Here is a 55,852-nt window from a genome sequence, read left to right as displayed (position 1 = left end):
CCTCAGTGCGCACGGATGCGCCGATGGCGGCCTTGAGCCGTCCTTGGACGGGCGCCAGACGGCCGTCGGCCCGCTCGATTTCACGCGACAGCCCCCGGGCGGCCACCACCACGCGCGCCGAGAGCACGGCCAGCGGGACCAGGCCGGCGACGGCGAGGCCCACCGCGACGAAGATCCAGGTCATGACCGGGCACTCTACCCAAGCCCGCCGTGACGCGCGCGGCGTCCCCGCGAACCGGACGGGCGCGGACTCAGGCGCAGGACTCGTAGCGGGCCAGCGCGGCCGAGGCCGCCTCGCGCACCCGGTCGGCCAGCGACACCGGGGAGACGACCCGCCCGCTGTCGCCCAGCCGCAGCGCCAGCCGTACGAGCCAGCCCTGGTCGCGGGCGCGCAGGGTGACCCGCAGGCGGCCCTCCCCCAGCTCGGTGACCTCCTCGCACGGGTAGTACTCGGCGACCCAGCGGCCCACGGGGGTCAGCTCCAGCTCCACCAGCTCGTCGGAGGGCGAGGGCCGGAACACCCCGTCGGTGACGTCGATCGGCTCGGCCTCGGCGGGCGGGGAGGCGGTGACCTCCAGCATCTCGACCCCGATGATGCGGTCGAGCCGGAACAGCCGCATGCCGTCCGCGCGGTAGCACCAGCCCTCCAGATAGGAGCGGCCGTCCACCATGACCAGGCGCGTGGGGTCGACCTCGCGCGGGGTGATCTCGTCACGGCCGGGCACGTAGTAGCGCAGGGACAGGCGCCGGCCCTCCCGCAGGGCCTGCCGGACCGTCGTCGTGGCGTCTGGGGCGGCGTCCAGCTCGAAGGCCACCTGGGTGCTGACGGCGGCGGCGCCCTCGCCGGCCGCCCGCTCGAGCTTGGCGATCACCCGGGCCAGGGCGTCGCCCTCGGCGAACTCGGGCAGCTCGGCCAGCATGCGCAGCGCGACGAGCAGCGCGCTGGCCTCGTCGATGCCGAGCCGCAGGGGCCGTGCGATGGTCTCGGCGTTGTCGATGAGGATCTCGCCGCCGTCCCAGGAGACGTCGATGAGGTCGCCGGGGGTGTGCCCGGGCAGGCCGCACATCCACACGAGCTGCAGGTCGTCGACGAGCTGCTTCTCGGTCAGCCCGAACAGCCGGGCGACCTCGGGCACCTGGGCGCCGGGGTGGGACATGAGGTAGGGCACCAGGGCGAGCAGCCTGGGCAGCCGGTCGGCCGTGCTCACGCGAGCGTTCCCTTCAGGCGGGGCGCGACGGCCGCGCGGGCGTCCTTGGCACCGGGGTGGACCGTTCGTCCGGCCGCGTTCACGCGATGGCTCCCTTCAGGCGGCGGATCACCGCGTCGCGGACGTCCGGCGGGTCGATCACCTCGGCGTCGGCCCCGAACGCCACGACCGAGCCGGCCACCCACTCCGGATCGGCGAACTCCACGGTGACCTCGTCCCAGCCGTCCTCGCCCGGCCGCACGGCGCCGACCTGCCGCAGCCACTGGCAGGTGTCGCGGCGGACGCGGACGGTGGCGGTGCGCTCGGGCAGCAGGCTGTCGCGGTGGCCCACCATCGAGCGGATGTCGACCCCCTCGGGCACGACCACCGCGCCGGAGCGGCCGACCGGCGCGACCGGGCCGCTGATGCGGCTGAGACGGAACACGCGGGGGGCGCCGCGCTCGCGGTCGTGGCCGACGACGTACCAGCGGCCGCGCCGGCTCACCACGCCCCACGGCTCCACCGTGCGGGTGAGCATGACCTCGCTGCCGGCGGCGCGGTAGTCGAAGCGGACGACCCTGCGGTCGCGGACGGCCTCCCACAGGGCGGGGAAGGCGGGGTCGCGGGTGTCGACCCGCAGCTCCAGCGGCCCGGCGGCGGACTCGTCGGTCTGGACGCCGGCGGCGCGCAGCTTGAGCAGGGCGCCGCCGGCCGCCTCGGCCAGGTTGGCCCGCTGCCACACCTGGGCGGCCAGGCCGAGCACGGCGGCCTCGTCGGCCTCCAGCGTGATCTCGGGCAGCTCGTAGGCCTGGCGCATGATGCGGTAGCCGGGCTCGTCCTCCCAGGGGTCGCGGTGGACCTCCACCGGGATGCCGATCTCGCGCAGCTCGTTCTTGTCGCGCTCGAACATGCGCTGGAAGGCCTCGTCGTTGCCGGCGTCGTAGCCGGGCACGGCGTGACGGATCTGCTCCGCACTGAGCGGGCGGCGCGTGGCCAGCAGGCAGATGACCAGGTTCAGCAGCCGCTCGGTCTTCCGCCGAGACATCGGGCCTCCCTTCTCAGGTGACGCTACCCTTGCCCCGTGATCAGATGGCGCAAGGGCGAGGTGGTCGCGGTCCGGCGCGAGTGGCCGGGCGCGATGGAGCTGGACGTGACCCTCCCCGAGGGGAGCTGCCGGGCCCTGGCCTACCCCCCGCTGGTGGGCCGCCCCGAACCGGGTGACACGGTGCTGCTGAACACCACAGCGCTCGCCATGGGCCTCGGTACGGGAGGTTACGCCATGGTAGTGGCCGTGCCGGACCGATTGCCGGAAGATCCGCAAGGTCCCGGCCACCTGGTCAAGGCACGATACACGCCCTTGCAGGCCACGGTGCTCGGCGCCGACGAGCAGGACTCCCCCCACCACGAGACGCTGCGCGAGGCCGACTCCGTGGACGGCATGCCCGTGGTGGTCGCCGACCTGCACTCCGCCCTCCCCGCCATCCTCTGCGGCCTGTACGGCTCCCGCGATGGCGCCTTGAGCGGCGGGCGCCCGCTCCGGGTCGCCTATGTGATGTTGGACGGCGGCGCGCTGCCTGCGTGGTTCTCCATGTCGGCCGCGCGGCTGCGCGAGCTCGGCTGGCTGTGCGGGGTGGTCACCACCGGCCAGGCCTTCGGCGGCGACGTGGAGGCGGTCACCGTCCACACCGGGCTGCTCGCCGCCAGGCACGTGCTGTCGGCCGACGTCGCGATCGTCACCCAGGGCCCCGGCAACCTGGGCACCGGCACCCGGTGGGGGTTCTCCGGAGTGTCGGCGGGCGAGGCGGTCAACGCGGCGGCCGTGCTGGGCGGGCGTCCCGTGGGGGCGCTGCGCGTGAGCGAAGGCGACCTGCGCGAGCGCCACATCGGGGTCTCCCACCACTCGCTCACCGCCTACGGCCGGGTGGCGCTGGCACCCGCCCAGGTGGTGGTGCCCGAACTGCCCGGCGCGTTCGGCGAGCGGGTGCGTGAGCAGGCCGCCGCGCTGGGCGCCCGGCACGAGCTGGTGAATGTACCGGTGGACGGCCTGGCGAAGCTGCTCGAGGACAGCCCGGTCAAGCTGTCCACGATGGGCCGCGGCCTGGACCGCGACCTGGCCGGCTTCCTCGCCTCCGCCGCCGCCGGCCGCCACGCCGCGTCCCTGCTCGCCTGACGGGAACTGCCGGGTCGCCTGGTCGGGCGCGCACTCGGCGCCCGACACCATCCTGTCCGCCCCGGCGCCCGGGTGATCGCCATCCGGCCCGGCGGCAGGTCACCCTTTCCATGGCGCCCACCTCTACGGCAGGGGCGAGAGCCTCAGTCCGCGAAGAAATCGAACTCGCCGGCTTTGACCCCGGCGAGGAAGGCTTCCCATTCGCCGCGGGTGTAGACGATCACCTCACGGTCCGGGTGATGACTGTGACGCACGGCGACACGCCCACTCCCATCCCCCAGCGGCCCCGCCTCGACGCACTCCCCGCCACCATTGGCGCTTCTTGTACTGATATGCCAGGCGACGTCGGCCAACTCCTCGGGGGTGGCCATGCTTGATGCCTCCGTTCGCTCAGGCTGCGCGTTCTGCCGCGGCCATGATCAGCGCCAGGGTCTCGTTGGGTGCGAGTGTGGCTTCGTGCTGGGTCCTCCGTCCGGGGCGCGGCGGAGGTCGTGACGGATCCGTGGGTCAGCTGGCGAAGAAGTCGAACTCGCCGGCTTTGACGCCGGCGAGGAAGGCTTCCCATTCGCCGCGGGTGTAGACGATCACCTCACGGTCCGGGCGACGGCTGTGCCGCACCGCGACCCGCCCACTCCCATCCCCCAACGGCCCCGCCTCGACGCACTGGGCGTCGCCATTCGGACTGTAAGTGCTGATGTGCCAGGCGACACTGGCCAGTTCCTCAGGTGTGGCCATGGAGGGCGTCTCCGTTCATTCAAGCCATGCGGTCCGCCGCAGCGGCGATGAGCTCCGCCGACTCTTCTCGAGTTAGTGCGGCTTGATCCAGATAATCGTATGTCGTAGTGAAATTTCCTACTCCATCCGATTCGACGTACATGCATCCCGCGCCGGTCTCGGTGAAGGCTATGTCGGGATATGGAGCTGGCATGTTGAAGATCATGAAGGGCCCGCGCGGGCTGGCATGAGCGCCGGCACTGAAGGGCAAGACCCGAATCGAGATATGCGGGCGCGTCCCAAGCTTCGTGAGGTGCTCAAATTGGGCACGCATCACCGGCGCGCCACCGACGACACGACACAGCAGTGCCTCGTCCAGAATCGCCGCCAGTTGGATGGGCCGCTCTCCAGCGAGCACCCGCTGACGGATCATGCGAAACTGCACCCAACGAGAGATGTAGGCATGGCCGGCCTCCGGATCGGCCGCCCTGATCACCGCTTCAGCGTACTCGGGCGTCTGAAGGAGGCCCGGGATCACCAACATGTCGAACGAGCGGAGGACCTCCGCCCGGGACTCCAGCCACGCATGGTCGATCACTCTTCCAGAGGCCTCACCCGCATAGTCGTCCCACCACCCCTTCTGCCAGATGTCACGGCTGAGCCGTTCAAGACCGTCACGGACATCTGGGTCATCGACCCCGTAGAGGTTGAGCAACGCGAGCACATCCGGCGCCCGGGCAGGGGTGAGGCCCTGTTCCCACCTGCTGATGGCGGCCTGGTCGCGTTGGACGTAGTCCCCGGCCTCCCGGAGAGTCAACTTGGCCGCTTCACGTAGCTCGCGAAGTTGCTTACCGAGCCACTGAGCACGAAGTGTCGGGCCTTTCCGTGGTGCCACATCGCCTCCTTAGCCGTCCGAATCGGACAACCTAGCTCATTAGCCTGTTTCTCAATTAAGTTTTCGCTCAATATTGCGCTGAACTCGCTCAGCTGTCACTCTACTGCCGAGAGTTCAACTACGCACTGCGATAGCGCGAACTCATACAGATACATGGAAGCCGGGACGGGGCATGCGTGCGATGGCTGTGCCCGTCCCGGCCGGGGTGGAGAAAGGGGTGATCCGATGGATCAGCGGCCCGATTCCAGCGTGCGCACTGTCTATCACGACGGGGATGCAGAAGGGGCGGCCGTACCTCGGTTGAGGAGAGAGGAGCGGGCGCGGCTGTTCGCGCTGCTGCGTGACGCGGACGAGGAGTGCGGGGACCACGGCGGGGTGGAGCTGTACGGGGTGGAGTTGCCCGGCGGTTCCGCGGCGACGATCACCGTGAACGGGCGGCCTCACGGAAGCTGGACGAGCTGCGAGCGGGTGGCCGACCGGCTCGGCCTGCACCTGGTCTGGCTCGACCCCGAGCCGGGCTTCTGAGGCCGGCGGCCGGGCCCGCGCCCCGGCCGCGGTTCACTCCACTTGCATCTGCTCGTAGGTGACGACGAGCTTCTCGGTGAGGACGGTCGTGTCACCGGACTTCGTGGAGGTGATCTCCAGGCTCTTCGGCCGGACGTCGGCCAGGTTGTACCGCTTGATCGGGGCGCCCTCGGCGTCGAAGACGATGATCGCCCCGTTCTTCCGGGCGTCGCCCGCACGGCCGGAGCCGGACTCCTTCATCCAGGTGTCGAAGCCGTCGTCCGAGGTGAGGGCTCGGGTGAGCGTCACCTCACCGGGCTTCGGGCGTCCGGGGAGCTTCCTGACGACCACCTTGCCGTCGGGGGTGTTCTCCTTCATCTCGACGACGTCCTGCTCCATCTTGAGCCCGGAGACCTCGTCGATTCGCCTGATGACGATCCCGTCCACCTCCAGACCGAAGGAGTGGCCGGTCGAACCGTCCGACCGCGGAAGTGCCACGTTCGCTCCCCTCTGCTCATCACCGACAAGGCGCCGGCCTCGCGGGTCGCCCGTCGGGCGCCGTTCGGGTAGGTGGCTTCCTCACTTAGTTGACCAGTGGCGAGGCGTGCCGGCAATGCGGGTGCCGGGCGGACCGCCCGGCGCGTTCGGGCAGTGTCGCGGCTGCCGTCGCGCCGTGGGCATGCGGACGCCGTGTCATCGTTCGCGGGCCGTGGTTCCGTGGGGGGTGCGGCGGAGGGCTTTGCCGGGGAGGGCGCCGGTGGGGTGGCCGTGCTCGATGACGGGGACGCCGGAGACCAGTACGTGGGAGATGCCTTCCGCCGGGCGGCGGGGGTCGTCGAAGGTCGCGGTGTCGCGGACGGCCTCGGGGTCGAACAGCACCAGGTCGGCGTGGTAGCCGGGGCGGACCAGTCCGCGGCGGTCCAGCTTGAGCCGCCGGGCCGGGCGGCCGGTGAGGTGGGCGACGCACTCCTGCAGCGACAGCACGCCCAGTTCGCGGACGTAGCGGGCGAGGTAACGGGGGAAGGTGCCCCACGCGCGGGGGTGCGGGCGGGCGCCGGCGAGCAGGCCGTCGCTGCCCCCGGTGTGCGCCGGGTGCCGCATGATCGCCTGGACGTTGGCCTCATCGCCCGCGTGGAGCAGGATCGTGGTGGCGAGGTCGTCGTCGATGAGCAGCCGGCGGAAGTCCTCGAAGTCGCGTACCCGGGTGCCGGCCCGGCCGGCGAGCGCGGCCGTCCCGGTGCCGGAGATCTGGACGACGTCCCAGTCGATCGGCACCCCGTGGCAGCCGTCGCAGCCCTCGACCTCCATGGCGTGCCTGATCCGCGCGGCGGTCGCGGAGTCGCGCAGGCGGGCGAGCGCCCGGGCCGGTCCGCCCTCGGAGGCCCAGCCCGGCAGCAGGGAGACCAGCGTGGTGGAGCCCGGCAGGTAGGGGTAGGTGTCCAAGGTGAGGTCGCAGCCGCCGGCGATCGCCTCGTCCAGCAGGGCGAGCAGCTCCCCTGCCCGGCCCTTGTTGACCGCGAAGTTCATGGTCGCGTGCGCCAGGTGCAGCGGACAGCCCGAACGGCGGGAGACCTCGACCATCTCGGCGTAGGCGGCCAGGGCGCCCGCGCCGTAGGAGCGGTGGTGCGGGGCGTAGAACCCGCCGAGCACGGCGACGACCTCGCACAGCGCGACCAGTTCGCCGGTGCCCGCGTACATGCCGGGGGCGTAGGTGAGTCCGGAGGACATGCCGACCGCGCCCTGGTCCATGGCCTCGGCGACCAGGCGCCGCTGCTCGGCGGTCTCGGCCTCGGTGGCGGGGCGGTCCTCCCAGCCGGTGACGAGCATCCGCACCGACCCCTGCGGGACCAGGTAGCAGGCGTTGACCGCGATGCCCTGGTCGAGCCGGTCGAGGTACTCCCCCACCGTCCGCCAGTTCCAGTCGAAGCCCTCGGGGTCGCCGTTCCATCCGGCGATCTGCCGCCGCACCTGCTCCAGCGTGGTGTCGTCGACCGGGGCGTAGGACAGGCCGTCCTGGCCGAGCACCTCGCAGGTCACACCTTGGCTCACCTTGGCCAGGTGGCCGGGCTCGGCCGGCAGCCGCAGGTCGGAGTGGGCGTGCATGTCGATGAAGCCGGGAGCGAGCACCAGCCCGGCGCCGTCGATCGCCGGCCCGCCGGAGGCGTCGGGGCCGATGGCGGCGATGATGCCGTCGCGGACGGCCACGTGGGCGACGTAGGGGTCGGCGCCGGTGCCGTCGACGACGGTGACGTTCTTGAAGAGCATCAGAAGAAGGTCCTCAGCAGGCCGACGACGGCCTCGCCGTCGATGACGGGGATGAGCGTCCACTTGTCCATCGCCGTGCAGGGATGGGACAGGCCGAACCGGACGACGTCGCCGCAGGCCAGGTCGCAGGCGGGGTCGACGGCGAGATGGGTGTGCTGGTCGTTGAGCGCGGTGACACGGGCCCCGTGGAGCGGGCCCTTGCCGCGCACGTGCTGCGGCTCGGGCAGTCCTTCGTCGAAGGGCAGGTCGCGCTTGCCGGCGTCGAGCAGGGCCAGGCCGGGCTCGGGCCGGGAGATGACCCGCGCCCACCCGTGCATGGCGGCGCGGAACGGCTCGCCGGCCGAGGCCCGCTTCCCCGTTCCGGGAGGATCCGCCCCACAGGCACGTCCCGGCCCTGCTTCGGAAGGTTCTGCCGCGCAGGTACGTCCCGGTCCTGATCCGGGGGGTTCCGCCGCGCAGGCACGTCCCCGCCCCGCGCCGGGATGATCGCCGTTCCCGGCGGGACCACTCGTCGTGGAGGCGTCACGGGGCCGGAAGGGGGAGATCGCGCGGTAGAAGCCGTCGTCGTGGATCACGTAGGCGCCCGAGCGCAGCACCAGGCGCGCCTCCAGCCCGCCGAGCACGTCGGCCACCTGGTCGAAGTACGCGCTGCCGCCCGCGGTGACGATGGGCTCGCCGGTCTCGAAGGCCAGGCCGCCGAACAGCTCGGCCAGGCCCCGCAGGTAGCCCCGCACGGCCGCGAGGCCCTCGGGGGAGGCGTCGTGGGCGAAGGAGCCCTCGTAGCCGGCGACGCCGGCCAGGCGCAGCGCCGGGGCGGCGCGCACGGCCTCGGCGACCCGCCGGGCGGCGCCGAGGCGGCGGGCGCCGGCGCGCCCGCCCGGGCCGCCCAGCTCCACGCACACCTCCACCGGCCGCCTCGTCGCCTGCAGGGCTGCGTCCATGATCTGGACCGCCTCGACGGAGTCGGCCCAGCAGATGAAGCGGAAGGCCGGGTCGCGGTCGAGTTCGCGCCCGATCCAGGCGAGCCCGGCCGGGTCCACCGGGGCGGCGGCGAGCATGAGCCGTGCCACCCCGAAGGCGCGGGCGACGCGCAGTTGCGGGAAGTTGGCCAGGGTGAGGCCCCAGGCGCCCGCCGCGAGCTGCCGCCGCCACAGCTCGGGAGCCATCGTGCTCTTGCCGTGCGGCATCAGGGTGACCCCCGCCCCGGCCGCCCAGCGGGCCATGACCGCGATGTTGTGCTCCAGCGCGGGGGCGTCGAGCGTCAGCAGCGGCGTGCCGAAGTCCTGGAGGGACGGCCCACCGGCCAGGAACTGTGCCACCGTGCCGCAGGCGCCGGCGGGCAGCGCCTTGTACCGCCAGTCGAGGGGCTCGTCGCGCAGCGCGCGGACCTTCTCCTCGTCGATGCCCATCGCACCCCCCGCGCATTGCGCAGCCGAACCCGTCGTTGGGGCTATGAGACATCGCGTTCCAGCACCGACGCAACGTGCCGGCCAACGACGCGGACTACCGGGCGGCGAAGACGGTGGGAAGACCACCGGGGAAGATCCACGGCCCCAGGTCAGGACGGCTGGCTCCAGCCGAGACCGCTGGTGGTCTTGAGCCCGAGCTTCTGCGAGCCCTCTTGCCGGCCGGCGGGAAGGATCTCCAGTTCGCCGATGCCATAGACACCGGGCAAGCCCACGATGATGTCGGCGCGGGAGTCGCCGCGGACGTTCGCCAGCCGTAAGGTCGTGCCATATCTGGTCTCGTAGGTGTTGTACCCGTACGTCCGGATCGGCTGTGCGGTCGCGCCGGTGGCGGTTCCGCCGTAGAGCACGGCCCAGTCGTGGTCGCCTTCGGCGGCGATGTGGACGGCCACCTCGGCGCGGCCATCCCCGGTGACATCGCCGAGGCCGACGTTGGCGGGGTAGCCGTCCGCTTGCCGCAATGCCTGTGCCGGGCCGAAGCCGTTGCCCTGGCTGAGCTGGACGAGTACCTGGAACGTCGGGGTCTCACCGTCGGTCGACGTGATACGCACAAGGTCGGCCTTGCCGTCGCCGTTGACGTCGCCGACCGCGAGGTCGCGGGCGGCCCGCTCGGTCGGAGTGATCGACCAGGCACGCTCCAGCGAGAGCCCCGAACGGGAGCCGGGCACGACGGTGATCCGCTGCGGCCCGGCGGCGTCGGGCGCGACCGCGCGGTGTTCGGTGGCCACGAGGTCGGCGAGCCGATCGCCGTTCACGTCTCCGACGGCGAGTTCCGCGCCGAACTGCGGGGCGCCGTCGGTGAGGCGTCCGGCCACCCGCAGGCCGTACTTGCCTCCGCGCAGCACGACGATCTGCTTGCTCCCGGTGACGGCCACGTCCCCGTAGCCGTCACCGTCGAAGTCCGCGGCCGCCATGGCGGGTGCGGTGACGGGCCAGGGGATCACCCTGGCCCCCTGGCCACGCAGCCCGGACCGTGAGCCGGAGAAGACCACGAGCTTCTTGCGGGCCGACGTCAGGACGTCGGCGTAGCCGTCCTTGTCGAAGTCACCCGAGGCGAGCACCTGCCCGAGGTTCTCCCTCGCGACGGGACCGGCGAGGGTGACGATGCGCGCCCGGCCGGAGACCTCGGCCGGGCCGCCGGAGTAGACGACCACCCCTCCGGCACCGCTCTTCCCCTTCACTTTCATGAGGGGGAGCCCGGCGATGACGTCGACGCGCCCGTCCCCGTTGACGTCGCCGGCCACAGCCGGTCTGGCAGCCGTGGCCTCGGCGGGGGCGGCCATCCCCGCCACACCGGCCAGCCCGACCGCGACGGCCACAACGAGGCCGTTCTTCGCTGTGCCCTTGGCAGTCGCGCTCATGACCATCCCCCTGGACGTCGCTCATGATTCAGACGCTCATCCCGGTCGGGATGTTCACGACATCCGGCAGGATTCATCTCGCGACACATCGTCAGCCGGGTCAGGGGTGATCTGGCGCCGCTCGTTCCACCCGGCATCCTCAGAACATGTCACGGTCATCCTGTCGGCGGGCGGGGCCGGGGTGGGCTACCGAACGAGACCATGCTCGTCGAGATCGACGCTCTCACCGCCGCCGGGCGGCGTCGCGGGCGCTTCGTGGAAGTCGGTGAAGGTGAACGCCTCGGGGCCGGGGCCTTGGGCGCGCAGCAGGTGCAGCTTCGTCATGCCCTCCTCCAAGGTCGGGGTGTACCCCTCGGGGATCCACCACATCACGCTGTACGGCTCGGCCAGGCGGGCGAACCATTCCCGGCGGCGGCGCAGGTACTCAAGGTGGGCGGTGCGGTAGACGAAGTTCCACAGCGTCTCGCGCGACTCCCAGACCGAGAAGTTCACCAGCAGCATGTCACCGAAGTCGTGCTGCACGGTGTCGGTGGGGTCCTCGCCGCCCTTGAGCCGCCAGACGAAGCCGGGCGCGGTGTCGGAGATGGCGTTGATGGGTTCCAGGGCGGCGATGAAGTCGGCGAGCTCGGGGGAGTCCTTGGGAGCGAGCATGTGGGCGACGTTCAGCTGGGCCAGATGCATGCGCCTAGGACACCACGCCGGACACTTCTAAGTCAATCTCCATTGTTTTTAGAGAACGCGACGCAGCACTCCCCCTCCCGGGGGTCCAGCCGCGCCGTCACGTGGTCGTCGCCCAGAGCCGACAGCAGGCCCTCGCACAGGGCCAGGTTGAGCGAGCAGACCAGGACCGGACGCTCCTCCGCGATCACGTGGAAGGGGCAGTTGCGCAGGCGGATGACCTCGCCGTCGTGGTAGGGCTCGTAGCCGCGCTCGGTGAGGGCCGCGCGCAGCCCGGACGCCTTGGCCCGCTCCCCCACCCGGCGGGCGGCGACCTCGGCGGCCTCCTCCCCGCCGAGCCCGTCCACGGCCTCGGCGAGCACGAGCGCCAGCGTCCGGTAGTCACGCGGGGGCAGGCTGACCTGGTGCTCCACCAGAGAACGGCGGTAGACCTTGGCGGGACGCCCTGCGCCGGGGCCGGCGCGTCCGCTCAGCCGGCGGAAACCCGACTCCAGCAGGCCGGCCTCAACGAGCTTGTCCAGGTGGAAGGCGGCCAGGGTGCGGCCCACTTCCGCCGCCCGCGCGGCCTCGTCCCTGCCCACCTCGTGCCCCTGCGCGGACACGTAGTCGTACAGCGCCCGCCGCACGGGGTCACGAAGCGCGCCGAGCACGCCGAGGGCATCGGGAAGACCTGGATCGTCACCGCTCACAGGCCGAGTTTAGGACGGCACGGCCGGGCACCCGGACCGGCGGCCGACGCACTCCGCTCCCGGCGAGACAGGGCCCGAACCGGCGGGTCCACCGGATCGCGGTCGGGCACACCGTGAGCGAGCGCTGGTCCGGGCTGGACCACGCCCGTGCCTTTACTATGTAGATTCGCTGCAGGTGCGCCGTATCCCCCGGCGCCGGAAACGCCGCACAGCCCGGCGTCGGAAACACTGCACGGCCCGGCTCCGGAAACACCGTACGGCCGCACCGTCGCGCCCGAGAGGGCACAGGTGCGGCCGTGGCGGCGATGCGGCGATGCGGCAGCCGATACGAAGCGGGCGCGCCCAGGTGAGGCGGCGCGTGGCCCGGCTCGGCCGGTGAGGCGGCCTGGGTCAGTAGGCGCCGAGGACGTCGACGACGAAGACCAGGGTGTCGGTGCCCTTGATCTTGTCGCCGGAGCCGGCCTTGCCGTAGCCCAGGGCCGGCGGGATGGAGACCAGCACCCGGCTGCCCACCGGGACGCCCACCAGGCTCTGGTCCCAGCCCTTGATGACCTTGCCGACGCCGATCGGGAACATCACCGGCTCGCCGCGGCCCCAGCTGCTGTCGAACTCGGTGTCGCTGCCCCAGATCTTGCCGGTGTAGTGGACCAGGATCGTCTGACCGGACTTGACCACCGGGCCGGCACCCTTGATGACGGTCTTGGCGACCAGGCCCTTCGGCGCGGTGGCGTCGGTCTTGGTGGTCAGCTTGGGCGCCTGGTCGCCGCCCGGGTTCTCCAGCTTGACGCCCGACATCCCCGGGTCCGTGGCGGTGCCGTGGGCGGCCTTGACGGTGGGCACGCCCATCACGTCCACGACGTAGACGCTGGCGATGGAGGTGTCGGCACCCTGCGACTTGGCCTGCTCGACCTGGTCGGGGGTCAGGCTGTCCTTGGCGACGACGGCGAGGAACCGCCCGCCGGGCTTGCTGTCCTGGAACGCCTTGTAGACCACCGAGGGGAGCTTGGGATCGACCTTGATGAGCTGGGGCGCGCCGTCGTCGTAGGTGGAGCCCGACGCGGCGTTGGCCTTGCCGTCCCAGCTGTAGGCGGTGAGGTTGGCGACCACCGAGTCGCCGTCCTTGACCTGCGTGCCCTGGCCTGGCTTGATCGTCTGGGAGGACGACGTCGTGGGCGGCTTACCCTTGGGGAAGGTGACCTGCGGCTTCTTGCCGAAGTCACCCGCCACCTGTACGCCGCCGGTGGAGGTGCCGGTCTTGGCGGTGACCTCGCCGCCACCACCACCGCAGGCGGCGGCGAACAGCAACGGCACGGCGGCGAGAAGGGCCAGTCGGCGCATGGGTATCCCTCGGAGAGACGTCACGTTCGCGTAACACTACCCGACCCCCATGACCGCCCGAGTCGGCGCCGCTCGATCTTGCCGAAGCATGACCGCGCGTTCGGATTCGCCATTCCGTCGGTGCGCCGCTCACCTGGCACGACGCTCGCCCGGCGCCGGTCTCCGCCCCCCGCGCGAACCTCGCGCGGGCCGCGTGCGGACGACGCCGGAGCCGTGCCCGGCGCACGGGCCCGAAACTTTCACCGGCCGCGCCGTCGCGGCGCGGCCGACGCGTCCGGCCGGCGGCGCGGGCCGGTCAGAACCGCCCACCGACCGGACCGCCGGCCGAGAGGGCCGCCGGCCGTCCAGGACCGCCGGACGGAGGGGACCGCCGGCCGTCCAGGACCGCCGGACGGAGGGGACCGCCGGCGGAAACCGGACCGCCGGAGCCCGCCGGGTCACATGCCCGCGATCAGCTTGTCCACCCGCTCGTCCACGCTGCGGAACGGGTCCTTGCACAGGACCGTGCGCTGGGCCTGGTCGTTGAGCTTCAGGTGCACCCAGTCGACGGTGAAGTCGCGGCGCTTCTCCTGCGCCTTGCGGATGAACTCGCCGCGCAGCCGGGCGCGCGTCGTCTGCGGCGGCACCGACTTGGCCTCGAAGATCTTCAGGTCGGACGCCACGCGTTCGACGGCGCCGCGCCGCTGCAGCAGGTAGAACAGCCCCCGCTTGCGGTGGACGTCGTGGTAGGCCAGGTCGAGCTGGGCCACCCTCGGCGAGGACAGCGGCAGGTCGTACTTGGTGCGGTAGCGCTCGATGAGCTGGTACTTGGTCACCCAGTCGATCTCGCGCGACACCAGGTCCAGGTCGCCGGTCTCCACGGCCCTCAGCGTGCGCTCCCACAGCTCCAGCACCCTGCGGGTGATCGCGTCGCCGCCGCGGCGCTCGACGAAGTCGCGGGCCTTTCCGAGGTACTCCTGCTGGATCTCCAGCGAGGACGCCTCGCGGCCGTTGGCCAGCCGCACGCGGCGGCGTCCGGTCATGTCATGCGACACCTCGCGGATCGCCCTTATCGGGTTCTCCAGGCTGAGGTCGCGCATGACCGTGCCGGCCTCCACCATGCGCAGCACCAGGTCGGTGGCCCCGACCTTGAGCAGCATCGTCGCCTCGCTCATGTTGGAGTCGCCGACGATGACGTGCAGGCGGCGGAACCGCTCGGCGTCGGCGTGCGGTTCGTCGCGGGTGTTGATGATCGGGCGCGACCGGGTGGTGGCGCTCGACACCCCCTCCCAGATGTGCTCGGCGCGCTGGGAGACGCAGTAGACCGCGCCGCGGGGCGTCTGCAGGACCTTGCCCGCCCCGCAGATGATCTGCCGGGTGACCAGGAACGGGATCAGGACGTCGGCGAGCCGGCCGAACTCGCCGTGCCTGCCGACGAGGTAGTTCTCGTGGCAGCCGTAGGAGTTGCCCGCCGAGTCGGTGTTGTTCTTGAACAGGTAGATGTCACCGGCGATGCCCTCCTCGCGCAGCCGCTTCTCGGCGTCGACGAGCAGTCCTTCGAGGATGCGCTCGCCCGCCTTGTCGTGGGTGACCAGCTCCACGACGTTGTCACACTCAGGGGTTGCGTACTCGGGGTGGCTGCCCACGTCGAGGTAGAGGCGGGCGCCGTTGCGGAGGAAGACATTGCTCGATCGGCCCCAGGACACGACTCTGCGGAAGAGGTAGCGCGCCACCTCGTCCGGGGACAGCCTGCGCTGGCCCCTGAACGTGCAGGTGACGCCGTACTCGTTCTCCAAGCCGAAGATGCGACGATCCATCACATCACACTATGTCCCCGAGCCGCCGGAGGGGAGAGATCTTCTCCCCTGTTTCCGGTCGTGGTGTGGCGGATGGCCCCGTTCGGCCGTCCCGGCCGGATCAGCGGCGCGGCGATCTCCGCAAGCTTGACGATCTCGCGGCCCCGCGAGCACGACGTCCCGGCCCCCCGCGTTCGGGGACCGGGACGTGAAGCCGCAGGCAGGGCGGGGTCAGTCGCCGGAGCCGGTGTCGATCTCGCCCTCGGGGGCGGTGGCCGGGGAGTCGCCCTCGGGCTTGGCGGCCTCGCCGGCTCCCGCCTTGGGCTCGGTGGAGGGCGCCGCGGAGGGCGCCGCGGGCGCGGTGGCCGCGAGGAGACGTTCGAGGCGGCCGCCGGTCAGGCGCTGGAACTTGCGGTGCTCGCGGGTGCGGTCGAGGACCGCCACCTCGAGCTGGGACACCGGCGGGCGCTCGCCGCCGGGCTCGGTCAGGGCGGCCAGACCGGCGTCCAGGGCCTCCGTCAGCGGCATGCCCTGACGGAAGCGCTCCTTCAGGCGGCCGGCCACGGTGTCGGCCACGCCGCCCATCACCACGAACCCGTGCTCGTCGGTGACCGAGCCGTCGAAGGTGAGGCGGTAGATCTGGTCGTCCTCGGGGGCGTCGCCGATCTCGGCGACGACCAGTTCGACCTCGTACGGCTTGCGCGACTCGGTGAACACCATGCCGAGCGACTGGGCGTAGAGGTTGGCCAGGCCGCGGGCGGTGACGTCGCTGCGGTCGTAGGTGTAGCCGTTGATGTCGGCGTAGCGGATGCCGCCCAGGCGCAGGGCCTCGAACTCGTTGTACTTGCCGACCGCGGCGAAGCCGATGCGGTCGTAGATCTCACTGATCTTGTGCAGTGCCCGGGAGGCGTTAGGGGCGACGAACAGAATGCCGTTCTCGTACTGCAGCACCACGACGCTGCGGCCGCGCGCGATGCCCTTCCGCGCGAAATCGGCCTTGTCCCGCATCTCCTGTTCGGGGGACACATATCCAAAGGGCATGGACACCGGTGGTGATCCTCTCGTGGCCGTGGGTGGTGACTAGCGCAGCGGGGCCGTGGGGCCGTCGGGGTCGGTCATGCGGCGGTCCAGCACCTGCCGGACGTACCCCTCGACCTCCTCGTCGGACAGACGGCGGTAGCCGTCCTCGGTGATCACCGCGACCAGCGGCCAGATCCTGCGGGTGACGTCGGGACCACCGGTCGCCGAGTCGTCGTCCGCGGCGTCGTAGAGCGACTCGACGCAGGCCAGGACGGTGTCCTCGACCGCGGCGTTCTCGCGGTAGAGCTTCTTCAGCGCGCCGCGCGCGAACAGCGAGCCCGAGCCGATGGAGGCGTAGTTCGTCTGCTCGTACGGGCCGCCGCCCACGTCGTAGGAGAAGATGCGGCCGGTGTCGGAATCCTCGTCGTAGGCCGCGAACAGCGGCACCACGACCATGCCCTGCATGGCCATCGGCAGGTTGGCGCGGATCATCGCGCCGAGCCGGTTGGCCTTGCCGTCGACCGACAGCATGCGGCCTTCGCGCTTCTCGTAGTGCTCCAGCTCCACCAGGTAGAGCCGGGCGAGCTCGATGCCCGTGCTGGCGGTGCCGGCGATGCCCACGCACGAGTAGTCATCGGTGCGGAAGACCTTCTGCATGTCCTTCTGGGAGATGTAGTTGCCGGAGGTGGCCCGGCGGTCGCCCGCCATGACGACTCCCCCCGCGAAGGTCGCCGCGACGATGGTCGTGGCGTGCGGGATCTGGTCGCCGACGGAGGCCGCCAGGGACTCGAATCTCCCCGGGAGGAGCCCCGGAGCGTAGGACCCGACGAACTCGGTGAACGACGTCGACCCCGTGTCCAGGAACAGAGGATTGTTCATCCAGCCCCGCTGTGCTGCCACGCGACTCCCTCCAGAGCGCCTTACAACTCCTACGCCGACCCTACTCGTGGTGCTGTGGTGGTTGCACTTCCCACGATCAGCTCACGGCGAACCGCTTCCGCCCATCCAGCCTCATCTTCCACGAAAATAATCTTTACGGACGAGACCGGGCATGAAATTGTCGAGTTGTCGTGACATGAAAACAGGCAGCCCCCCACTCGCCCCCCGTCCCCAAGGGGAGGTCCCTCCGTTGAGACTCGCACGACCCCTCGTTCTCGTGGCCGCCACCGCGCTCTCCCTCACCGCCTGCGCCTCCGGAGGATCCTCCGGAGGCGGCGGCGCCACCGTGACGATCACGGCCAACGCCATCTCCGGCGGCAAGAACGCCGCCACCGCCGACTGGACCAAGAACTGGCTGATCCCCAAGTTCGAGGAGGCCCAGAAGGCCAGGGGCAAGACCGTCCACGTGCTGTTCCAGCCGAACGGCGTGGACGACGAGCAGTACAAGACGAAGATCGCCCTGGATCTGAAGTCCGGGGCAGGGGCCGACGTGATCGACCTCGACGGCATCTGGGTGGGCGAGTTCGCGCAGGCCGGGTACATCAAGCCGCTGGCCGACACCGCCGGGCCCGAGGTGGAGCAGTGGGAGGGGTGGAGCCAGATCCCGAAGGCCGTCCAGGACCTCGGCATCTTCGACGGCAAGAAGTACGGTCTGCCGCAGGGCACCGACGGGCGCGTCCTGTTCTACAACAAGACCCTGTTCGCCAAGGCGGGGCTTGCAGCCGACTGGCAGCCCAAGAGCTGGCAGGAGATCATCGACGCCGGCACGGCGCTGAAGAGGGCCGGCGTCCCGGTGCCCCTGCAGATCAACGCGGGCACCGCGATGGGCGAGGCCACCAGCATGCAGGGCGCGCTGCCACTGCTGGCGGGCACCGGCACCGAGATCTTCTCCGGCGGCAAGTGGGCGGGCGCCTCGCAGGGCCTCAAGGACGTCCTGGGCTTCTACCGGCAGGTCTACACCACCGGTCTCGGCGACCCCCGCCTGCAGCAGGAGGCCAAGGGCCGCGACAAGTCCTTCCAGATGTTCGCCGAGGGCAAGATCGGCGTCCTGGCGGAGGGCGACTACTTCTGGCGCTCGGTCGTCGAGCCCAAGGCCGGCGTCGCTCCCATGCAGGACCGCGACAAGGTCGTCGGGTACGCGCTGATCCCCGCCGAGCGGCCCGGCGCCGGGGTGCGCGGCCAGGACTTCGTCAGCATGTCCGGCGGCGCGGTGCGGGCGCTCAACCCCAGGTCCAAGAACATCAAGCTCGCCTGGGAGCTGCTGTCGTTCATGCACTCGGCCGAGGCCACCAAGGCCGGCCTGGCCGGGGAGGCGCGCATCACCTCGCGCACCGACGTCAACGACGAGGTGCTGACCCCTGACCCGATGCTCGGCTTCGTCGCCCAGAAGGTCCTGCCGATCACGAGCTACCGTCCGGGCCTCGCCGTCTACCCGGAGGTCTCGGTCGCCCTCCAGGAGGCCACCGCCGCCATCGTCTCCGGCAAGACCGTCGACGAGGCCGCCACCGCCTACCAGCGAAAAGTCGAATCCCTCGTCGGCGGCCCCGCCAACGTGACCCAGTGAGCACAGATGCGGCGGGGTTGGGGAGGGGGAGGGCGGTCGGGTTCGTGTTGCCGGCCGTGGTGCTCATCGGGGTGTTCCTGATCTTCCCGGCACTCTGGACCATCTATCTCGGGCTCACCGACTTCCGGCTGACCGGGCTCGCGGCCGCCGACCCCCGGCTGGTGGGCGTGGACAACTACGCCGAGGCGCTCGGGGACGAGCGGTTCGGCACCTCGCTGTGGCTGACGGTGCAGTTCGTTACCGGCTCGGCGATCATCGGCCAGGCGGGCCTGGGGTTCTCGATCGCCTGGGCGCTGCGCAACCGCACCGGCCCGGTCAAGCGGGTGGTCGAGGGGCTGGTGCTGCTGGCGTGGATCCTGCCCTCCTCGGTGGTGGCGTTCCTGTGGATCGCCCTGCTCGACCGGGACCAGGGCACGCTGAACGCGGTGCTGCACACGCCCGGGTTCGCCTGGCTGCTGGACCACCCGATGCCGTCGATCATCGTGTTCAACGTCTGGCGGGGCACGGCGTTCTCGATGATGCTGTACGGGGCGGCGCTGGAGAACGTGCCGCCCTCGCACCTGGAGACGGCCCGGCTGGCCGGGGCCTCGACGGCGCAGCAGTTGCGCGACGTGGTGTTCCCCCGCATCAGGGGCCACATGCTGACCAACCTGCTGCTGATCAGCCTGTGGACGTTCAACGACTTCACGAGCTTCCAGATCACGGCGGGCGGCCCCGAGGGCCGGTCGGAGATCCTGCCGGTCTACATCTACAACGTGGCCATCAGCGGCGGGCGGCTCGGGTTCGGCGCGGCGGTGTCGTTCCTGGTGCTGATCATCAACCTGGTGCTGGCGCTGGTGTACCTGCGGCTGCTGCGCGGCCGGAGGGGGGTGGCGGCGTGACCGTGCGAGAGGGCCCCGAGAACGCGGTCGCCGCCCGCCCGGCGGGGGCGGGCGGCGCCCGGGCGCGCCACGCGGTGGCGTCGATCGGGCGGGCGACGTTCCTGGCGGCCGTCGCCGGGTTCTTCGCGCTGCCGCTGCTGTGGCTGGCCACCGCCCCGTTCGACGCCCATCCGACGATCACCGCCTCGGTGCCGGAGTTCACGCTCGGCAACTTCCGGGCGCTGCTCGACAACCCGTACGTGCTGTCCTCGCTCGGCAACTCGGTGCTCCAGGCGGCGGGCAGCGCGGTGCTGGTGGTGGTGCTGGCGGCGCTCGCGGCGTACGCGCTGTCGCGGGTGCGCATCCCCGGCAGGGACGCCTTGCTCTACGTGCTGCTCCTGCTGTCGTCGGTGGTCACCGGCACCGCGGCCATGGTGCCGATCTTCGAGCTGGCCACCCGGCTCAACCTGGTCGACACCCACCTCGGCGTCGTGCTGACGCTGTCGGGCGGCCTGCTCCCGGCCGCGATCTTCATCCTGAAGGACTTCATGGACGCCACGCCGACCTCCTACGAGGAGTCGGCCCGGGTGTTCGGGGCGAGCCCGCTGCAGATCCTGTGGCACATCGTGGTGCCGGTCGTCAGGCCGGGGCTGGCGACGATCGCGGTGTGGGCGGTGGCCTCGGTGTGGGGCAGTTTCCTGACGCCGTTCATCCTGTTGCGCGACCCGGAGAAGTCCCCGGGCGCGGTGATCCTCTACACCCTGTACACCGAGGGCGGCTCGCCCCGCCTCGACCTCATCTCGACGTTCTCGCTGCTCTACTCCCTCCCTGTCGTCCTCATGTACGTGTTCGTCAGCCGCAAGTACGGCTTCCGCTTCCACGGAGGGATCAAACGGTGATCTCGCTGCACGGCCTGACCAAGGAGTTCCCCGGCGGGGTCCGGGCGGTCGACGCCCTGGACCTGGAGATCGCCGACGGGGAGTTCTTCGCGCTGCTCGGCCCCTCCGGGTGCGGCAAGACGACGCTGCTGCGCACGATCGCCGGCCTGGAGACCCCCACCTCGGGCAGCGTCACGATCGGCTCGGCGGACGTGACGGCCCTGCCGCCCGGCCGGCGGGACGTGGCCATGGTGTTCCAGGACTACGCCCTGTTCCCGCACATGGACGTCACCGCCAACATCGCCTACCCGCTGCGGATCAAGAAGGTTCCCCGCGCCGAGCGGGAGGACAAGGCGGCGGCGACGGCGGCGCGGCTGAGCCTGTCGGAGCTGCTCGCCCGCCGGCCGGGCCAGCTGTCGGGCGGCCAGCAGCAGCGGGTGGCGCTGGCCCGCGCCATCGCCTGCCATCCCACGGTGTTCCTGTTCGACGAGCCGCTGTCCAACCTGGACGCACGCATGCGCCTGGAGGCCCGGACGTTCCTCAAACGCCTCCAGCGCGAGCTGGCGGTCACCACGGTGTTCGTCACCCACGACCAGAGTGAGGCGCTGGCCATGGCCGACCGCATCGCCGTCATGTCCGCCGGGCGCATCATGCAGGTCGGCACACCATCGGAGGTGTTCCAGCGGCCCTCCAGCACGTTCGTGGCCTCCTTCATCGGCTCCACGCCGATGAACCTGCTGCCGGGCGTGGTCGAGGACGGCGCGCTGCGGGTGGCCGGGGCCGTCCTGCCCCTGCCTGAAGGGCTCGCCGAAGGCGAGGAGATCGTCTACGGGCTGCGGCCGGAGTACATGGACCTGTCCCGCTCGGCCCGCGAGGACGCCTTCGCCGGCCGGGTCTCGGTCGTGGAGAATCTGGGCACGTCCTTCCTCGTGACGCTCGAGGTGGGCACCCGCACCCGCACCCGCACCGGCACCGGCGAGCACCTGGTGCAGGCGGTGGTCCCCGAGGACGCCGAACCCGCCCCGGGCGCCGCCGCGTGGGCGGTCCCGCGCCATCCGCGCGCCCTGGTGTACCGCGACGGCGGGCTGGTGGCCGCGTGACCGGGCTCGCGCCGATCCGGCTGGACGGCCGCTGGACGCTGGAGGACCGCCTGGTCAAGCAGGTGTGGGGGGTGCCGTTCGAGCTGCCCGCGGCGGCCCGCGCGTTCACCGTGGAACTGTCCTACGACCGCTCGGCCGGCGTCCTGGACCTCGGCTGCGAGGGGCCCGCGCGCTTCCGCGGCTGGTCGGGCGGCGCCCGCTCCCGGTACACGATCGCCCCCTCGTGGGCCACGCCCGGCTACCTGCCCGGCGAGCCGGAGCCGGGCGCCTGGCAGGTGCTGATCGGGCTGTACCGCGTCCCGCTGGACGGCGTGGCCTACCAGGTCACCGTGACCCCGCACGCCGTCCCGCCCGCGCCGCCCGGCCCGCCGGCCGCTCCCCCTCCGGCCCTGGTGGCGCCCGCCTCGGCGCGCCGGGGACTGCCCGTGCTGGACGGGCTGCGCTGGCACGCCGGCGAGCTGCACGCCCACACCGTGCACTCCGACGGCGTCCTCACCATCGACGAGCTGGCCGCGCTCGCCCGGTCACAGGGGCTGGACTTCCTGGCGGTCACCGACCACAACACCGTCAGCCACCACGCCGAGCTGCCCGCCGCGGCGGCGCGCGCGGGGATCACGCTGGTACCCGGCCAGGAGGTCACCACCGACCTCGGTCACGCCAACGCCTTCGGCGACATCGGGTGGATCGACTTCCGGCGTCCCGCCGACGCCTGGGCGCGGGACGTGCACGACCGGGGCGGGCTGCTGTCGGTCAACCACCCGCTGGGCGCCGACTGCGCGTGGCGCCACCCGTTCACCGAGCGGCCCCGCACGGCCGAGGTCTGGCACTCGGGGTGGTGGGACCGCACGTGGGGCGCTCCGCTGTCCTGGGCGCAGGCGTGGCACGACGACCTGGTCTACGTCGGGGGCGGCGACTTCCACCGTCCGGAGGAGAACCACCCGCCCGGCGCGCCGGCCACCTGGGTGCTGGCCGAGCCGGTCGGCGACGGCGCGGGAGGCGCGGCCATCGTGGAGGGCGTCCGCGCCGGCCGAACGGCCGTCTCGGCCGGGCCCGAGGGGCCGCTGCTGCTGCGGCACGGCGGGGAGTTTCTGGTCCTGGACGCCGACGGGCTGGTCCTGTGGGGTCCCGACCACCGCTCGGTCGTCCGCGGCGACCGGGTCACGCTGCCCGCCCGTCCCGGGCCGCACCGCCTGGAGACCACGCGCAACGAGGTCATGGCCCTGTGCACCTGACCGCCCGCCCGCCTGTGAGAGCCCGACGTCCCCCGGCCGGAGGCACCTGGTGAACGAGATCGTCGTCGTCCCGCACACCCACTGGGACCGGGAGTGGTACCTGCCGTTCCAGCGCTTCCGCATGGGCCTGGTGCGGATGCTGGACGAGGTGCTCGACACCATGGCCGCCGACCCGGCCTACCGGTTCACCATGGACGGGCAGCTCGCCGCGGTCGAGGACTACCTGGAGATCCGCCCCGAGCGCAGGGACGAGCTCGCCGGGTTCGTCCGGGAGGGCCGCTTCGCCGCCGGGCCGTGGACGATCCTGGCCGACGAGTTCCTGTGCTCGGGAGAGACCCTGATCCGCAACCTGGAGTACGGGCTGCGCGGCGCCGGGGAACTCGGCGGGGCCATGGAGGTCGGGTACCTGCCCGACCAGTTCGGGCACTGCGCGCAGATGCCGCAGATCCTCGCCCTGGCCGGACTGCCGGTCGCCTGCCTGTGGCGCGGGGTGCCCGCCTCGGTCGAGCGCGACGTGTTCGCCTGGGAGGGCATCGACGGCACGGTGATCCCCACCCAGTACATGCCGGGCGGTTACGGCAACGCGGTGGCGCTGTTCACCGGCCCGGAGGAAGGGATGGGCGACCGGCTGGCGGCCTTCGCCGGCGTCATGCGCCCCTGGCGCGCCGAGGGGCCGCTGCTGGCCATGTACGGAGCCGACCACTCGGCGCCCGCCGCCGGGATCACCGCGGCCGGGCTGCGCCTGGCCACCCTCGGCGAGTACCTGTCCTCACCTGGCGCCCTGGACGGTGCCGGCGGGCCGGCGCCGGTCGTCCGCGGCGAGCTGCGCTCCCACGCCCGGGCCAACATCCTGCCCGGCGTGATCTCCGCCCGCGTCCACCTCAAGCAGGCCATGGGCCGCGCCGAACGCGTCGTCACCCGCTACGCCGAACCCCTGTCCGCCCTGTGGCTCGGCCACCGCCCCGGCGAGAGCGAACCGCGGGACGAAGGGCACGGCGAAGACGAACAGCGGAGCGAGAGCGGACGGCACGGCCACGGCGGACGGCGGAGCGAGATCGGACGGGACGGCCACGGCGGACGGCGCGGCGAGGGCGAGCGGACGGCGGCGCGGCGGCTGATCGAGCTGGCCTGGCGCGGGCTGGTCGCCTGCAGCGGCCACGACTCCATCACCGGGTGCGGCGCGGACGAGACCGCCCAGCAGGTCGGCGCGCGCGTCGCCGAGGCCGAGCAGATCGGGCAGGCCGTGGTCGACCTGGTCTCCGCCTCGCTCGCCGCGGGCGCCCGGCGCGACCAGGTCGTGGTCGTCAACCCCTCCCCCTTCGCCCGCACCGCCCTGGTGACGGCGGACCTGCCGGCGGAGCGCTCCGGGCTGGCCGCCGAGGACGGCTCGGCGGTGCCGGTGCAGCGGCTGGCGCAGTCCCCGACGCTGCTCGACGAGTCGGCCATGGACGACCTGGGCGCGCTCCTCGGCCGGATCCACGAGCGGGAGCTGTTCGGCCACGAGATCGTCTCCTGGGCCGCGGGCGACGGGGTGTTCACGGTCGTCGTCGGCCGCCACGCCTCCACCGCCTACCGCCACGCCGACCTCAGGGCCGACATCGAGGCGGCGGTCGCCGCCCGCCCGGGCCCGTGGCTGGTCCGCACGGTCGCCGAGCCCGTGGTGACCGTCGCCGCCCAGGTCCGGGTCCCCGCCCTGGGACGCACCGTGCTGACCTCCGCGCCCGCCTCCGCCCCCGTCCCTTCCTCCCCCGGGGCGCCGGGCGGGCACGGGGTGCTGGACAACGGTCTGCTGCGGGTGGCCACGCAGGACGACGGCACGCTCGCCCTCACCACGCCGTCCGGCCTGACCGTGCGGGGCGTCGGCCGCGTCGTCGACGGCGGGGACGCCGGCGACACCTACAACTACGCCCCGCCCGCGGGCGACCGCCTGGCCGGCACGCCCGCGTGGGTCACGGTCACGCCGGTGTGCTCGGGCCCGCTGGTGTCGGTGATGGAGGTGGCGCGCGGCTACCGCTGGCCCGTTCGGCTCACCGGCGGCGCCCGCTCGCCGGAGGAGACCGAGGTCACCGTGACCACCCGGGTCGAGTTGCGCGCGGGCGAGCCGTACGCCCGGCTGGCCGTCACCTTCGACAACGCCTGCCGCGACCACCGCGTCCGCTGGCACGCTCCCCTGCCCCGTCCGGCCGCCGAGTCGTTCGCCGGCGGCCAATACGCGGTCGTCCGGCGCGGGCTGAGCGCCGAGGGCGGCTGCGGGGAGGAGCCGCTGCCCACCTTCCCCGCCTCGGGCTTCGTCGCCGCCGGCGGCCTGGCCGTGTTCCCCGGCCACGTCACCGAGTACGAGCTGCTGCCCCCGGAGGCCGGACAGGCTCCGGACGCCCCCGGCGCCACCGCGTCCGGCGACTCCCCCGCCCCGGACGTCCCCGGCGACCCCAGGATCCCGGACGGACCTCGTGCCGCCGCGTCCAGTGCGCACGGCAGCCCGGCCGACGTGGCCGGTGAGGCGGCCGGTGAGCTGGCGGTGACGTTGCTGCGGGCGGTCGGGTACCTCTCGCGCAACCACAACGCCTACCGGGACGAGCCCGCCGGGCCGCAGATCGCGACGCCCGGCGCCCAGTGCCCCGGGCCGATCACGACCCGGTTCGCAGTGCACCTGTACGAGGGCGGCTGGGACCGGGCCGCCCTGCCCCACCTCGCCGAGGAGTACCACCTGGACCTGCTGGCGGTCCCGGGCTCCGCCCAGACCGCGCCGGCGGCGCGGACGCCCAGGCCGGAGGTGAGCGGCCCGGCACCGCGCCCCCGGCCCGAGGCGAGCGGCGACGCGCCGGAGCCGTGGGAGGAGGCGCGCGGTTCCCGGACGGAGCCCTGGGCGGACACGAGCGGTGCGGGGGCGGAGTCGCGGCTGGAGGTGGGCGGCGATGGCGTGATGATGGGCGCGCTGCGCGAGCGGGACGGCGCACTGGAGGTACGCCTGGTCGCCGAGCATCCCGCGCCCACCGAGGCGGTGATCAGAGGCGCGTTCACCGCCGCGTGCCTGGTGGACACCCTCGGCCGCCCGATCGGCCCCCAGCGGCCCGTTCAGGGCCTCCTGCGGCTCCCGCTGCGCCCCTTCGAGATCGCGACGGTCCACCTGACCTGAGGGACACCCAGGGGCGGCCGTCGCCCGCGATCCACGACCGCCGCGGTCCACCTGGCCTGAGAGGCGCCGGGCTCAGTCGTCGCTCGCGACCCGCTGGATGGCACTGGCGAGCAGGGCGAGGTCGATGCCTTCGAGGTGGTCGAAGAAGTGCCGGCGCACGCTGGCCAGGTTGGCCGGCCACGCCTGCTCCAGGCGGGTGAGGCCGGCGTCGGTGAGGACGGCGTTCCACCCGCGGGCGTCGTCGTCGCACCTGACCCGTTCCACCAGGCCCTGGTCCGCGAGGCGGGCGACGATGCGCGTCATCCCGCTCAGCGAGAGCTCGCAGGCGGCCGCGAGGTCCCCCATCCGCATCCGCCGCCGCGGCGCCTCCGACAGCCGCATCAGGGTGACGAACTCGACGAGCGGCATCCGTTGCTCGCGCATCATGTCGGCGTCGATCGCGCGCGGCAGCGCGTACATCACGCGGGTCAGCGCCCGGAGCAGCGTCTCCTCGTCGGGAGTGAGCGGCCGCGGCGGCTGGGCTGTGGTCATGCATCGGACTTTACTTGCTTCGCGAAGGAACTACCTGCTATTACTTGCTTGACGAAGCAAGTAAAGTCATGAACCACCCGGCGGGAGGAGCGCTCCATGGGAACGCTTGACGAGAAGACAGTGCTCATCACCGGCACCGCGGGAGGCATGGGCCGCGTCGCGGCGCTCATCTTCGCGCGAGAGGGCGCCAAGGTCGTCGGCTGCGACATCCAGGCCGAGCCGAACGAGGAGACGGTGGAACTGGTGCGCGGCGCCGGCGGCGAGATGACGGGCATCGCGCCGAGCGATCTCAGCGATCCGCGGCAGGCACGGCAGGTCGTCGAGGAAGCCGCGGCCGCGTACGGCGGGCTCGACGTGGTCTACAACAACGCCGCCTATTTGCGCTTCGGTCCGATGCCCGATTTCTCGGTCGATGACTGGAAGGTGACGATGGCCGGCGAACTGGACATGCCCTTCCTGGTGTCGAAGTTCGCATGGCCCCATCTGGTCCGGCGCGGCGGCGGCGTCATCATCAACGTCGCGTCCATGGCCGGCATGATCGCCGGCCGGGTCCCCCCGATGGTCGCGCACGGTGCGGCGAACGCCGGTGTCATCGGCATGACGCGGCAGTTCGCGCTCGAAGGCGCGCCCCATGGGATCCGTGCGGTGGCGATCAGCCCCGGGCCCGTCCTGAGCCCGGCCAGCGAGCGCGACCTCGGCGACGACCAGGCCGCGAGGGACGCGATAACCGGCAAGACGCTTCTGAGGCGCTTCGCCCGCCCCGAGGAGGTCGTCGAGGTGGCGGCCTTCCTCGCCTCCGACCGGGCGTCGTACATCACGGGCGCCAACATCCCCGTCGACGGCGGTGCGACCGCCTGGTAGCGGGGCGGGCCGTCCTGCGGTCGGGGCGGTGGAGAGAAGGCCGTTCGACAGTGGTGCGGGCACCTCCGGTGCGCGACGTACGGCCGGGCTGGGCCGTGCCTCGCCGCGGGCGGGAGGGCGGTGGAGTCAAGGGCGTTCGACCGAGGGCGGCCTGGGCGGGAGGTACGGCGCCGCGGCGGCCCCCCGTGATCGGCCGAGGCGCCCCCCGGGGGGCGCTGCGGGGCTCATGATGCCTGAGCGCCCTCCGGGGGCTGCGTACACCTGTCTGGGTGGCGCGGAGTCGACCGCCTCGCCTCTGGGTGAGGCGGGGTCGTCCTTCCGCCGGCGGTGACGTGCTCGACGTGCCTCGGCCCGAGGGCGGGGGTCGTTTTCACGACCCAGGGTGGGCGAGGTCGCCGCGCTCGTCGCCGGGCGGGTGGGGCCGGATCAGATCAGATCGGCCGGTCCTACTGGCCGCCCTTCTGCACGTAGCTGCGGACGAACTCCTCGGCGTTCTCCTCGAGGACCTCGTCGATCTCGTCGAGGATCGCGTCGACGTCGTCAGTGAGCTTTTCCTGACGCTCCTGGACGTCCGGAGCCGCCTGTGCCTCGGTCTCCTCGACCTCGGTCTCCTGCCGGCCGGTCTGCTTCTGGCCGCCGGTGTCCTTCGTCGCCATGTGGTACCTCCGCTTGGGGGACGCATCTGATTCATATCTTCCCCGAACCAGACGACATTTCGCGCGGATCGTCCTGTGATCTACGCCAGACGCCTGGAAGAGGACCGTCCCGTCAGACAACCTCCCCGGAACAGGCCGCCGCAAATCTGGTGACTTGCCACCATTTATCCGCCCGATAGCGCCCGCATCGGAGCTTCGAGGGGCCCGTTGCCGGGTTCGCACCGCGGTGGGCGAACGACCGCCACACCCATGCCGGACTGGTGCAAATCTGATCGCCACCCCTTCTCATATGGCATTCTGTGAAGATCCGCCCATAGGCATCCCGCTCCCGAGGAGCGGCCGTGGGGGCTGGGTCACGATGCCGGATATGAACGGGTGAAATGAAAGCGGACCACGCACAGCTGCTCGGAGATCGCTACCGGCTGATCTCGCCGCTGGGCCAAGGTGGCATGGGCATCGTCTGGCGCGCGCACGACAGACGGCTCGCCCGCGACGTGGCGATCAAGGAACTGCGCCCGTCGCAGCACGGGGACCGGTTCGACGTGCACACGGCCAGGCGCCACGCGCTGCGCGAGGCGCGATCGGCGGCGCGGCTCAGCCATCCGGCCATCGTCACCGTCCACGACCTGCTGGAGGAGGACGGCCGGCTCTGGATCGTCATGGAACTGGTGGAGGCGCTGACCCTGCAGGCCACCGCCTGGCACCTTGGCCGCCTGCCGGTGCACTGGACGGCCTGGATCGGCTTCCACCTGCTCAGCGGCCTGCGGCACGCCCACGCGGCCGGCGTCCTGCACCGCGACATCAAGCCCGGGAACGTGCTGCTCACCGGCGAGCGGGTCGTGCTCAGCGACTTCGGCATCGCGGTGCTCCAGGACGAGACCTCCCACACCAACACCATGCCGATCGTCGGCTCCCCTGGGTACATCGCCCCGGAGCGGCTGCACGGCCACCCGGCGACGCAGGCGGCCGACCTGTGGTCCTTCGGGGCCACCCTGTACTTCTCGGTCGAGGGCAGGCCGCCGGCGACCGGCGGCGGGGACGTCCTTTCGACCACGCCGCCCGAGCAGGCGCGGATGCCCCGGCGGGCCGGCGCGCTCCGGACGCTGCTGGAGGGGCTGCTGCGGCCCGACCCGGCGGAGCGGCTCACCAGCGACCAGGCCGCCCTGTTGCTGTCGGAGATCCTGCGCAAGGAGGGCATCGCGGTGCCGCCCATGCGGCTGACCGGCAGCGGCATCTTCCCGCCCGGCGCCTTTACAATGTAGATCGGGTCTGGCCCGCCCGGCGCGGGCAGGGCTGGCGCGGGCCGGGCTGGGTGGACGGGTCGCGGGCCCGCGGCCGGCGTGGTGGCCGGCCGGCGGCCCGGGCGGGGTCAGCGTTCGCCGGTGAGGGCGCTGACCAGGTCGGCGGCGGTGCGGCAGCGGTCGAGCAGCTCGCCTACGTGGGCCTTGGTGCCACGCAGGGGCTCCAAGGTGGGCACGCGCTGGAGCGACTCGCGGCCCGGGATGTCGAAGATCACCGAATCCCACGAGGCCGCCGCCACCGACTCGCTGTACTGGCGCAGGCACCGGCCGCGGAAGTAGGCGCGGGTGTCGTTGGGCGGCAGCTCGATGGCCCGCTGGACGTCGTCCTCGGTGACCAGCCGCTGCATGCGGTCGCGGGCCACCAGGCGGTTGTACAGGCCCCGCTCGGGGCGGATGTCGGTGTACTGCAGGTCGACCAGCTGCAGGCGAGGGTGCGACCAGGGCAGACCGTCGCGCGAGCGGTAGCCCTCGAGAATCTCGAGCTTGGCCACCCAGTCGAGCTCCCTGGACAGCTGCATCGGGTCCTCGGCCAGGCGGGTGAGCACCGACTCCCAGCGGTTGAGCACGTCCTTGGTCATGTCGTCGACGGCCGCGCCGAAGCGGTCCTCGACGTACTTGCGCGCCTGCTCCAGGTACTCCATCTGGAGCTGGACGGCGGTCATCTTGCGCCCGTCGCGCAGGGTGATCTCGTACTTGCAGGTCGGGTCGTGCGAGACGGCCCGCAGCGCCGCCACGGGGCTCTCGACCGACAGGTCGCCGGTGAGGAACCCGTCCTCGATCATCGCCAGCACCAGGGCCGTGGACCCCAGCTTGAGGTAGGTCGAGATCTCGGACATGTTGGCGTCGCCGATGATCACGTGCAGGCGGCGGTACTTCTCGGGGTCGGCGTGCGGCTCGTCGCGGGTGTTGATGATGGGCCGCTTGAGCGTGGTCTCCAGGCCCACCTCGACCTCGAAGAAGTCGGCCCGCTGGCTGATCTGGAAGCCCTCGCCGCGCGAGTCCTGCCCGATGCCGACGCGGCCGGCGCCGCAGACGACCTGGCGGGAGACGAAGAACGGCGTGAGGTGGCGCACGATGTCGGCGAAGGGCGTGGCGCGCCGCATGAGGTAGTTCTCATGGCAGCCGTAGGAGGCGCCCTTGTTGTCGGTGTTGTTCTTGTACAGCTGGATAGGAGCGTTCCCCGGCATGGCCGAGGCGCGGACGGCGGCGTCGTGCATGACCCGCTCGCCGGCCTTGTCCCAGATCACCGCCGCACGGGGGTTGGTGCACTCGGGAGTGGAGTACTCGGGGTGGGCGTGGTCGACGTAGAGCCTGGCCCCGTTGGTCAGGATGACGTTGGCCAGCCCGAGATCCTCGTCGGTGAGCTGGGTGGGGTCGGCGATCTCGCGGGCCAGGTCGAAGCCGCGGGCGTCGCGAAGTGGATTCTCCTCCTCGAAGTCCCATCGGGCCCTGCGCGCCCGGGCGGCCGAGGCCGCCAGGTAGGCGTTGACCACCTGTGAGGAGGTCACCATCGCGTTCGCGCCCGGCTGCCCGGGTACGGAAATGCCGTACTCGGTCTCGATGCCCATCACCCGCCGTACCGTCACGCTCTCAGCCCTTCATCTGTGCTCTGTCGCACCCGGACCATCACCGTCACGCCGCCTGTAACCACGAGCCTAGACCGTCGCCCGCGCATCCAGACCCTCTGGTGGCTGCCCGCTCCGCCGGGGCGGAAACAGCGACGGCGCGGCTCCGGAGGAACCACGCCGTCGCATGCCGGTGTCAATCAGAGGTACTGGCCGGTGTTGGCGACCGTGTCGATGGACCGCCCGGCTTCCGTGCCCTGCTTCCCGGAGACCAGGGTGCGGATGTAGACGATCCGCTCGCCCTTCTTGCCGGAGATGCGGGCCCAGTCGTCGGGGTTCGTGGTGTTGGGCAGGTCTTCGTTCTCGCTGAACTCGTCGACGCAGGCCGCGAGCAGGTGCGCGATGCGAAGGCCCTTCTGCCCGGTCTCCAGGAACGCCTTGATGGCCATCTTCTTGCCGCGGTCCACGATGTTCTGGATCATGGCCCCGGAGTTGAAGTCCTTGAAGTACAGGACCTCCTTGTCGCCGTTGGCGTAGGTCACCTCGAGGAAGCGGTTCTCCTCGGACTCGGTGTACATCCGCTCGACGACCCGCTGGATCATCCCGCCGACGGTCGCCTCACGGGAGCCGGTGTGCTCGCCGAGATCCTCCTCGTGGAGCGGCAGCTCGGTGGTGATGTACTTCGAGAAGATGTCCTTGGCCGCCTCGGCGTCCGGCCGCTCGATCTTGATCTTGACGTCCAGGCGGCCGGGCCGCAGGATCGCCGGGTCGATCATGTCCTCGCGGTTGGAGGCGCCGATGACGATGACGTTCTCCAGGCCCTCGACGCCGTCGATCTCCGACAGCAGCTGGGGGACGATGGTGTTCTCGACGTCGGAGGAGACGCCCGAGCCGCGGGTGCGGAAGATCGAGTCCATCTCGTCGAAGAACACGATCACCGGGGTGCCCTCGGAGGCCTTCTCACGGGCCCGCTGGAAGACCAGGCGGATGTGCCGCTCGGTCTCGCCGACGTACTTGTTCAGCAGCTCGGGGCCCTTGATGTTGAGGAAGAAGCTCTTGCCGGACTGGCCGGTCTTCTCCGCGACCTGCTTGGCCAGGGAGTTGGCCACGGCCTTGGCGATGAGCGTCTTGCCGCACCCGGGGGGACCGTAGAGCAGCACGCCCTTGGGGGGACGCAGCTTGTGCTCGCGGAACAGGTCGGCGTGCAGGTAGGGCAGTTCGATGGCGTCCCTGATCTGCTCGATCTGCCGGGACAGGCCGCCGATCTCCTCGTAGGAGATGTCGGGGACCTCTTCGAGCACGAGCTCCTCGACCTCGGACTTGGGGATGCGCTCGTAGACGTAGCCGGACCGGGGTTCCAGCAGCAGCGAGTCGCCGGCCCGGATGGGCTGGTCGAACAGCGACTCGGCGAGGCGGACCACGCGCTCCTCGTCGGCGTGGGAGATGACCAGCGCGCGCTGGCCGTCCTCGAGGAGCTCCTTGAGCATCACGATCTCGCCGACGCTCTCGTAGCCGAGCGCCTCGACCACGTTGAGCGCCTCGTTGAGCATGACCTCCTGGCCGCGCTTGAGCGTGTCGACGTCGACCGCGGGGCTGACGTTCACCCGGAGCTTGCGCCCCCCGGTGAAGACCTCGACGGTGCCGTCGTCACGTGCCTCCAGGAAGACGCCGAAGCCGGACGGCGGCTGAGCCAGCCGGTCGACCTCCTCCTTGAGGGCCACGATCTGGTCCCGGGCCTCCTTGAGCGTGGCCACCAGCCGTTCGTTCTGCCCGGTGACCGCGGCCAGATTGGCCTGCAACTCATGGAGACGTTCCTCGAGGACCCTGGCTTGCCGTGGAGACTCGGCGAGCTTCCGGCGCAACGCGGTGATCTCCTCCTGGAGGAAGGAGACCTGAGTTGTGAGGTCAGCGACCTCCCGTTCGCGCTGGGCGGCTCGAGCCTCAGCGTCATCGCGAGCTGCCACAGTCACCTCCTTCCCAGTCGAGGGCGACTACTCAAGACCCTACCTATCTCGGGGGCATCCGTAACCTGGCCAGGGAGTGTTCGTGTCATTACATCCAGTGTTCAGTGTTAAATGCCTTATAGGCGGCTATTGCTAGTAAGCAGCGTCACACGGGTTTCTGTTCCCATGGTTGGCGAGCCGGCATGATTGCCCGCCGAACCTCATGGTCGGCTTCGGGAGCTCATGTGCCCGACTCCTCCCCGTACGCGCCCTTGGCGGGGCGCCGGCGCCTGGGCGGGGGCGTGACGCCGTCCGCCATGCGACGGGCCATGACGAGGAAGCCCGTGTGCCCGACCATCCGGTGACCCGGGCGGACGGCGAGACCTTCCACATGCCAGTCGCGGACCAAGGTTTCCCACGAATGCGGCTCAGTGAAACTTCCGTGATCGCGGAGGCTTTCCACCGTACGCGACAACTGTGTTGTTGTCGCTACATAACAGCAGATAACACCGCCAGGCGTCAGGGCTTTGGCCGCCGCGTCCACGCACTCCCACGGCGCCAGCATGTCGAGGATCACCCGGTCGACGTCGCTCTCGTCGAGGGAGGCGACCAGATCGCCCACGACCAGCCGCCACTGCTGCATGGGGCCGCCGTAGAACTTCTCGACGTTCTTGCGCGCCACCTCCGCGAAGTCCTCGCGCCGCTCGTAGGAGGTGACCGTGCCGCTCTCGCCCACCGCGCGCAGCAGGAAGCACGTGAGCGCCCCGGAGCCGACGCCGGCCTCCACGACCCGCGCGCCGGGGAAGACGTCGGCCATGGCGACGATCTGCGCGGCGTCCTTGGGATAGACGACGGCCGCGCCGCGCGGCATGGAGACCGCGTAGTCCTGCAGCAGGTGGCGGAAGGCCAGATACGGCGTCCCGCCGGAGGAGCGCACGACCGAGCCCTCGGGAGACCCGATCAGGTCGTCGTGCGGGATGGAGCCTTTGTGCGTGTGGAAGACACCGCCCTCTTTGAGCGTCACGGTGTGGCGCTTGTCCTTGGGGTCGGTTAGTTGTACCTGATCACCGGGCCGGAACGGCCCGTGCCTGCGGAAACCCATGCGCGCAAGGCTATATCCGCCCGCCGCCCGCTCGCGCGGGCGCGCGATGCCACTGGGGTGACCGGTATCAGGTGGAACGCGACCTCTGGGGTGGCGCATCCCCCTCAGAAATGGATTGGCCCTCCGCGCCCGATCCTGGTAGCTCTTTGCCATGCTTCCCCCGCTTCCCCGGCTTCCCGGGCTTCCCCGGTACCCCCGCGAGACGGTCCAGGCGGGCCCGTACCTGCTGCGCCCGCCCGCCAAGGACGACATCGACGCGATCACGCGGGCCTGCGCGGATCCCGAGATCGCCGCCTACGTCCCGAGCGTCCCGGTCCCCTACACCGCCGACGACGCGCGCGTCTTCGTCACCGAGACCGCCCCCGGGACGTGGGAGGCGGGCGGGGCGTACTTCGCCATCGCCGACCCGGCCACCGGCGACTGGCTCGGCAACGCGCTGCTCAAGCCGCCGTCCGCGGCGGGCAACGCCGAGATCGGCTATATGGTCGCGCCCTGGGCCCGCCGGCGTGGAGTGGCCACCATCGTGACCCGGGCCCTCAGCGAATGGGCCTACCAGCACGGGACGCACCGGGTCGAACTGCTCACCGATCTGGAGAACACCGCGAGCCAGCGCGTCGCGATGGCCGCCGGCTACCGCCGCGAAGGCGTCCTGCGGGAGGCCGCCTCCCGCAAGGACGGAGGCGGCCGCACCGACCTGGTGCTGTACGGGCGCCTGGCCACCGACCCCGGCACCCCCCAGCGGTCCTACCTGCCCGACCTGCCCGGGGGGTCGCTCTCGGACGGCGTGGTGCGGCTCGCGCCGCTCACCCTGGCCGACGTCGACGCCTACCAGGCCATGATGAGCGAGCCGGACGTGCTGGTGCGCAGCGTCCCGCCGCTCGCCCCGCTACGCGAGGAGAGCGTGTACCGCGCCCGGTGCACCGGCATGTGGTGGCTGGCGGGCGAGCGGGCCGAGCTCGGCGTCCACGACGCCGCCACCGGGGAGTTCGCCGGCCACATCCAGCTCATGAACGTCAACCAGGCGCTCGGCCAGGCGATGATCGGCTACAGCCTGGCCGGGCGCTTCCGCGGCCGCGGGTTCATGACCAGGGCCGTGGACCTGCTGTGCGAGTGGGCCTTCACGAACACCCCCCTGCACCGCATCGTGGCGGGCACCGCGACCGACAACACCCCCTCCCACCGCGTGCTGGAGCGCGCGGGCTTCGAGCGGGAGGCCCTGGTAAAAGCGCTGTTGCCGGGCGCGGACGGCACCCGGCACGACGACCTGCAGTGGGTGCGACTGCGCGGCTGAGCCGCCCCTCCCCCGGCCGCACCGCCCTCCCGCCGTGAGGCGCGGCTCCCCCCGGGAAGAGCGAGGCGCGGTCGGAGCGCGCCTCGCGGCAGGAGGCGCGCTCCGGAGCGGAGGCCTCGGCTCAGTCGGCGCCGAACTTGGCGCGCAGCGCGGCGAAGGCGGCGTCGGTGCCGGCCAGCGCCCGGTCGATGTCGGCGTCGGTGTGCGCCGCCGACAGGAACCAGTTGTGCCACGGGTGGAGGTACACCCCCTCCTTCAGGCACGCGCCGGACCAGTACATGCCCTTCTCCAGGGTCGTGTCTCCCTCGAAGGAGAGCCACGGGATCTGCACCGGGCCGGTCTGCCTGACCACGAACCCGTGGGAGGCCGCCTGCGCCGCCAGCCCCTCACGCAGCCGCGTCCCGGCCCGCTCCATCAGCGCCGGGCCGTCGATGTCGCGCAGCGTCTCGATGGTGGCCTTGGCCGCGGCCATGGCGACGGCGGAGAACCAGAACGACCCGGTGGAGTACAACGTCTGCGCCGGGCCGCGCAGCGCGTGGGTGCCGGTGACCGCCGCGATGGCGTAGCCGTTGGCCATCGCCTTGCTCCAAGCGGTCAGGTCGGGGCGCACGCCGAGCGGCTCCCACGAGCCGCGCAGGTCGAGCCGGAAGCCGGCGCGCACGTCGTCGATCACCAGGGCGGCGCCGATGCGGTCGGCCAGGGCGCGCACCCCCCGCGCGAAGGCGGGGTCGACCGGCTCCTGGTCCTCGAAGGAGTCGTGCTTGAACGGCGTGACGATGATCGCGGCCACGTCCCCCTCAGCCTGGGCGGCGGCGGCCTCGGCGCCGGCCAGGTCGTTGTAGGGGTACTCGATCAGGTCGGCGCGCTCGCTCGGGGTCGTGCCGGCCAGGCTGGGGGTGCACCACGGGTCGGCCCCGTGGTAAGCGCCGTGGGCCACCAGCACCTTGGAGCGCCCGGTGGCGGCGCGGGCCACCATGAGCGCCTGGGTGGTGGCGTCGGTGCCGTTCTTGGAGAACATCACCCAGTCGGCCGAGGGGATCAGGTCGACCATCAGTTCGGCGAGCTCCACCATGACCGGGCCCGGCCCGTTCAGGCAGTCCCCCGCGGCCTGCTGGGCCGCCGCCGCCTGCTCGACGCGCGGGTGCCGGTGGCCGAGGATGACCGGCCCCCAGCTGCACATCAGATCGAGGTACTCGCGCCCGTCGGCGTCCCACTGGCGGCAGCCCTCGCCCCGGACGAAGAACTGGGGGTAGCCGGGGGCGAAGATCGCGGCGTTGAGGTGGCCGTACATGCCGCCGGGGACGACCTTGGCGGCCCGGTCGCGCAGTTCGGCGTCGGACACTCTGTCGGACATGTGCTCAGATCCCTTCGGTGGCGGGCAGCGCGCCCGCGCCCTCGTCGGCGAGGCGCTGGAGGTGGTCGAGGGTCAGGCCGCCGAGGCCGGCGTCGGAGCCGAGGCCCCCGGCGACCCGGGCGGCCAGGGCGGTGCCCAGGCGGGCGGCGCCGGTGACCTCGTGCCCGGCGAGCAGGCTGGCGATGAACCCGGCGCAGTAGGCGTCGCCGCATCCGGTGGTGTCCACGACGGGCGTGCGCAGGGCGGGCACGCGGACCGTCCCGCCGGCCGTGGCGACCAGGCTGCCCTCGGCGCCGAGGGTGATCAGCACGCCCGCGGGGCCCTCGGCGAGCAGCATGGCCGCCGCCTCCTCCACCGACGACGCGCCGGTGATCATGAGTGCCTGCTCCTCGTTGGGCAGGAAGTGGTCGACGTGCGGCAGGAAGGCGCGGGCGCCCTGCATCAGGTCGGGCATGTTGGACAGCAGGTCCATCGTGACCAGCGTCCCGCCCCGCCTGGCGGCGGTGAGCAGTTCGAAGAAGGCCGGGTCGTGCAGGCCCCAGGTGACGTCCATGCCGCCGAGGTGGACCACACGCGCCCCGGTCACCTGGGCGGGGTCGAGGTCGGCGGTGGACAGGGTCAGGTTGGCGCCGGGGACGTGGAAGGAGGGCCGCCCGCCGTCGGGGCGGATGGGCAGGATGGAGGCGGCGGTCTGCTCGCCGGTCTTGCGCACGATGCCCCGCACGTCCACGCCGTGCCGTTCCATGAGCATCAGCAGCAGGTCGCCCAGCTCGTCGTGGCCGACCGCGCCGGCCGAGGCGACCGGCACCCCGAGCTTGGCCAGGTCGACGGCGGTGCCGGCGGCGGCGCCCGCGGCCGTCACCCTGATCTGCTCCAGCAGGTGGGTGTCCTGGCCCTCTGGGATGGACTCCACGGGCCGGGCCAGCACATCGACGATGTGCACCCCCAGCGTGAGGACGGTCATGGCGGTTCCTTCGTCCGATACGGGGATTACGCGGATTGCCGGATAATAGACGGGCGCCCGACTAAAATGTCAAGGCGTGGTCGGGTCACATCGGGACCCGCCGTGAAGGGACGGGCATGCCGAAGATCGTCAATCACCGGGAACGCCGCGAGGAGGTCGTGGACGCCGCCCGCAGGGTCATCCTGCGCGAGGGCATCGACGCGGCGACCACCCGGGCCATCGCCAAGGAGGCCGGCTACTCCAACGGCGTGCTCACCCACTACTTCGCCGACAAGGACGACATCCTGCTGTCGGCGCTCAGGGCCTCCCATCGGCGCATCGTGAGCCGCCTGAAGGACAAGCTCACCGGGCGCTCGGGCCTCGCGGCGCTGCGCGAGGTGCTCCTGGACAACCTGCCCCTCGACGAGGAGCGCGCGCAGGAGACCGCCCTGGAGGTCGGTTTCTGGGGCCGCAGCCTGGCCGGCGGCCGGCTGCTGGAGGTGCAGCGCGAGGAGGCCGGCGAGCTGCGCTATCTGGTGCGCACCCTGCTCGACGCGGCCGCGGCGGCCGGCGAGATCGCCACCGGCGAGGACCTCGACGACGTCGCCGCGCGGCTGCTCGCCCTGGTGGACGGGCTGAGCCTGCACCGGCTGCTCTACCCCGACCGCCTGCCGCCCGGCTCCCTCACCCGGCTCATGGGCGCCGAGCTGGACCGCCTGACCCCGTGAGCGCGGGCGGGACCGCGCCACGGCATCTTGACCGCACGCCGGCACGCGGCGGAGACCACGAGGAGAACGGAGCGAGATGAGGCTTGCGCGCGAGCGGGAACGGCTGTGCGACATCGGCCGCCGCATGGTGGAGACCGGGCTCGTGCTCGGCACCTCGGGCAACATCAGCGTCCGCGACGGCGACCTGGTGGCGGTCTCGCCCGGCGGGGTCGCCCTGGACCGGCTCACCCCCGAAAGCTGCCCCGTCCTGGACATGTCGGGCCAGGTGCTGGAGGGCGGCAGCAAACCCTCCTCCGAGGTGCCGATGCACCTGGCGCTCTACGAGAGCACCGGCGCCGCGGCGATCGTGCACACCCACTCACAGAACGCCGTCGTGGTGTCGGCCACGATGAGCGAGCTGCCGGCGATCCACTACAACGTGATGCTGCTCGGCGGCCCGGTCCGCGTGGCGCCGTACGCGACCTACGGCACCCCCGAGCTCGCCGGCAACGTCCGCGCGGCCCTGGAGGGCCGCCTGGCGGCCCTGATGGCCAACCACGGGGCCGTCGCCGTCGGCGCCGACCTGGAGCAGGCCCTCGAGGCCGCGCGCCTTCTGGAGTGGCTGTGCGCCGTCTACATCCAGGCCCGGACGATCGGCGAGCCGCGCATCCTGTCCGAGGCCGAACTGGCCGCCGTCGTCGAGCGCGCCGTCCGCGGCTGACCACCACGCCCCCGCGACGACTCCGGGCGGCCGCCCCGGTGGGGCGGCCGCCCGGAGTCGTCGTGGGGCGGAGGTCAGGCCGTGCGGTGGGACTCGTAGCGCATGGTGCGCGACACGCCGACGCGGACGGTGGTGCCCGGCAGGATGGGCACCGGCTCGTTCGGCGGGATGTCGTAGAAGTTCGGGTCGCCGGGCGGCTGCACCTGGGTGCCGTTGACCGAGCCGAGGTCGATCAGGTTGACGTCCCAGCCGTCCAGCCGCACCCGCAGGTGGCGGCGGGAGACCGAGCCGTCGGGGCTGGTGACCCTGGCCGGGCGCGCCTCGCCCGAGGTGACCTCCGGCGCCCGCTCGGGGTCGCGTCCGAGCAGGTAGTCGCCGTCCAAGGTCAGCGTCAGGCCGTCGTCCAGCAGCAGCACCCCGAGGGGCGGGCGCTCCCCCTTGTAGGGCACCAGCGTGCGCTGCACCAGGGCGATGCCGCAGACCGCGCAGTAGGGCACGCGCGGGTCGTTGAAGTGGTCGTTCTTGCAGTCGACCCCGTAGACCATGGGCCGGCTGAGCGGCTCGGGCGCCGGGCCGGCCTCGGTGGGCTCCAGGAGGGCGCCGGGCGTGTCAGGCCGGTCCTCGCCGCCCTCCAGCAGGTAGGACTCGAAGCCGGGCGCCTCGCCCTCGCCGGGGCCGCCGGGCGCCGCGCCGGGGTCCACGGCGGCCATCTCGGGGTCGGTCAGCAGGGACGGCGACGCCTCGTGCTCGGGGGGCGGCGTGGAGGCGAGGGGGGCCGGCTCGGGCAGGGAGGGCACGGAGGGCACGGAGGGCACGGACATCGGCGCCGCGCCCATGCCGTACGGCGCGCCCGCGCCGGGCTCGGGACGGGACGGCTCGGGCTCCGCCAGGCTCGCCCTGGACGGCTCTGACCGGCCGGGCGACGCGGACGCCCCGGAGGGACCGGACAGCCCGGAGGGGCCGGACGCCGTCACCGGGTCGGGACCGGGGAAGGGATCGGCGGCCATCGCCTGGCGCACGTTCCCGGACCCCTCGGCGGCCGGGCCGCCGGCGTCCTGCCCCTCGGTGAAGGAGCAGATGACGCCGCCACCGGGGATCACGCCCGCGTCCAGCCGGGCCCGCCTGATCGGCGGCCCGGCGTCCGGCAGGCGCAGCTCGACGGCCGACACCGGCCCGGCGACCAGCCGGTCGGTCCAGGTCAGGGCGTCCTTGCCGTCGAGGCGGACCTCGGTGCCCGGCCCGGTGATGGACGCCTGGGCGTCCCCGCTGACCAGCACCGCGATGCCGCCGCCCACCGGGCCGGCGAGGGCGCAGGCGATCGGCTCGGCCGTCATCGACCGCGCGAGGACCTGGGCGGCGCGCCGGGCCAGGGCCCTGCCGTCGCCGCCGGAGGCCGCGGTCTCGCGCACCGCGGACAGCAGCTCCTCGGCGACGGCGTCGGCCGCGTCGCACACCAGCAGCAGGCCGCCCACATGGGCGATCAACCCGTCGCCGGGAAGCGGACGCACCACCCCCACGCCTTGCTCCGTCACAGAACTCTCCCTCTCCGAAAACGCCACCGGATGGACGGCACCCGCATCGGGCCGCCCACCACCAGCCAAACACTAATCCGGACGACGGCGAACCGTGTCCGGAGGGTGGCGGGCGGGACCGGGTCGATGAGGCTACCGATGGCACCGGACCGTAGCAAAAACCACAGCAGAAGTCCCTCCGCGACCAAGGTGAGCAGACCGAACAAGCTCCGCCTTTCTCCCCGCGGATCGGCTCCCCATGCCACGCCGGAACCGGGCGGAGGCGAAGGCCGAGGAGCGCCGTGCCGGGACGGGCCCGGTCGCGGCGCGGCCCCGGTCGCGGACGGGGGGCGGGTCAGACCCCGCTGAAGACCCGGTTGACGTCGGCGGTGACCAGCACGCCGTAGACGTCCCCGCCCCGCTCGACCAGGAGGTACTCCCCCGAGGGGGTCTCGCGCATGGCGTCGATCAGCGACTCGCCCGCCAGGTCGGCCGGCAGGACCAGCGAGGGTTCCAGGCTGCGCGACAGCGCGCCGACGCTCACCCAGGGCCGCCGCTGCTCGGGCGTGGCGGCGACGGCGGCCTCGTTGACGATGGCCGTGGGGTGCCCGTCGTGGTCGACGACGACCATGGCGCCGGCCTGCGCCTCGCGGGCGCGGCGCATGGCCTCGGCCAGCGGCACCTCGGCGGTGACCGCGATGGCGCGCCTGGCCAGCGTGCGGGCCTGGAGGTGGGGCATGCGGGCGCGCACCTTGGCCACCTGCAGCGACTGGCTCGCGCCCATCCAGATGAAGGAGGCCAGCAGCACCGACCACAGCACCTGGCCCCAGTCGGGCTCCTGCTCGGTCACCCAGGAGGAGCCGAGGGTCAGCACCACCAGGGCGACGGCGAGCCCGCGCCCGAACCAGGCGGCGGCCTTGGTGCCGGTGACGGAGTTGCGGGTGAGCTTCCACACACCGGCCCGCAGCATGCGGCCGCCGTCGAGCGGCAGGCCGGGCAGCAGGTTGAACACCCCGACGATGAGGTTGGAGACCCAGAGCTGCAGGATCAGCACGTACGGGATGGTCTCGGCGGGCACGACCAGGCTGACGGCGAACCCGGCGGCGGCCAGGCCCAGCGACACCAGCGGGCCGACGAAGGCGACGAGGAACTCCCGCGACGGCGTCTCGGGCTCGCGCTCGATCTCGGAGACCCCGCCGAGCATGTAGAGCGTGATGCGCCGCACCGGCAGCCCGAAATGGCGGGCCATCACGCAGTGGGCCAGCTCGTGCAGCAGCACCGAGATGTAGAGGAAGACGGCGAAGACGAAGGCGACCAGGTAGGTGGTGAAGGTGGTCCTGCCCGGCAGGTGGTCGGCCACCACGGGCTGGAAGGTGTAGGTGATAAACGCCGCGACGATCAGCCACGTCGGCGACACGTAGATGGGAATGCCGAACGGGCTTCCCATGCGCAGCCCCGGAGACGCAGGCCGTTGCGGGGTCTGGGTGCTCATGATTGTCGTCGTCCCTCCTCGTGCCTCGATGCTACGCGCCTCGCGGCGCGGAAAGGCCTGCCCGAAGGGCGTCCCCGGCCTGAAGTGTCGCCCGGCTGACCTACAGTTCCGGCATGAGCATTTCGGAGCCGCCCGCGATCATCGGCAGTCTCTCCCCCTCCCGCGCGGGTGACTTCATGACATGTCCGCTGCTCTACCGCTTCCGGGTGATCGACCGGCTTCCCGAGCGCCCCTCTCCGGCCGCCGTGCGCGGCACGCTGGTCCACGCGGTGCTCGAGCGGCTGTACGACCTGCCGGCCGCCGAACGCGACGTCGCGGCGGCGCAGGCACTGCTCGACCCGCAGTGGACCCGCCTGCTGGAGCAGTCGCCCGAGTACTCCGCCTTGTTCGAGGACGACACCGAGCACGAGCGCTGGATCGGCCAGGCGCGCCAGATGCTCGAGCGCTATTTCGCCCTGGAGGACCCGCGCCGCCTGGAGCCGGCCGAGCGCGAGCTGTACGTCGAGGCGGTGCTCGACAGCGGGCTGATGCTGCGCGGCTACATCGACCGCGTCGACGTGGCGCCCACCGGCGAGGTGCGGGTGGTCGACTACAAGACCGGCAGCGCGCCGGGCCGCGACTTCGAGGCCAAGGCGCTGTTCCAGATGAAGTTCTACGCGCTGGTGCTGTGGCGGCTGCGCGGCGAGGTGCCCCGGCTGCTGCAGCTGATGTACCTCGGCAACGGCGAGATCGTGCGCTACGCCCCCGACGAGGCCGACCTGCTGGCGACCGAGCGCAAGGTGCAGGCGCTGTGGGAGGCCATCGAGCGCTCGCTCACCACGCGCGAGTGGCGGGCCCGCCGCTCGCGGTTGTGCGACTGGTGCGACTACCAGGCCCTGTGCCCGGAGTTCGGCGGCACTCCCCCGCCGGTGCCCGACCGGCGCCCCGGCGACACCATCAGGGGCGCCCGCCGCGCGGCCACCGACGAACTCTGAAGCTCAGGCGCCGTCGGCGGCGCCCCCCTCCTCGTCGAGGTGGGGCGGGATGCCCAGGGCGGCCTCGTCCGGCCCGCGGTGTTCCGGGCGCCAGGAGACGGCCGGCCCCTCGGCCTGACGGCGGCGCTCGGCGCCCACCATCTCGCTGACGGTCTCGCGCACGCGCCTGACGGTGTCGAGGTTGGCGTGCCGCTGGGCCTCGGGGATGTCGCGCCGTCCGTAGCCGAAGTGCATCACCGGACCCCCTCCGCCCGCCGTCGCTCTGGACGAGATCTCCCCGCACGCTCACGATGAAGCTGTGGCATGTTCGTCATCGCCTCCGCCGTTCACGCCGCCACCGACCGCTCACCGTTCCCAGAATGCCGCCGGTCGACTACGTACGGTACTCATTGAGATCCATTGCGTATTCGACACTTTGTGTGTAAAGACTTGTGGAAGGCGTCAGGAGACCAGTAAGAACCGACGAACGGAGCGAGATGCCCGCCCCCCGAGAGCTCGACCCGGCCGCCTCCGCCCAGGCCCTGTTCGGCTACGAGCTGCGGCGTCATCGCACCGCGGCCGGTTGGACGATGGAGCAGCTCGCGCAGAAGATCTGCTTCTCCGTCGCGCTGGTGGGCATGGTGGAGAACGCCCGGCGCACCCCCTCACGCGACTTCGCCGAGCGCTGCGACAAGGCGTTGCAACTGGACGGCGCCCTGCTGCGGCTGTGGCCGTTCATCAACCGCGCCTCGACCCCGTCCTGGTTCCGTCCGTGGCTGGAGGTCGAGCGCGAGGCGGCCACCCTGCGCACCTGGGAGCCGCTGGTGGTCCCGGGGCTGCTGCAGACCGAGGAGTACGCGCGGGCGATCTTGCTGGGTGAGCCCCGCGTGACCCCGGAGGACGTCGAGGAGCAGGTGGCGGCCCGCATGGAGCGCCAGCGCATCTTCGAGCGTCCCGAGCCGCCCATGCTGTGGGCGGTGCTCGACGAGGCGGTGCTGCACCGGCCGATCGGCAGCGCGCAGGTCATGACCGCGCAACTGCACCGCCTGCTGGAGGCCGGAGCGCTGCCGTGCGTGACGATCCAGGTCGTCCCCCTCAGCGCGTACTCCACCACAGGGCTGGAAGGGGGGTTCATTATCGCCCAGACGCGCGGCCTGCCCGATACCGTTTACCTGGAGTCCGCAGGTCACGGCCAGGTCGTCGAGCGGGCGGCGGAGGTCGAAGAGCTCACCGTTCGGTACGAAGTGATCCGCGCTGAGGCGCTTCCCCAGCGCGCGTCACTCGAGTTGATCAGGGAGACGATTCAGCGATGGACCACCTGAAGGACGAGCTGCGCGAAGCGGCATGGTCGAGATCCCCCTACTCCGGCAGCAGCGGCGGCAACTGCGTCGAGGTGGCCCGCCTGCCCGGCGGCCGCGTCGGCGTGCGCGACAGCAAGCGCCCCGCCGGTCCCCCGCTGGTCTTCGCGGCCAGCGAGTGGACCTTGTTCAGTCACGGCGTGAAGGCAGGGCACTTCGGCGCCTGAGCCCTCCCGTGGTCCGTACGGTCGCCGGCGAGACCGTGCGGATCCCCGAAAGCGGCCGGTCCTCACGACGGCCCGCCCGGAAGGCGGGCGCCCGCGTCCGTCCACCGCCGCTCAGGCGGCGCCACCAGGAGACCGGCGATCCTTCCGGGTTTCGGAACCGGCCGGGATGTTGCCCTCTTCGACGTACTTGACCAGCAGTCGCATCGCCTCGGCCGACGGCGTGCCGGGCTCGACGGTGTAGACGAACAGCGTCTGGTCGGGGTCTCCGGGCAGCGACAGCGTGTGGTAGGTCATGACGATGTCCCCGACGATGGGATTGTCGTAGCGCTTGATCCCCCTGACCCTCTCGTGGACGTCGTAGCGTGCCCACAGCCGCCGGAAGTCGGCGCTGTCCTTCGTCAGGCCGTGGATCACCTCGGCCAGCCGGGGGTCGTCCGGGCGGCGGCCGAACTCGAACTTCAGTATGGCGGCGACGTTGGCGGCCACCCCCTCCCAGTCGTCGTGCAGCCTGCGGGCGCGCGGATCGCAGAAGATGTACCGCGCCATGTTCCGCTCGGCGGCCGGCATGGCGTAGAAGTCGCAGCACAGCGCCCTGAGCAGCCGGTTGGCGGCCAGCACGTCGCAGCAGCGGCCGATCACGAACGCCGGGATGCCGCCCTGTTCCAGGCTCTCCAGCAGTTGGTAGGTCTCCCGGGCGACCCGCTGGGGCCGGCGCGGAGGATGTCCGCGCGCGGGGCCCGCCTCCGCCAGGTCGAGCAGATGGGTCCGCTCGGTCTCGTCCAGCCGCAGAGCGCGGGCGATGGCCGCGAGGACCTCTCGGGAGGCGTTGCGGCTGCGGCCCTGTTCCAGGCGGGTGTAGTAGTCGACGCTGACCCCGGCCATGCGGGCCAGCTCTTCGCGCCGCAGCCCCGGGACCCGCCGCCGCCCGGCGGAACGGTCGTCCTGTGGCTGCTCGGGACTCAGCCGGTCACGGCGTGATCGGAGGAATTCCCCCAGTTCCGTAGCATGGGCCATATGTCCAGTATGTCGGGTTTGCTGAATGTCGCCATGCCGGGGCGCACCTAGCCTGGTACTGGTGGTCCCGGTCTGAAGAGTGCCAGTTCAGAGCCCCTTTTCCGCCCTCCCGCGTGCTTTGCTGGAAGCAGCATCGCATGACAGGCCCACCAGTGACGCCGGACGTTCACCTCCAGACGGCCGGAAGGAGGACGGCATGACCGATTCGATACTCAAGGCGACGCTCGAACGGCTCGACCGGGCCGGCAGGCAGGCCGACCGGGCCACGGCCCGCGCCGAGCAGGCCATGCGCCAGACCGCGGCCGTGCTTGAGGAACAGCGCCGCTTCGCCATCGACGCCTCGCACGAGCTCCGCACCTGCCTGGCCGGCCTGCGCGCCGAACTGGAGGAGGCGCGCATGCACCCCGACCAGACCGACCTGGGCGAGCTGCTGGAGCGGACGCTGGCCGGCGTCGGCCGCCTGCAGGCCGCCATCGGCGACCTGCTCCTGCTCGCCACCACCGAGCAGGGTGAGCCGCGCGAGTCCGAGCGGGTCGACCTCGGCGAACTGGCCGCCGAGGCGGCGCCGGAAGGCGCCGATGTGGTCTGCGTCCCGGGCCACGGGGTCACCGTCGAGGCGGTGCGGCCGGACCTGACGCAGGCTCTGGCCATCCTGCTCGGGCGGGCGCGACGGGGCGAGGGCGACGGCACGGTGGTGCGCGTGCGGGTGCGCCGCGACGGCGACTGCGCCGAACTCACGGTGACCGGCGACGGGGCGGCCGCGGAACACGAGCGGATGGAGCGCCTCACGCGGCTGGACACCTTCCCCCGGGGCGACCAGGCCGGCCTGAGCCTGGCGGTCGCGCGGGGCATCGCCCACGCCCACCACGGCACGCTGTGGGCCTACCTGCGGCCGTCGGGCGCGAGGAGCTTCGTGCTGCGCCTGCCCGTGGCCGCGTCCGGCGACGGGGACACCGCCGACCTGGAGCGGGTCGCGCGCGCCCCCCGCCCCTTTCGCGCCGCCTGAACCGACCGGCCGGCCGGCCCCCGCGCCGGCGTCGCGATCAGCGGCCGGCGGCCTGCGCGGACCCACCGGACCCGAGCCACCGCCCGCCGCCCGGCCGGTGGTCCTTCCCCGGGATGAGGACGATATCCATCCTCAGCAGGGTGGCGAACAGCACGGAAGTCCTAAATTGAGAGGGTGCGCACGACCCCCGGCAGCCCGCGAGCCTGGCTCAGAGCCCATCCCCTGATCGGCGACTCGGCCCTCGCTCTTCTCATCACCGCGCTGTCGGCCGCCACGGTCGTGGTCAACGCCGCCGGCGCCCCCACCGCCGGGTACGGCCCCACCAGGTCCCCCGACGCGCTCAGCCTCGTCCTGATCACGCTCACCTGCGCGGCCGTGGCGCCGCGCAGGCGCTGGCCGCTCGTGCTGCTGTGCCTGGCCGAGCTGCCGCAGGTGGCGCTGGCCGCGCTGGACTACGACGCCGGGCTCACCGGGCTGGTGTCGCTCATCCTGCTCTACACCGTGGCCGCCTATCGGGGGCTGGCGCTGAGCCTGGTGGCCGCCGCGGTCGTCTCCCTCTCCCATCTCACCTCGATGCTGCTCGGCGCGGACACCGGCGGCTGGGGGCAGCAGACGTTCGTCGTGGTCGTGGCGCTGACGGTGTGGGTGGTGGGCCGCTCGATCCGGCTGCGCCGGGCCTACCTCGCCGAGCTCGTCGACCGGGCCGAGCGGCTGGAGCGGGCCCGGGAGTCCGACACCCGCGCCGCCCGCGCCGAGGAGCGCTCGCGCATCGCCCGCGAACTGCACGACGTGGTGGCCCACCACGTGAGCGTGATGACCGTCCAGGCCGCGGCGGCCCGCAAGGTGCTGGACACCCGTCCGGAGGCCGCCAAGGACGCCCTGGTCGCCATCGAGGAGATGGGCAGGACCGCCATGCGCGAGATGCGGGGCATCGTAGGAGTGCTGCGCACCGACGGCGAGGCCGGGGAGCGCGCGCCCCAGCCCGGCATGGGCGACCTGCCCGGGCTGGTCGACCAGATGCGCGAGGCGGGGCTGCGGGCGCAGCTGTGGGTCGAGGGCGAGCGGCAAGTGCTCCCGCCGGGCATCGACCTGGCCGCCTACCGCCTGGTCCAGGAGGCCCTGACCAACAGCCTGCGGCATGCCGGGCCGGCGGCGCGGGCATGGGTGACCGTCCGCCACGACCCGGGCGAGCTGCTGGTGCGGGTGGAGGACGACGGGACGGGCGTCAACGGGACGAGCCCGCGGGGGCCGGACGACCGGCAGGGACACGGTCTGGTGGGCATACGCGAACGAGTCTCACTCTATGGTGGAATCCTGCGAATCGGCCCGCGCCAGGGGGGCGGATTCGAGGTACGGGCCCGTTTCCCCCTCAAGGACTCACACACATGACAATCAGGGTGCTGCTGGTCGACGACCAACCGCTGCTGCGCACCGGCTTCCGGCTGATCCTCGAGGCCGAGCCCGACATCACGGTCGTCGGCGAGGCGGGAAACGGGTCGACGGCCCAGGACCAGTCGCGGGCGCTGCTGCCCGACGTGGTCCTCATGGACATCCGCATGCCCGGAGTGGACGGCATCGACGCCACCCGGCGCATCGTGCGGGACGCCGCGCCGGGCGCCCACGTGCCCCGCGTGCTGGTGCTGACGACCTTCGACCTGGACGAGTACATCGTCGAGGCCCTGCGCGCGGGCGCCAGCGGCTTCCTGCTGAAGGACGTGCCGCCCGACGAGCTGGTGCAGGCGATCCGGGTGGTGGCGGCCGGGGACGCCATCGTCGCGCCGAGCGTGACCCGGCGGCTGCTGGACAAGTTCGCCACCCGGCTGCCCTCGGCCCATCAGCAGGCCACCCCCGCCCGCGTGCACCGGCTGACCGAGCGCGAGCTGGAGGTGCTGCGCCTGATCGCCCGGGGCATGTCCAACGCCGAGATCGCCGCCGAGCTCGTGGTCAGCGAGACCACCGTCAAGACCCATGTGGGCAACGTGCTGACCAAGCTGGCGCTCCGCGACCGGGTGCAGGCCGTGGTCCTGGCCTACGAGACCGGCCTGATCACCCCCGGCGCCATCCCCTGATCACCGACGTGACCGCCGGCTTCCGCCTCACCCGGTCCTGCCCCGCGTCACAGTGACGTCAGCGCCTCGAACGACACCTCCACCGAGACCGGATCGTCGAAGGACAGACGCCGGGTGTGCCCGCACCTCAGCTCGTATCTCCCTTCGGACAGCCGATGCTCCTCGATGAGTTCCACCTCCTCGCCCGCCTGGTCGAGGAAGACCAGGAGATAGACCGGAATCCCGGCCGCGGCATAGGCGGCCTTCTTGTCGACGGTGTCGGTGCGGTACGAACTCTCCGGCGAGACGATCTCCACCACGAGCAGGGCGTCCGTCGCGTACAGGCGCCGGTCGTGGGGCAGGCAACGGAACACCGTGACATCGGGGCGCCGGAGGTTGAGGGGAAGGTCGCTGATGCGGACGTCGACGTCGGTCTCCACCATCAGGCAGGGCTCCGGCTTGCGAGCCTGCTCCAGCGTCGCGGCCAGCCGTCTTCCCACCCGGTTGTGCATGCGTGAAGGACTCTCGCACTTGACGATATGACCATCGATCACCTCGATCGTGCGACAGAAGTCCTCAGGCAACGCCTTGTAGTCCTCCGCCGTGATCTGGTCGGGAATCCAGCGGTACCAGTCACCGGGCACGCGACTCGTCATGGCCATACCTTAACGACCACCCTTCGCCCCTCCACGTCCACATCCACTCGGCGTGATGACATGGACACTCTAAGAAGTCGCCAAGGGTGCGTGCGGCCGAACGGGGGATTTCATCTGGGAGATGAGCCCCCGCCGCCGCGGCGATCGGGCAGGGTTACTCCGCGGCCGGGCCGGGCGCGGCGGGGACGGCGTCCGCGGGGGGCGCGTCGTTCGGGGAGGGGACGTTCTCCGGGAAGTGGCAGGCGGCCTGGTGGCCGGGGGCCAACAGCGTGAGGGGCGGCTCCACGGTCTTGCAGATCTCCTGGGCCTTCCAGCAGCGCGTGTGGAAGCGGCAGGCCGGCGGCGGGTTGATCGGGCTCGGCACGTCGCCCTGCAGGCGGATGCGCTCGCGCCCCCCGCGCCCCTTGACGTCCGGCACCGGCACGGCCGACAGCAGCGCCGTGGTGTAGGGGTGCATGGGCGTCTCGTACAGGCCCTTGCGGTCGGCGATCTCGACGATCTTGCCGAGGTACATGACCGCCACCCGGTCGCTGATGTGCCGGACCACCGACAGGTCGTGGGCGATGACCACGTAGGTGAGGTCCAGCTCGTTCTGCAGGTCCTCCAGCAGGTTGACCACCTGGGCCTGGATGGACACGTCCAGAGCGGACACCGGCTCGTCGGCGATGATGAGCTTGGGCTTCAGGGCGAGCGTCCGGGCGATGCCGATGCGCTGCCGCTGGCCGCCGGAGAACTCGTGCGGGTAGCGGTTGTAGTGCTCGGGGTTGAGCCCGACCAGCTCCAGGATCTCCTGGACGGCCTTCCTTGTGCCGTGCTCGGTCTTGACGCCCTGGATGCGGAACGGCGCGCCCACGATCGCGCCGACCGTGTGGCGCGGGTTGAGCGAGCTGTAGGGATCCTGGAAGATCATCTGCATGTCGCGGCGGAGCGGCCGGAGCGCGCCCTGCGACATGTGGCTGATGTCCCTGCCCTCGAAGACGATCTTCCCGCCGGTGGGCTCGAGCAGCCGGGTGATCAGCCGCCCGGTCGTGGTCTTGCCACAGCCGGACTCGCCCACCAGGCCGAGGGTCTCGCCCTTGCGCACGTCGAACGACAGGCCGTCGACGGCCTTGACCGCCCCCACCTGGCGCTTGACCAGGCCCTTGGTGATCGGGAAGTGCTTCTCCAGCCCGTCGACGGACAGCAGGGCCTCGGGCGTCTCGCTCACACCGACTCCAGGTTGGGCTTGATCTCGTTCTCCCAGATGGCGCGCCGTTCCTCGGGCGCCATGTGGCAACGCACCAGGTGCCCGCCCTCGCTCTCCAGGAGCTCGGGCACCACGGTCTTCGCCCTGCCGTCCGTGCGCCCCTCGAAGGCGCAGCGCGGGTGGAACGCGCAGCCGGGCGGGACGTTGATCAGCGACGGCGGGGTGCCCTTGATGGGCATGAGACGCTCGGTGCGGTCGCGGTCGAGCCTCGGCATCGAGCCGAGCAGGCCCCAGGTGTAGGGGTGCTCGGGGCGCTCGAAGATACCCTCGGCCGAGCCGTACTCGATGCACTTGCCGCCGTACATCACCAGGATGTCGTCCGACAGCTCGGCGACCACGCCGAGGTCGTGCGTGATGATGATCAGCGCGGAGTTGAACTCCTGCTGCAGGTCGCGCATCAGGTCCAGGATCTGCGCCTGGACGGTCACGTCCAGCGCGGTCGTCGGCTCGTCGGCGATCAGCAGCTCGGGGTCGCACGACAGCGCCATGGCGATCATGGCGCGCTGGCGCATGCCGCCGGAGAACTCGTGCGGGTAGCTGTCGACGCGGCGGTCCGGCTGCGGGATGCCGACCCGGCCGAGCATGTCGATCGCGTGCTTGCGGGCGACCGCCTTGCTCACCTGGTTGTGGATGCGGTACGCCTCGATGATCTGGGCGCCCACGGTGTAGTAGGGGTGCATGGCCGACAGCGGATCCTGGAAGATCATCGCCATCTTCTTGCCGCGCAGCGTGCGGACATGCTCGGCGCTGCTCGCGACCAGTTCCTCCCCGTCCAGCCAGATCTCGCCGGAGATCTTGGCCCGGCCGCCTTTGTGCAGGCCGAGGATGCCGAGGCTGGTCACGCTCTTGCCGGAACCGGACTCGCCCACGATGCCGAGGGTTTTGCCGCGCTCAAGGGAGAACGACAGCCCGTCCACCGACTTCACCAGGCCGTCATCGGTCGGGAAGTGGACCCGCAGGTCCTTCAGCTCCAGAAAACTCATGCGAGCCTCACTCTCGGGTCGACCACCGCGTAGAGCAGGTCGACCACCAGGTTCGCCAGGACGACGAAGAACGCGGCGACCAGCACCACGCCCATGACCTTCGGCAGGTCCTGGTTGGTGATCGCGTCGATGGCGTACTTGCCGATGCCGGGCAGGGAGAAGGTGCTCTCGGTGAGCACCGCGCCGCCCATCAGCAGGCCGAGGTCGAGGCCGAAGATGGTCAGGATGGGGGTGAGCGCCCCGCGCAGGCCGTGCTTGAAGACGACCACGCGCTCGGTGAGCCCCTTGGCCCTGGCCGTGCGGATGTAGTCCTCGTTCATCGTCTCCAGCATGCCCGATCGCGTGAGGCGCGCGTACCCGGCGGCGTACAGGAAGGCCAGGGTGATCCACGGCAGGATCAGGCTGTAGGCCCACTGGGCGGGGTTGACGAAGAACGGGGTGAAGCTGCCGCCGGGCGCGGTGATCGCGAGCGGACGGCCGTAACTGAACAACACGAGGGAGACGATGCCGGTGAAGAAGATGGGCAGCGACACCCCGGCCAGGGCGATGCCCATCGCGGCCCGGTCGAACACGCTGCCGCGCCTCAGCGCCGACACCACGCCGGTCGCCACGCCGGCGATCAGCCACAGGACGGCCGCGCCGAGGGCCAGCGAGATGGTGACCGGCAGCCGGCTGATCAGGTCGGGCCACACCGGCAGACGGCTGAGGAAGGAGTACCCCAGGCAGGGCGCGGGGCAGTGCTCGGTGGTGGGACCGTAGCTGTAGTCGGCGCCGACGACGATGCCCTTGGCGAACCTGCCGTACTGGACGATCAGCGGATCGTTGAAGCCGAGCCTCTCAGCGGCGATCTTGACCTGCTCGGCGGTGGCGGTACGGCCGACGTACCGGGCGGCGAGGCTCTCGGAGGTCGCGCCCGCCAGGCGCGGCACCAGGAAGAAGATGGCGAATGTGATCATGCTCACGATGGCGAGCATGACGACACCCCAGATCAGGCGCCGGATGATGTATGTGACCACAGTCCCCCCGGCTCCGGGGGCCGGCCGGTCGGCCGGCCCCCTGCCGCGTTCACGTGTCTGTCGGATCTATCGGATGGTCCGGGCCTTCTACTACTGCAGGCCCATGTTGAGGTAGTCGTACATGCCGAACGCATCGCTGACGTAGACGTTCGTCACGCCCTTGCCGCGGATGAGCAGGCTCTTGGCCCAGATGCCCGGAAGGATGAACGCGTCGTCCATGACCTTCTGGTCGATCTGGCCCCAGATCGGCTCGCGCTTGGCGACGTCGGTCTCCAGGCTCGCCTGGTCCAGCAGCTTGTCGACCTCGGGGTCGCGGACGCTGATGTTGGAGGAGCCACCGGTCTCGCGGATCACCCGGCTGTCGACCATCTGCTGCAGGAAGCCGTAACCGTCGGGCCAGTCGGCGCCCCAGCCGTTGACGGCCAGGCCCAGCTTGTTCTCCTTGGCGTAACCGGGCTTGCCGGCGTACAGCGCGAAGTAGTCGGCCTGCGGGAACGGCTTCAGCGTGAGCTTGATGCCGACCTTGCCCAGGGACTGCTGCAGCGCCTCGGCGGTGGCCTTCTCCTTCGGGCGCTCGGCGCGGTAGGAGATGTTGGTCTCGAAGCCGTTGGGCTGGCCGCAGGCCGTCAGCGCCTCCTTGGCCTTGGCGGCGTCGCCGTGGTTGTCGGCACCGGCCGGGTAGGGGTTGATGTCCTTGTGGCCGGGGATGCCCGGGGGCAGCAGGCTGGTGGCGATCTGGCCGCCGGAGAACTCGCCTCCGTAGGCGGTCTGGTAGGCGACCTTGTCCGCGGCGTACTCGACGGCCTTGCGGCAGTCGAGGTTGTCCAGCGGCTTCACGTTGCCGTTGATCGAGGTGTACCACAGACGGGTGATCGTCGGGTTGTCGGTGGTGGCCTTGAGGTTCGGGTCGGTCAGCACCCGCCCGAGGGTGGCCGGCTGGGCGCCGGTGCCGGCGAGGTCGACGTGCAGGTCGCCCGAGAGCAGGCGGTTGTCGATGTCGTCGGCGTTGACGTTCGTGGTGACCTCGTAGCCGTCCGGCAGCGCCTTGCGGTTGGGGTCGGTGGCGGCGTCCCACTGGTCGTTGCGGACCAGGTTGAAGCCCTTGCCGATCTCGTTCTTGTCGAACTTGTACGGCCCCGAGGAGATGATGTGCTCCTTGTACTTGGCGCCGGTGTCCTTGGCCTTGGGGACCGGGATCGTCGCCGGGAGCTGCGCGAAGTAGTCGAAGCCGCTGTAGGGCTGCTTGAGGTGGAAGACGATCGTCTGGTCGTCGGGGGTCTCGATCGCGCTGTCGGTGTCGGCGTCCTTGGACTTGTAGGCGCCCTTGTAGTCCTTCGGCCAGTTCAGCGTGTCGTTGAAGTAGGTGTACCCGTCGGGGAACACCTCCTTGTCGAAGGACCGCTCGACGGCGTACTTGACGTCCTTGGAGGTGATCGGCGTGCCGTCCTCGAACTTCACGCCCTGCTTGAGCTTGTAGGTCCAGGTCTTGGCGTTGTCGCTCGGGACGCCCAGGCTCTCGGCGAGGTCGGGGATGAGCTCGGTGCTCTCCTTGCCGGGGGCCGGCTTGAACATCACCAGCGAGCGGCCGTACAGGCGGATGAAGTTCCAGGAGTAGCCGTAGTAGGTGTCACCCGGGTCCAGGGAGTCCCAGTCGCCGGCGTTGGCCAGCTTGATGATGCCGCCCTTCTTGTCGGAAGGGTTGTACACCTGCGTGAGGGCGGCGTTGAACTCCGCCTTCGCGCCACCACCCGCGGGCGCCGCCGCGCCCGACTGGCTCGGCGACGTCGCCGTGCCGCCGCCACAGGCGGACAGCCCCAGGGCGAGAACCGCACCCAGGGCGGTCACCCCCAGTGTGGTTTTTCTCTTCATCTACAAAACCCCTTGTTGTCGGGAGCCAGAGAACTTGCGGGGAGATCGGGTCGAGCTCAGCGGGCTCGCGGGTCCAGGGCGTCGCGGAGGCCGTCGCCGAACAGGTTGAAGGCGAGCACGGTGATGAAGATCGCCATACCGGGGAAGAACATGAAGTGCGGGATCGTGTAGAACCGCACCGCGTCCGAGAGCATGCCACCCCAGGTGGCGGTGGGCGGGCGCACACCCACGCCGAGGAACGACAGCGCCGCCTCGAACAGGATGTTGGTCGGGATCAGCAGCGTGGCGTAGATCAGGATGGGCGCCACCAGGTTCGGCAGCATCTCGCGGAAGATGATGTACGGCCCGCGGGCGCCGAGGCTGCGGGCGGCGTCGATGAACTCCCGCTCGCGCAGCGACAGCGTCTGGCCGCGCATGATGCGGCCGATGTAGGGCCAGTTGAAGAATCCGATGATGAAGACCAGCAGCGAGACGCGCAGGGCGTCGCCGGACAGGCCGAAGGCGGAGTCGGGCACGACGCCGGCGAGCGCGATGGCGAACACCAGCAGCGGGAAGGCGAGGAAGATGTCCATCGCCTTGCTGATCACCGAGTCGACCCAGCCGCCGAAGTAGCCGGCGACGATGCCGAGCACGGTGCCGATGCACACCGAGAGCAGCGTGGCCAGGAAGGCGATCAGCAGCGAGATGCGGGCGCCGTAGACGACGCGGCTGAAGATGTCGCGGCCGTTGACCGGCTCGACGCCGAACAGGTGGTCGCCGCTGATGCCGGTGCCGTCCTTGGGCGCGAGGGTCTCGGAGCTGATGAGGTCCTGGTTGAAGTCGTTCGGGGGGTGCCCCAGCCAGGAGACGATCAGCGGGGCGAAGATCGCCACGAGGATCAGGAAGATCACCACGCCGGCCCCGGTGAGCGCCACCTTGTCCCGTTTGAGGCGCGTCCACGCGATCTGGCCGAGCGATCGGCCCTCGATCGCCTTGCTCTGCGTCCCCTCGAGCACGGCTTCCGGCATGGCCTGAAGCTCCGCGCCGGAGACGTCGAGCGGTGAGGTCATAGTTGTCGGCCCCCTGGATCCCAGACGACTGTGGCTGTCCGATGCGCCGCCCGCCGCCGGGTGGCCACAGGCTTCGCCCATCTTCGGGCAGGCCGCGGGTGTGCGACCCCCGGACGCAGAATCTACGTGCTGAGCTGCACTGACCAGTACCTGAGCACGCTATGTGGCTCAACTGTGATTCATGCGAAATTCATTCGTGTTGATCTTGAAGCGAATGTCCTGGGGGTGTGGGGATTGTGTCGCGGAACCGTGACACTGCGCCGGAAGCCTCGCGGGCGTAGGGTCTGCGGCGCCACAGACCCTCCGGCGTCCCTCCCGCGAGGCCGGAAATCATGGCCGGAAGACCCTGCCGGTGATCTTATCGCGGGCCCCCCGGCCCCCGAATTACCGATCTTGAGCTCGATGCCGACGTTACCGGAACGTTACCTTCAGTCCATCCGGCGGCACCCGGGCGGCCTCCTTGCCCGGGCCGTTCCTTCACGACACGACAGACCCGCGCCAGGGCCAGAGGGGCGCGGCGCCACCCGAGCCCAGGGCGACCCGCGCCGGGCCAGGACGAATCGAGGCGGGCCGGAGCGCTAGCTGATGCCCCGGCGCTTGAGGATCTCCTCGATGTCGGACAGGTCGTCGTCGGCGGCCGGCGCGGCGGGCTGCTTGCCGGGCAACGGGCGGCGCAACGGCTGGGTGGGGGCCGCGGCGCCGGGCGGCGGGCCTGCCGGCGCGGCGGCGCGCCCGGGC

52 protein-coding genes (1 of these 52 cut by a window edge) are annotated in these 55,852 nt (G+C 71.6%); 19 read left to right on the top strand and 33 right to left on the bottom strand.

What is annotated here, in order from left to right:
• The 3 genes from ACFQSB_RS19460 to ACFQSB_RS19450 form a co-directional block, all read right to left on the bottom strand.
• Window positions 1-184 carry the 5' portion of a hypothetical protein gene (locus tag ACFQSB_RS19460; RefSeq protein WP_380828151.1) on the bottom strand. 5 nt of this gene lie to the left of the window's left edge, so only the first 184 of its 189 coding nucleotides appear in the window; it begins with the start codon at window positions 182-184; its stop codon lies beyond the left edge, outside the window.
• A gap of 67 nt (window positions 185-251) precedes the next feature.
• Window positions 252-1,208 (bottom strand): helix-turn-helix transcriptional regulator, encoded by a 957-nt coding sequence (locus ACFQSB_RS19455; RefSeq protein ID WP_380828149.1) that lies wholly within the window; start codon window positions 1,206-1,208, stop codon window positions 252-254.
• A gap of 79 nt (window positions 1,209-1,287) precedes the next feature.
• Window positions 1,288-2,232 carry a helix-turn-helix transcriptional regulator gene (locus ACFQSB_RS19450; protein ID WP_354926041.1) on the bottom strand — a complete coding sequence of 315 codons (945 nt, stop codon included), beginning with the start codon at window positions 2,230-2,232 and terminating at the stop codon, window positions 1,288-1,290.
• A 36-nt stretch (window positions 2,233-2,268) separates the two neighbouring features.
• Between ACFQSB_RS19450 and ACFQSB_RS19445 the strand changes: the two genes are divergently transcribed.
• Window positions 2,269-3,357, top strand: coding sequence for a DUF3866 family protein (locus ACFQSB_RS19445; RefSeq protein WP_380828148.1), 1,089 nt, complete (start codon window positions 2,269-2,271; stop codon window positions 3,355-3,357).
• Window positions 3,358-3,500: 143 nt separating this feature from the next.
• On the opposite strand, the gene ACFQSB_RS19440 is transcribed toward ACFQSB_RS19445, so the two are convergent.
• From ACFQSB_RS19440 to ACFQSB_RS19430, 3 genes are all read right to left on the bottom strand, one after another.
• Entirely contained in the window at window positions 3,501-3,728 is a 228-nt protein-coding gene (locus tag ACFQSB_RS19440) for a DUF397 domain-containing protein (RefSeq protein WP_380828147.1), read from the bottom strand.
• 136 nt (window positions 3,729-3,864) lie between these two features.
• Window positions 3,865-4,092, bottom strand: coding sequence for a DUF397 domain-containing protein (locus ACFQSB_RS19435; protein WP_380828145.1), 228 nt, complete (start codon window positions 4,090-4,092; stop codon window positions 3,865-3,867).
• Between the two features lie 19 nt (window positions 4,093-4,111).
• On the bottom strand, window positions 4,112-4,966 hold the full coding sequence (locus ACFQSB_RS19430) for a helix-turn-helix domain-containing protein (protein WP_380828144.1): 855 nt from the start codon (window positions 4,964-4,966) through the stop codon (window positions 4,112-4,114).
• Between the two features lie 249 nt (window positions 4,967-5,215).
• On the opposite strand from ACFQSB_RS19430, the gene ACFQSB_RS19425 reads away from it, so the two are divergent.
• Window positions 5,216-5,491 (top strand): hypothetical protein, encoded by a 276-nt coding sequence (locus tag ACFQSB_RS19425; protein WP_380828143.1) that lies wholly within the window; start codon window positions 5,216-5,218, stop codon window positions 5,489-5,491.
• Between the two features lie 33 nt (window positions 5,492-5,524).
• Here the strand turns inward: ACFQSB_RS19425 and ACFQSB_RS19420 are convergent, their stop codons facing one another.
• The 10 genes from ACFQSB_RS19420 to prcB all read right to left on the bottom strand — a co-directional run bounded on the left by ACFQSB_RS19420 (window position 5,525) and on the right by prcB (window position 16,941).
• Window positions 5,525-5,968, bottom strand: a complete 444-nt coding sequence (locus ACFQSB_RS19420; RefSeq protein ID WP_380828141.1) for a phage tail protein — start codon at window positions 5,966-5,968, stop codon at window positions 5,525-5,527.
• Between the two features lie 195 nt (window positions 5,969-6,163).
• Complete coding sequence (locus tag ACFQSB_RS19415; protein WP_380828140.1) at window positions 6,164-7,735, bottom strand: N-acyl-D-amino-acid deacylase family protein; 1,572 nt, start codon at window positions 7,733-7,735, stop codon at window positions 6,164-6,166.
• Entirely contained in the window at window positions 7,735-9,144 is a 1,410-nt protein-coding gene (locus tag ACFQSB_RS19410; RefSeq protein ID WP_380828138.1) for an alanine racemase, read from the bottom strand. Before ACFQSB_RS19410 ends, ACFQSB_RS19415 begins: the two co-directional genes overlap by 1 nt.
• Window positions 9,145-9,293: 149 nt before the next feature.
• Window positions 9,294-10,562, bottom strand: coding sequence for an FG-GAP repeat domain-containing protein (locus tag ACFQSB_RS19405; protein ID WP_380828137.1), 1,269 nt, complete (start codon window positions 10,560-10,562; stop codon window positions 9,294-9,296).
• Window positions 10,563-10,748: 186 nt separating this feature from the next.
• A complete protein-coding gene (locus tag ACFQSB_RS19400) occupies window positions 10,749-11,243 on the bottom strand; it encodes a DUF3291 domain-containing protein (protein ID WP_354926057.1) in 495 nt (164 codons plus the stop codon).
• A 32-nt stretch (window positions 11,244-11,275) separates the two neighbouring features.
• Complete coding sequence (locus tag ACFQSB_RS19395; RefSeq protein ID WP_380828135.1) at window positions 11,276-11,929, bottom strand: helix-turn-helix transcriptional regulator; 654 nt, start codon at window positions 11,927-11,929, stop codon at window positions 11,276-11,278.
• Between the two features lie 390 nt (window positions 11,930-12,319).
• Window positions 12,320-13,267, bottom strand: a complete 948-nt coding sequence (locus tag ACFQSB_RS19390; RefSeq protein ID WP_380828134.1) for an FKBP-type peptidyl-prolyl cis-trans isomerase — start codon at window positions 13,265-13,267, stop codon at window positions 12,320-12,322.
• A gap of 437 nt (window positions 13,268-13,704) precedes the next feature.
• Window positions 13,705-15,063: a Pup--protein ligase gene (gene pafA / locus ACFQSB_RS19385; protein ID WP_380828133.1), complete on the bottom strand. Its 1,359-nt coding sequence runs from the start codon at window positions 15,061-15,063 to the stop codon at window positions 13,705-13,707.
• Window positions 15,064-15,273: 210 nt separating this feature from the next.
• The gene (gene prcA / locus ACFQSB_RS19380) at window positions 15,274-16,083 is read right to left on the bottom strand and encodes a proteasome subunit alpha (protein ID WP_380828365.1); all 810 of its coding nucleotides are present in this window, start codon (window positions 16,081-16,083) and stop codon (window positions 15,274-15,276) included.
• 39 nt (window positions 16,084-16,122) lie between these two features.
• Window positions 16,123-16,941 (bottom strand): proteasome subunit beta, encoded by an 819-nt coding sequence (prcB, locus tag ACFQSB_RS19375; RefSeq protein WP_380828363.1) that lies wholly within the window; start codon window positions 16,939-16,941, stop codon window positions 16,123-16,125.
• 250 nt (window positions 16,942-17,191) lie between these two features.
• Here prcB and ACFQSB_RS19370 point away from each other — a divergent pair, with 250 nt between their 5' ends.
• Genes ACFQSB_RS19370 through ACFQSB_RS19345 form a run of 6 tightly spaced genes read left to right on the top strand, consistent with a single transcriptional unit; the run spans window position 17,192 to window position 25,771 of the window.
• Window positions 17,192-18,565 carry an extracellular solute-binding protein gene (locus tag ACFQSB_RS19370; protein ID WP_380828132.1) on the top strand — a complete coding sequence of 458 codons (1,374 nt, stop codon included), beginning with the start codon at window positions 17,192-17,194 and terminating at the stop codon, window positions 18,563-18,565.
• 44 nt (window positions 18,566-18,609) lie between these two features.
• Window positions 18,610-19,446: a carbohydrate ABC transporter permease gene (locus ACFQSB_RS19365; protein WP_380828130.1), complete on the top strand. Its 837-nt coding sequence runs from the start codon at window positions 18,610-18,612 to the stop codon at window positions 19,444-19,446.
• Window positions 19,443-20,324, top strand: a complete 882-nt coding sequence (locus ACFQSB_RS19360) for a carbohydrate ABC transporter permease (protein ID WP_380828129.1) — start codon at window positions 19,443-19,445, stop codon at window positions 20,322-20,324. The genes ACFQSB_RS19365 and ACFQSB_RS19360 overlap by 4 nt, the downstream gene beginning before the upstream one ends.
• Entirely contained in the window at window positions 20,321-21,403 is a 1,083-nt protein-coding gene (locus ACFQSB_RS19355; protein WP_380828128.1) for an ABC transporter ATP-binding protein, read from the top strand. Before ACFQSB_RS19360 ends, ACFQSB_RS19355 begins: the two co-directional genes overlap by 4 nt.
• The gene (locus tag ACFQSB_RS19350; protein WP_380828126.1) at window positions 21,400-22,635 is read left to right on the top strand and encodes a CehA/McbA family metallohydrolase; all 1,236 of its coding nucleotides are present in this window, start codon (window positions 21,400-21,402) and stop codon (window positions 22,633-22,635) included. Before ACFQSB_RS19355 ends, ACFQSB_RS19350 begins: the two co-directional genes overlap by 4 nt.
• Before the next feature lie 49 nt (window positions 22,636-22,684).
• Entirely contained in the window at window positions 22,685-25,771 is a 3,087-nt protein-coding gene (locus tag ACFQSB_RS19345) for a glycoside hydrolase family 38 N-terminal domain-containing protein (RefSeq protein ID WP_380828125.1), read from the top strand.
• A 72-nt stretch (window positions 25,772-25,843) separates the two neighbouring features.
• Here the strand turns inward: ACFQSB_RS19345 and ACFQSB_RS19340 are convergent, their stop codons facing one another.
• Complete coding sequence (locus ACFQSB_RS19340) at window positions 25,844-26,302, bottom strand: MarR family winged helix-turn-helix transcriptional regulator (protein WP_380828123.1); 459 nt, start codon at window positions 26,300-26,302, stop codon at window positions 25,844-25,846.
• 96 nt (window positions 26,303-26,398) lie between these two features.
• On the opposite strand from ACFQSB_RS19340, the gene ACFQSB_RS19335 reads away from it, so the two are divergent.
• Window positions 26,399-27,163 (top strand): SDR family NAD(P)-dependent oxidoreductase, encoded by a 765-nt coding sequence (locus tag ACFQSB_RS19335; protein ID WP_380828122.1) that lies wholly within the window; start codon window positions 26,399-26,401, stop codon window positions 27,161-27,163.
• A gap of 446 nt (window positions 27,164-27,609) precedes the next feature.
• On the opposite strand, the gene ACFQSB_RS19330 is transcribed toward ACFQSB_RS19335, so the two are convergent.
• Window positions 27,610-27,819: a ubiquitin-like protein Pup gene (locus ACFQSB_RS19330; protein WP_279787070.1), complete on the bottom strand. Its 210-nt coding sequence runs from the start codon at window positions 27,817-27,819 to the stop codon at window positions 27,610-27,612.
• 380 nt (window positions 27,820-28,199) lie between these two features.
• Here ACFQSB_RS19330 and ACFQSB_RS19325 point away from each other — a divergent pair, with 380 nt between their 5' ends.
• Window positions 28,200-29,081 carry a serine/threonine-protein kinase gene (locus ACFQSB_RS19325; RefSeq protein WP_354852765.1) on the top strand — a complete coding sequence of 294 codons (882 nt, stop codon included), beginning with the start codon at window positions 28,200-28,202 and terminating at the stop codon, window positions 29,079-29,081.
• Window positions 29,082-29,188: 107 nt separating this feature from the next.
• Here the strand turns inward: ACFQSB_RS19325 and dop are convergent, their stop codons facing one another.
• From dop to ACFQSB_RS19310, 3 genes are all read right to left on the bottom strand, one after another.
• Window positions 29,189-30,706, bottom strand: a complete 1,518-nt coding sequence (gene dop / locus ACFQSB_RS19320) for a depupylase/deamidase Dop (RefSeq protein WP_354852763.1) — start codon at window positions 30,704-30,706, stop codon at window positions 29,189-29,191.
• Window positions 30,707-30,885: 179 nt separating this feature from the next.
• Window positions 30,886-32,649 carry a proteasome ATPase gene (arc, locus tag ACFQSB_RS19315; RefSeq protein WP_354852762.1) on the bottom strand — a complete coding sequence of 588 codons (1,764 nt, stop codon included), beginning with the start codon at window positions 32,647-32,649 and terminating at the stop codon, window positions 30,886-30,888.
• Between the two features lie 220 nt (window positions 32,650-32,869).
• Window positions 32,870-33,730, bottom strand: a complete 861-nt coding sequence (locus ACFQSB_RS19310; RefSeq protein ID WP_354852760.1) for a tRNA (adenine-N1)-methyltransferase — start codon at window positions 33,728-33,730, stop codon at window positions 32,870-32,872.
• Between the two features lie 151 nt (window positions 33,731-33,881).
• Here ACFQSB_RS19310 and ACFQSB_RS19305 point away from each other — a divergent pair, with 151 nt between their 5' ends.
• On the top strand, window positions 33,882-35,021 hold the full coding sequence (locus ACFQSB_RS19305) for a GNAT family N-acetyltransferase (RefSeq protein ID WP_380828120.1): 1,140 nt from the start codon (window positions 33,882-33,884) through the stop codon (window positions 35,019-35,021).
• 121 nt (window positions 35,022-35,142) lie between these two features.
• Here ACFQSB_RS19305 and ACFQSB_RS19300 read toward each other — a convergent pair whose 3' ends face one another.
• Together ACFQSB_RS19300 and ACFQSB_RS19295 are read right to left on the bottom strand one after the other, a co-directional pair.
• The gene (locus ACFQSB_RS19300; RefSeq protein ID WP_380828119.1) at window positions 35,143-36,375 is read right to left on the bottom strand and encodes an aminotransferase class III-fold pyridoxal phosphate-dependent enzyme; all 1,233 of its coding nucleotides are present in this window, start codon (window positions 36,373-36,375) and stop codon (window positions 35,143-35,145) included.
• A gap of 4 nt (window positions 36,376-36,379) precedes the next feature.
• Window positions 36,380-37,339, bottom strand: a complete 960-nt coding sequence (locus tag ACFQSB_RS19295) for a carbohydrate kinase family protein (RefSeq protein ID WP_380828118.1) — start codon at window positions 37,337-37,339, stop codon at window positions 36,380-36,382.
• A gap of 116 nt (window positions 37,340-37,455) precedes the next feature.
• Here ACFQSB_RS19295 and ACFQSB_RS19290 point away from each other — a divergent pair, with 116 nt between their 5' ends.
• A complete protein-coding gene (locus tag ACFQSB_RS19290; protein ID WP_354926083.1) occupies window positions 37,456-38,046 on the top strand; it encodes a TetR/AcrR family transcriptional regulator in 591 nt (196 codons plus the stop codon).
• Window positions 38,047-38,122: 76 nt separating this feature from the next.
• Window positions 38,123-38,746, top strand: coding sequence for a class II aldolase/adducin family protein (locus ACFQSB_RS19285; protein ID WP_380828116.1), 624 nt, complete (start codon window positions 38,123-38,125; stop codon window positions 38,744-38,746).
• Between the two features lie 74 nt (window positions 38,747-38,820).
• Here the strand turns inward: ACFQSB_RS19285 and ACFQSB_RS19280 are convergent, their stop codons facing one another.
• Together ACFQSB_RS19280 and ACFQSB_RS19275 are read right to left on the bottom strand one after the other, a co-directional pair.
• A complete protein-coding gene (locus tag ACFQSB_RS19280; RefSeq protein ID WP_380828115.1) occupies window positions 38,821-40,278 on the bottom strand; it encodes an FHA domain-containing protein in 1,458 nt (485 codons plus the stop codon).
• A gap of 334 nt (window positions 40,279-40,612) precedes the next feature.
• Window positions 40,613-41,749, bottom strand: a complete 1,137-nt coding sequence (locus tag ACFQSB_RS19275; RefSeq protein ID WP_354852750.1) for a site-2 protease family protein — start codon at window positions 41,747-41,749, stop codon at window positions 40,613-40,615.
• Window positions 41,750-41,862: 113 nt separating this feature from the next.
• Between ACFQSB_RS19275 and ACFQSB_RS19270 the strand changes: the two genes are divergently transcribed.
• Window positions 41,863-42,723 carry a RecB family exonuclease gene (locus tag ACFQSB_RS19270; protein ID WP_380828114.1) on the top strand — a complete coding sequence of 287 codons (861 nt, stop codon included), beginning with the start codon at window positions 41,863-41,865 and terminating at the stop codon, window positions 42,721-42,723.
• A 3-nt stretch (window positions 42,724-42,726) separates the two neighbouring features.
• Here ACFQSB_RS19270 and ACFQSB_RS19265 read toward each other — a convergent pair whose 3' ends face one another.
• On the bottom strand, window positions 42,727-42,957 hold the full coding sequence (locus ACFQSB_RS19265; RefSeq protein ID WP_380828112.1) for a hypothetical protein: 231 nt from the start codon (window positions 42,955-42,957) through the stop codon (window positions 42,727-42,729).
• A 242-nt stretch (window positions 42,958-43,199) separates the two neighbouring features.
• On the opposite strand from ACFQSB_RS19265, the gene ACFQSB_RS19260 reads away from it, so the two are divergent.
• Entirely contained in the window at window positions 43,200-44,024 is an 825-nt protein-coding gene (locus ACFQSB_RS19260; protein WP_380828110.1) for a helix-turn-helix domain-containing protein, read from the top strand.
• Window positions 44,012-44,227, top strand: coding sequence for a DUF397 domain-containing protein (locus ACFQSB_RS19255; protein ID WP_354852742.1), 216 nt, complete (start codon window positions 44,012-44,014; stop codon window positions 44,225-44,227). Before ACFQSB_RS19260 ends, ACFQSB_RS19255 begins: the two co-directional genes overlap by 13 nt.
• A 111-nt stretch (window positions 44,228-44,338) precedes the next feature.
• Here the strand turns inward: ACFQSB_RS19255 and ACFQSB_RS19250 are convergent, their stop codons facing one another.
• Window positions 44,339-45,241: a helix-turn-helix transcriptional regulator gene (locus ACFQSB_RS19250; protein ID WP_380828109.1), complete on the bottom strand. Its 903-nt coding sequence runs from the start codon at window positions 45,239-45,241 to the stop codon at window positions 44,339-44,341.
• A gap of 196 nt (window positions 45,242-45,437) precedes the next feature.
• Here ACFQSB_RS19250 and ACFQSB_RS19245 point away from each other — a divergent pair, with 196 nt between their 5' ends.
• From ACFQSB_RS19245 to ACFQSB_RS19235, 3 genes are all read left to right on the top strand, one after another.
• Window positions 45,438-46,247: a sensor histidine kinase gene (locus tag ACFQSB_RS19245; RefSeq protein ID WP_380828107.1), complete on the top strand. Its 810-nt coding sequence runs from the start codon at window positions 45,438-45,440 to the stop codon at window positions 46,245-46,247.
• A 174-nt stretch (window positions 46,248-46,421) separates the two neighbouring features.
• Window positions 46,422-47,636, top strand: a complete 1,215-nt coding sequence (locus tag ACFQSB_RS19240) for a sensor histidine kinase (protein ID WP_380828105.1) — start codon at window positions 46,422-46,424, stop codon at window positions 47,634-47,636.
• The gene (locus ACFQSB_RS19235; RefSeq protein WP_380828104.1) at window positions 47,633-48,316 is read left to right on the top strand and encodes a response regulator; all 684 of its coding nucleotides are present in this window, start codon (window positions 47,633-47,635) and stop codon (window positions 48,314-48,316) included. The genes ACFQSB_RS19240 and ACFQSB_RS19235 overlap by 4 nt, the downstream gene beginning before the upstream one ends.
• Before the next feature lie 47 nt (window positions 48,317-48,363).
• On the opposite strand, the gene ACFQSB_RS19230 is transcribed toward ACFQSB_RS19235, so the two are convergent.
• From ACFQSB_RS19230 to ACFQSB_RS19205, 6 genes are all read right to left on the bottom strand, one after another.
• Window positions 48,364-48,951, bottom strand: a complete 588-nt coding sequence (locus tag ACFQSB_RS19230; RefSeq protein WP_380828101.1) for a Uma2 family endonuclease — start codon at window positions 48,949-48,951, stop codon at window positions 48,364-48,366.
• A 154-nt stretch (window positions 48,952-49,105) separates the two neighbouring features.
• Entirely contained in the window at window positions 49,106-50,158 is a 1,053-nt protein-coding gene (locus ACFQSB_RS19225; protein ID WP_380828100.1) for an ABC transporter ATP-binding protein, read from the bottom strand.
• Complete coding sequence (locus tag ACFQSB_RS19220; RefSeq protein WP_380828098.1) at window positions 50,155-51,180, bottom strand: ABC transporter ATP-binding protein; 1,026 nt, start codon at window positions 51,178-51,180, stop codon at window positions 50,155-50,157. The genes ACFQSB_RS19225 and ACFQSB_RS19220 overlap by 4 nt, the downstream gene beginning before the upstream one ends.
• On the bottom strand, window positions 51,177-52,196 hold the full coding sequence (locus tag ACFQSB_RS19215; RefSeq protein WP_380828097.1) for an ABC transporter permease: 1,020 nt from the start codon (window positions 52,194-52,196) through the stop codon (window positions 51,177-51,179). Before ACFQSB_RS19215 ends, ACFQSB_RS19220 begins: the two co-directional genes overlap by 4 nt.
• Window positions 52,197-52,286: 90 nt before the next feature.
• Window positions 52,287-54,065, bottom strand: a complete 1,779-nt coding sequence (locus ACFQSB_RS19210) for an ABC transporter substrate-binding protein (RefSeq protein ID WP_380828095.1) — start codon at window positions 54,063-54,065, stop codon at window positions 52,287-52,289.
• Between the two features lie 56 nt (window positions 54,066-54,121).
• Window positions 54,122-55,114: an ABC transporter permease gene (locus tag ACFQSB_RS19205; RefSeq protein ID WP_354852723.1), complete on the bottom strand. Its 993-nt coding sequence runs from the start codon at window positions 55,112-55,114 to the stop codon at window positions 54,122-54,124.
• Window positions 55,115-55,852 lie beyond the last annotated feature (738 nt).

This window comes from Sphaerisporangium rhizosphaerae, assembly GCF_042665155.1.
In the GTDB taxonomy this organism is placed as follows: Bacteria; Actinomycetota; Actinomycetes; order Streptosporangiales; family Streptosporangiaceae; genus Sphaerisporangium; species Sphaerisporangium rhizosphaerae.
The sequence above is the reverse complement of the archived record's forward strand: the minus strand, read 5'-3'. Positions and strand labels throughout refer to the sequence as shown.

Coding starts and splice junctions, on each gene's coding strand:
- ACFQSB_RS19450 (WP_354926041.1), bottom strand. CDS start 2,232: ATGTCTCGGCGGAAGACCGAGCGGCTGCTGAACCTGGTCATCTGCCTG.
- ACFQSB_RS19440 (WP_380828147.1), bottom strand. CDS start 3,728: ATGGCCACCCCCGAGGAGTTGGCCGACGTCGCCTGGCATATCAGTACA.
- ACFQSB_RS19435 (WP_380828145.1), bottom strand. CDS start 4,092: ATGGCCACACCTGAGGAACTGGCCAGTGTCGCCTGGCACATCAGCACT.
- ACFQSB_RS19415 (WP_380828140.1), bottom strand. CDS start 7,735: ATGCTCTTCAAGAACGTCACCGTCGTCGACGGCACCGGCGCCGACCCC.
- ACFQSB_RS19410 (WP_380828138.1), bottom strand. CDS start 9,144: ATGGGCATCGACGAGGAGAAGGTCCGCGCGCTGCGCGACGAGCCCCTC.
- ACFQSB_RS19405 (WP_380828137.1), bottom strand. CDS start 10,562: ATGAGCGCGACTGCCAAGGGCACAGCGAAGAACGGCCTCGTTGTGGCC.
- ACFQSB_RS19400 (WP_354926057.1), bottom strand. CDS start 11,243: ATGCATCTGGCCCAGCTGAACGTCGCCCACATGCTCGCTCCCAAGGAC.
- ACFQSB_RS19390 (WP_380828134.1), bottom strand. CDS start 13,267: ATGCGCCGACTGGCCCTTCTCGCCGCCGTGCCGTTGCTGTTCGCCGCC.
- pafA (WP_380828133.1), bottom strand. CDS start 15,063: ATGGATCGTCGCATCTTCGGCTTGGAGAACGAGTACGGCGTCACCTGC.
- prcA (WP_380828365.1), bottom strand. CDS start 16,083: ATGCCCTTTGGATATGTGTCCCCCGAACAGGAGATGCGGGACAAGGCC.
- prcB (WP_380828363.1), bottom strand. CDS start 16,941: ATGAACAATCCTCTGTTCCTGGACACGGGGTCGACGTCGTTCACCGAG.
- ACFQSB_RS19340 (WP_380828123.1), bottom strand. CDS start 26,302: ATGACCACAGCCCAGCCGCCGCGGCCGCTCACTCCCGACGAGGAGACG.
- ACFQSB_RS19335 (WP_380828122.1), top strand. CDS start 26,399: ATGGGAACGCTTGACGAGAAGACAGTGCTCATCACCGGCACCGCGGGA.
- ACFQSB_RS19330 (WP_279787070.1), bottom strand. CDS start 27,819: ATGGCGACGAAGGACACCGGCGGCCAGAAGCAGACCGGCCGGCAGGAG.
- ACFQSB_RS19325 (WP_354852765.1), top strand. CDS start 28,200: ATGAAAGCGGACCACGCACAGCTGCTCGGAGATCGCTACCGGCTGATC.
- ACFQSB_RS19310 (WP_354852760.1), bottom strand. CDS start 33,730: ATGGGTTTCCGCAGGCACGGGCCGTTCCGGCCCGGTGATCAGGTACAA.
- ACFQSB_RS19305 (WP_380828120.1), top strand. CDS start 33,882: ATGCTTCCCCCGCTTCCCCGGCTTCCCGGGCTTCCCCGGTACCCCCGC.
- ACFQSB_RS19300 (WP_380828119.1), bottom strand. CDS start 36,375: ATGTCCGACAGAGTGTCCGACGCCGAACTGCGCGACCGGGCCGCCAAG.
- ACFQSB_RS19295 (WP_380828118.1), bottom strand. CDS start 37,339: ATGACCGTCCTCACGCTGGGGGTGCACATCGTCGATGTGCTGGCCCGG.
- ACFQSB_RS19290 (WP_354926083.1), top strand. CDS start 37,456: ATGCCGAAGATCGTCAATCACCGGGAACGCCGCGAGGAGGTCGTGGAC.
- ACFQSB_RS19285 (WP_380828116.1), top strand. CDS start 38,123: ATGAGGCTTGCGCGCGAGCGGGAACGGCTGTGCGACATCGGCCGCCGC.
- ACFQSB_RS19275 (WP_354852750.1), bottom strand. CDS start 41,749: ATGAGCACCCAGACCCCGCAACGGCCTGCGTCTCCGGGGCTGCGCATG.
- ACFQSB_RS19270 (WP_380828114.1), top strand. CDS start 41,863: ATGAGCATTTCGGAGCCGCCCGCGATCATCGGCAGTCTCTCCCCCTCC.
- ACFQSB_RS19265 (WP_380828112.1), bottom strand. CDS start 42,957: ATGCACTTCGGCTACGGACGGCGCGACATCCCCGAGGCCCAGCGGCAC.
- ACFQSB_RS19260 (WP_380828110.1), top strand. CDS start 43,200: ATGCCCGCCCCCCGAGAGCTCGACCCGGCCGCCTCCGCCCAGGCCCTG.
- ACFQSB_RS19255 (WP_354852742.1), top strand. CDS start 44,012: ATGGACCACCTGAAGGACGAGCTGCGCGAAGCGGCATGGTCGAGATCC.
- ACFQSB_RS19250 (WP_380828109.1), bottom strand. CDS start 45,241: ATGGCCCATGCTACGGAACTGGGGGAATTCCTCCGATCACGCCGTGAC.
- ACFQSB_RS19245 (WP_380828107.1), top strand. CDS start 45,438: ATGACCGATTCGATACTCAAGGCGACGCTCGAACGGCTCGACCGGGCC.
- ACFQSB_RS19235 (WP_380828104.1), top strand. CDS start 47,633: ATGACAATCAGGGTGCTGCTGGTCGACGACCAACCGCTGCTGCGCACC.
- ACFQSB_RS19230 (WP_380828101.1), bottom strand. CDS start 48,951: ATGACGAGTCGCGTGCCCGGTGACTGGTACCGCTGGATTCCCGACCAG.
- ACFQSB_RS19220 (WP_380828098.1), bottom strand. CDS start 51,180: ATGAGTTTTCTGGAGCTGAAGGACCTGCGGGTCCACTTCCCGACCGAT.
- ACFQSB_RS19210 (WP_380828095.1), bottom strand. CDS start 54,065: ATGAAGAGAAAAACCACACTGGGGGTGACCGCCCTGGGTGCGGTTCTC.
- ACFQSB_RS19205 (WP_354852723.1), bottom strand. CDS start 55,114: ATGACCTCACCGCTCGACGTCTCCGGCGCGGAGCTTCAGGCCATGCCG.